Here is a 42,112-nt window from a genome sequence, read left to right as displayed (position 1 = left end):
AGTTGATTGGTCCCGATTGTGCGCGAGACCGGAGTCAGCTCCATGTCCGGCGGTATCTGTGGAATGAAGTATTTGGAATAAAACTCGCGCAGTGCTGGTTTCCCTACTCCCCCAATCATTACCGGAATGCCGTTAACGTAAGCATCCTCAACCATCGTGGCGAGAGCATCTTCAGTGTTGTGAGCGTCAAACTCGTGCCGCAGATGCTCATCCCAAAGTTCTTGCAAAGACTCCTGGGCTGGTGTCAAATTGGTAGTTGCTTGTAAAGAAGCTTGTCCGTCTACAGTTTGCTCTTTGACCATGATTAAATACTCCTGGTTCTATCTATCTAAAGTGTCTTGAGTTCCAATGCTTGACTGCTTTCAGATTCTTAAAATGATTTGTCAGATTTTTGTGATGTTAGTGAACTTGTTTCAATGGACGTATAAGCATTCAGCGCCTGTTTCACGAATCAGTTTGGCAGTTTTTTCACCTTCTGCATCGCGTCTGCCTGAGAATACTACCTTTGATCCAGCAGCACCAAATGCGATAACTTCTCTGCGAGACGCTACGCGAACGTTAAGCTTTCCTTCTCTACGAGAGGCTGCGCCCTAAGCGTAGCTATGCCGCAGGCTTTACGGAACGCTACGCGTAGCTTGCTTCCCCGTAGGGGTACGCTAACGCGGTTACACGACCAATTCCTGAAGTTCCGCCAGTGACTAACGCCACTTTATCTTGCAGTATCATTCTGTTTCTCCTGTTTCAATTTCGTCAGTTTGTATCGGGTAAGTTTGTCTCAGCAACTCAGTGACTTCTTGCGCGATCGCAATCAGGGCATGATTAACTGAGGAGTCGCGAAGAGAACCAGTCTGAGGTGTACCTTCATGCCCAGAATTATTCTTGCCTTGTACTAGTGAATGCGTCATAGAACTATCCTCAATGAAATACCGATTTGTAATTCACTAAATCAATACGCAGGAATTCAGTTGTTGGCATGGTTCAAAAAGCGGCAAATTTGTTCAGTGAAACAGGCAAAATCTAGCCATCAAAATTAGATGGCTTACAGCACTTACAGGCAAGTCAGATATGAATTGAGAGCAAAGATCGGGGAACTTAATAACTTGCAGCAATCATGGCAGCCATCAACTCCGTCGTGTTCCAGCGCTCGGTGTACCGAATTCCATTGATAAACAGGGCTGGGGTAGTCGTCACTCCACTCTGTATTCCGCCTTCGATATCTTCATTGATGCGATCGACATACACTTGTTTAGACAACTCTTTGAGAAATTGAGGAATGTCAAGCCCTAAATCATTGGCGTACTCGACAAGATAACCGTTCTCCAACCTTTGTTGATGGTCAAATAAAGTATCGCTCATTAACCAAAACTTTCCTTGGGCTTCGGCTGCTTGGGCTGCTTGGGCTGCCCGTTGTGCCTGGGGATGAATCTGGATCTGTGGAAAATGGCGGAAGATAAAACATAAATAATCCTCTCCAAAAGAAACCGTAAGCTCTTGCCGAATGATTTTAATCAGCTTGTAAACGGCTGCACTTCTGGGACATTGATAATCCCCATACATCACTAATACCACGGCGGCACTTAGCACACCTTGACTGTGATCTTGGATTGAAGCTGGCACAACTAAAGAACTGGAACTATGGTCGTCGATCATCTTTCTACATCTGTATCAAGCATGGAACCTTGCGATTCACTTGCTCAATCCACATGAATTCAATATAAGCAATTGGGTTTTAGTTGTCGTCTACAGTGAGTTAACATTTTTAGGCTGTAATTTGATGGAGCAGCCGCTCCTTCTTAAGATAGAAGGTAGGCTCTAACTCAAGTTAGACTCAAAACTTAATTGCACGGTCAATCCTATCTGTCTGACGTGATCAAGAACTGTTGCCTACATCATCTGACGGATCGGTCGAACAATCACTTCGTTGACATCGACATCATCCGGCTGAGACACGGCATACAGAACAGCGCTGGCAATCGTATCCGGGTTGAGTGCGTCTTTGCGAAGTTCTTTCAAGAAGCCTTTTGTTGGCTCGTCTGTGATATCAGAGCCGAGTTCGGTCTCAACCACGCCGGGAGAGATGGCGGTGACGCGAATCGTTTTTGACTCTTGCCGCAGTCCCTCAGAGATTGCCCAAACTGCATACTTGGTCGCGCAATAAACAGCAGCAGTGGGCACTACCACATGAGCACCAATAGATGCCGTATTGATGATCTGTCCGCCACCTTGCGCTTCCATGATCGGCAAAGCTGCTGCAATGCCATTCAACACGCCCTGGATATTCACGTTAATCATGTTGTCCCATTCCTCGACCTTCAAGGCGTTCATCGGCGATAAGGGCATCACGCCTGCATTGTTGAAGATGACATCGACGCGATCGAACTTGTCTTTCGCAAACCCAATGAACGCTTTCACATCTTCTCGATCGGTGACATCTACGGCTTTGAATTCTGCTGTACCACCTGAGGTGTGGATCTCCTCAACAATTTTTTCGAGCTTTTCGGTGCGCCGTGCGCCCAAAAGCACCTTTGCACCGTTTCGAGCGAGTAACTTAGCTGTGGCTTCGCCAATCCCGCTACTGGCTCCAGTGATCGCAATGACTTTGTTCTCAATGTTTAACATCGTTGTTTTCCTTTCTGTTCGAGTTGAGTGCTGTGAACTAAATATTGATTTCCATTTCCTGGGTCATGAAGGTGAAACCCTTGTCCACAATTCTGTAAACTTGCTCATGTCTAGGAAGGCGATCGCTTCGATTACTTGGTCGTCTTTCATGCGGAAATACCACGTGTAGGTGTTCCGATACGCTCTGCCGTCTCTGGCGGTCGCCTCCCCGTCCCACAGCACGATCACCATATCGCCATCCGCCCAGATGCCGCGCACAGTCGGGACGATTGGAGTTGATAATCGGGCACTGGTCGGGCTAACGACTTGATCGAGTAATGCTTGTCGGCTGCGATATGTGCCCGCAGTTGCACCCGTCCCAGTAATTGTCCAGGTTACATCCGGGGCAAGCAGATCAAATGCACTGCCAGTTCCGTTGCGCCATTGGTCGAAAGACTGCTGGACAGTTGCTTTGTTGCGTTGCTCGATCATCTGAGTTGCTTGTGCATCTGCTGGATTAGACGGAGTTGCTTGGGACAAGTCTGCGATCGCTGAAGGCTGAACCAGGAAGGACTGTTGATTCAATACTGTCGGGTAATCACTTGACCCAAACGCAGTCACATTCGATTGAATCTCTGCCTTCGCGCGAGCTTGCATCATCACCGGAATAGCCAACAGCCCAATCAGTCCTGCTCCCGTGAAAATTTGACTTAAATAACGCACTATTTCAATCTCCTCAAGCTAATTTTTACTTGGATTTGCTTCCAGTCAATCTATCAACAGCAGCTTCTATTGCAGTTTGTCCGGTGCGCGTTTCTATCTCTGGGCTACTTTCAAAGACGATATGACCAGAGTTGAAACCGCGCATCATCTCGCTGTAGCTGTTGACGGCTTCAGGTGAAAAGCCAAAGCTGGAAATCGTTGCTTGCCAGTCGCTTTCGGGAACAGCAATTGCCTGTACATTACGGTTAAGCACAGCGGCAAAAGCAGCAGCGACATCGTTTGGTGAGTAGTCGATCGGACCATGCAGTTCGATGATGCGCTGACCTTTCCAGTCTTCAATCATGGCTTCAGCCGCAGTGCGCCCGATGTCTTCGGTCGAAACCATAGGCAGCCGACGATCGAGTGGAGCAAAAAAACTGGGCAGTACCCCTTGTTCGGCAGCGATCGCGGCGGCACTCCCCCAATTCTCCATAAACGATGCCGCTCGCAGAACTGTGACGGGAACTGCCAAGTTGCCCAACATGCGCTCTAAAATATGGGTCGTCAAAATGTTGCCCGTACCGGAAGCGTGCTGTGAACCAACCGAAGACAGTAACACGACCTTCCGTGCATCAGCGTTTGTAAGGGCTTCAACATAACACTCGCCGATCTGTTCTGCCAGCGCAAACATATCGCTGACGTTGTAAGCAGGTGGGTTCATCACATAGACGGCATCCGCTTCACGCATCGCGGCGGTCATCGCTTCGACATCAGTGACTTCGGCAATCGCTACGTCTGCACCTTTCTCTCGCCATGTACTGGCAGCTTTATCAGAGCGCAAGACAACGCGCACTGGAAAATTTCTCTCAAGCAAAGCGTTAGCCACTGCTGAACCTGTCTGTCCCGTCGCTCCAAAAACTACATACATAAGGTTCTCCTGCTCATTAATCATTCCGGTCACTCAGGCGATTTTTGCCTTCTTGCATCATTGCCTGATCCTCATCTTGTCTATTCGTCTAAGTTCAGCATAGGTTGGAAAAGCTGTTCTTGAAATGCCCAAACCTATCCGATGATTGCCTAATTCTCCAGAGCGATCGTTTGCAGAGATTCTATAATGTCAACTGTAAGGTATTGAGTTAGTCGAGTCTCTGCTATGACAGTCGCAATCTCTCGCCCTGACATAATTGCGGATCACCGCCAAGAAATCGCCACACGGATCGTGCGGCATACCAAATCCAGCGGCAACATTATCCAACCCACGGCGATCGAGCAATTAGACTTTGCGCGCTCAGATACAGTATCTACCGCACCTCATAGCGTGTATGAACCCATCCTGGCGATCGTCGTTCAAGGTCAGAAAAAAGCATTTCTGGGTGAGGAGACATATCAGTATGGTGCAATGCAGTATCTCGTCGTTTCCGTTGATTTACCGCTGAGTGGCTTTGTGACTGAGGCGACACCTGACAAGCCGTATTTAGGGCTGAAGCTGAACTTAGACTTGATGCAATTGTGTGAGATGGTTGCCCAAATGGGTTCCAGTTCGGCAAAGCCAGAAAACTCTATTCGAGGTATAGCGGTTAGCAACGTCGATCCAGCGTTGATGGAGTGTGCCCTTCGCCTCGTCAAGCTCTTAGACACTCCGCAACACATCTCCATGCTGGCACCGTTAATGATTCGTGAACTCTATTACCATCTGCTGTTGGGTGAACAAGGGGAAGCCGTGCGTCAAATTGCCACATCCGGCAGTAATATGCAGCGAATTGCTTTAGCGATTCAACAAATCAAATCTGATTTTACCAAGCCGATGCGGATCGAGGATTTAGCGAGTCAGATCGGGATGTCTACTTCGTCGTTCCATCAGCATTTCAAGCAAGTCACTTCGATGAGTCCGCTTCAGTATCAGAAGCAGTTAAGACTATTAGAAGCGCGTCGTCTGATGTTAGCTGAGGATTTCGATGCGACCTCTACTGCCTACCAGGTGGGATATGAAAGTCCCTCACAGTTCAGTCGGGAATATTCGCGCTTGTTCGGTGCGCCGCCCATTCGAGACATTGAACGGTTACGGACAGCTTGAGCGAAGACTGCTAGTTATCCATTGACTACAGCAAACCCTATAAACTGACAATGCCGCGTTTAACGGCAACAATTACAGCTTGGGTGCGATCGCTTACATCCAACTTATTCAAAATCCGATTGACATGGGATTTAACAGTGCCTTCACCGATACTCAAAGCCGCCGCAATCTCGGCATTACTCATTCCCTGCGCCAGTGAGCGGAGTACTGCTAGTTCTCTTTCACTCAGTTCTGGATTGCTGAGGCGCTGTACCAACTTTGCTCCCACATCGGGCGGAATATACTTCTGGCCCCGATGAACGGTACGAATCGCATTAAGAAGCTCGTCCGGTTCAGTTTCTTTCAACAGGTATCCTTTTGCGCCTGCCTGCAATCCCCGATAAATATCTTCGTCACTATCATACGTGGTCAGTACAATAATCCGAGCAGATTTAGCAGTAGCACAAATTGCACCAATGGCGGCAACTCCTTCCACTTCAGGCATTCGCAGATCCATTAGCGTTACATCTGGTTGGTGTTCCCGAAAGGCGGCGATCGCTTGTTCCCCATTTTCGGCTTGTGCAATCACCTGCATCTCTGGGTCACGGTTAATAATCGTGGCTAATCCTTGCCGAAAAATGGCGTGATCGTCCGCAATTAGAACCCGAATGGTCGTAGCTTGGCTCATTGTAATGCTCACTCAAGGGTTGACGGTGACAATAATTTCTGTTCCTTGTCCAGGTTGACTCCTAATCGTGAGTTGTGCGCCGATGCGCTCTGCCCGTTCGCTCATGCCGAGTAAGCCAAAACCCTCAGAGGCTGAAATACTTCCAACTCCAAAGCCCTGTCCATTGTCTCTCACGCGCAAGCAAAACTGGTCGCGATCGTAGACTAGCTCCACTCGAATTTCGTCGGCATTGGCGTATCTAATCGCATTAGTTAAGGCTTCCTGCCCAATCCGCAGTAGGTTATTCTCGACTTCAGTGGGTAGAGAATACACTGCACCCTCAATCTCATAATATAAGGTGGTGTCAGTTGCAGCAGCCCTGATTTGAGCGACGAGACGATGGAGAGCGCTCTGTAAACTGCCCTCCTCCAAAAGCTGAGGACGGAGCGCAATTACCGATCGCCGTGCTTCAGTCAGTCCAGTTCGTGCCAATTCTTTGATCAGATCCAGGTGTGCCTGAGCTGCTTCTACATCATCCGTTAGCACCTGTTTTGCAGCACCGACCTGAGCCAGAATCCCTGTAAACGCCTGAGCGAGTGTATCGTGAATTTCGCGTGCCATACGGTTACGTTCTTCTAAAATTGAGGCTTCTTCTGCTTGCTTCTGCGCCGTAATATCTCGCACCAGCCAAATCACCTGATCGTGGCTGATTGGGGCAATGCGAGCCGAAAACCACATTTCTCGTCCATTTAGAAACGCACCATACTCGACTGTGAGGATTTGTTGGGTTCTCAGTACCTGCTGAATATAACCTAGAAACTCATCAGCTTCTTCCCTTCCGAGTTGATGCATAGTTTTACCAATCATCTCCTCAAAGGGTTGCCATAGCAGATTTCGTTCCAGTACCATTATTTCAAGGAATCGCCCTTCAGCAGAGAATACAAATAATGGATCGGGAATGGCTGAAAAGAGCGCCCGCAGTTCTGCTTCAGAGGCTTGCAATGCTGCTTCTGCTTGCTTGCAATCGTTGATATCCGTAACAACTCCCAACGCTCGGATGGGTTCACCGGATTCATTCCAGGTAACAATTTTGCCGACAGAACGAATCCATTTCCACTGACCATCCTGGGTACGAAGGCGATACTCTACTTGAAAGTTGGGGATTTCTCCAGTAATACAAGCACGGTAGGTTGCGACAACTGATTCTCTGTCATCAGGATGCAAACGAGCAATCCATTCAGGAATGGTTTCGTGGAATGTTGCTGGATCGTAGCCCAGCATTAAAGCGTATTCCGGGTTAACAATTCTTTCTTCAGTCTTTAAATCGAAATCGTAGAGTCCTTGATTTGAAGCGGTTAATGCTAAGCGTAGTCGTTCTTCACTCGTTTGTAGAGCGGCTTCTGTTTGTTTGAGATCGCTAATATCCGCAATCACCCCTTCAATGTAGTCATCGTCTGCATTTAGATAAGCAGAGAAAAGTCCCCAAAACACTGTCCCATCTCGTTTTCGCCCCTGTGCTTCATAGCTTCGCACTTCCCCATCCCGCTTCAGCACCTCAAGGAATTTTTGGCGATCGCTGGGATTTACATAGTAGTCTGTGGCGTGTTCAAACCCAATCATCTCCTCTGATGAATCAAAGCCAAGCAGATTGGCATAGCGTTGATTGGCATCGAGAAGTAATCCATCCGAGAGGCGGGTGCGGAAGATGCCAACCTGTGAGTTTTCAAAAATATTGCGGAACTTAGCTTCGCTGCGTTGTAATGCCTCTTCTGCTTGTCTGCGCTGGGTGGTGTCATTGCCCACCGATAAGATTTCAACGACCTCTCCCTGTTCATTGAAGATGACTTGATTCGACCAGGCAATCCAAACCCGTCTACCATCTCGACAAAGGTTTTCATTCTCGGTTTGCAAGTAAGCTTGAGGCAAGGAAGCTTCAAGATTGTGAAACAGATTGTGAACAAACTGCTTGAGATCGCGTCCAGATGTTTCGGTTTCTGGAACGATTGTTTCCAGTAGGGTACGCCCTAGAATCTGATCTTCCTCATAGCCAAAAAAGCTCAGTCCATAGTCATTCATGTATCGAATTCGTCCTTGCCTATCCGTGCGAAGGATGATTGAATTTGCAGTTTGAATCAGGTTACGGTAATTGGCCTCACTTTGTCGTAACGCAGCAGTTCGTTCTGCGACCTGTTGCTCTAAAGTGCAGTTGTAGTCGGCTAGGAGTTTCTCGGCTTGTTTGCGCTCTGTAATATCTTGAAAGGTAGCGATCGCATAAGTGATATTGCCCTGTCGATCGAAAACTGGTGTTCCCCGTGCCTCAATTAGAATTGAGACACGATCTCGACGAATTTCTATATCTTCAGTCCTAATGCGTTCGCCCCTTAATGCCCGCACAATAGGCAAGCTCTCCGCTGGATAAATTTGATCCGTTCCCGCTACATAAAGCTGATAAGCCTCTGATATCTGCTCCGGTGCGATGGAAGTATCAGTTTCTTTGCCCGTGAGTTGATTGCCGCATTGGTTGGTATAGTAAGGGCAACCCGTCGCATCCACGATCGCAATTCCCACCGGAATCGCTTCAAGGAATTGGGCGATCTTGCTTTCCTTAGCCTGTAGTTCTGAGTAAAGGTTGGCATTTTCGATGGCGATCGCTGCTTGAGTCGATAATAGCTGCAAGACCTGCGATCGCTCTGGTGTAAATACTCCAGCTGCTAACCGATTTTCTAAATATAATACACCGACCAGCTTGGCTTGATTCAGCAGCGGCAAACAGAAAATAGATTGAGGCTGGTTCTGTTGAATGTATGGCTCATTAATAAAAGCATCTTCACGAGTCGCATCATTTAAGGTGACAGGCTTCAGAGTCCGAATCACATATTGAATGATTGATTCTGGCAATTGATCGGCAATTGGAATAGACTGTAACACCTGAGTCGCACAAGCATTCTCATCGGCATTGAGTTCACAAGCCGCTTCAATCGACCATTCTCCTGAGTTTTCTAAAATCAGATATCCGGTTTGTGCGCCAGCATTCTCAATCAAAGTTTGCATCAGCGATCGCAGCAATTGCTTCAGTTCAATTTCACGAGAAATCGCCTGTGAAGCTTTCATCACTGCTGCTAAATCGAAAGCGGTATGGAAGGGATTAGTGATAGTTTCAGTAGTAATAGGAACTGATGCGGAAGCAGCTCTAGACGACTGAGAAAAGAACTGTGGATAGCGAGTTTCTAAGTCTTTAACTTTAGCAGTTGCGCCCCAGCGATCGTAGCAATAGTGCGCCTCTTTCATATAAGTTTGAGCAATTTTTTCTCGGCCTCGTGCCAGATAATGTTTAGCCGCTAATTCATAAGCTAATGCTTCTTCCTGGATAAACTCATGCTCAGTAGCACCTGCGATCGCCCGTTCATAAAACTCCTCAGCCTCAAGAAATTGCCCTAAGACTCGCGCTTTCTCTGCCTCGACTAGATAAAATTTATGTAGATAATTCATTGGGGCGTGTTCTGCCCATTTCTGCATCTTTTCTTGGTTGGTGTTAACACAGTTTAGCCAAGCTACTTTTTGGGAGTTTGAAGCATCGAGCAATAGGCTCAAAAGCGCCAGCGAATGATAGAAACAGAATACAGGTAAAACCTTTATTGCCGTCGCTTCTTCAAAATGTCGCCTTGCCAAAATAGCAGTCTGTCCAGCTTGATGGTGTTCTCCAAATAGATAACACAACATGACTTTGTGCAAATAGAGTATTTGGATTGCAGTTCCATCTTTAATTGCAATAGCGTGTGATAACGCCTCCTCTTCATTACACAGCCGACCAACTAAGCGACTGGGATTAAGAGACCTATCTAACAAATTAAGAATGGTCTGCCACACCATTGCAATCCAAGTTGAGGGGCTTTCCCGCCTGATTCGATCAACCGCTTTGCTGTAGGTTGCCATTTTCTGTTCCAGTTGGGTGAGTTCCTCACCGACGAAAAACGAGTTGTAGCACACGTCATATGCAGCATAACCAGCGGTTTCAAAGTCTCCGGTTTCCACTCCTTCCTGATAAGCCTCAACCAGCAGTGGTATCGTCTCCTTAAGATGTACTTTCCATTGCATAACGTGATCACTAAATAACTGTAATGCTTTAGCCTTGCCTTTTCTGGTCTTCAATCGTTCTGCCAAGCTAAGAGCCAATTGACCAAATTTATAGCCGAGTTCAATGTCTTGAACAACTCCACATAGAAAAAATCCGTAGGCAGCATAATACAGTGGTGACCAGATAGCATTACCGTAGTTGATTGATAAATTGACCGTTTTACAAGTAATCAGTATCATCAGTGCTGGTGATACTATGAATGCAGCAGCCCCTATATTCGCTAGGATTGACATTGCTGCTAGCGGTTCTGGTGCAGTCATCTCTGGTAAATTAATCAAGTCTTCAATTTCTCGTTGGGCGAGTAGTGCCGCCGTTGACTCCAATCTGCCTCGAACATCTAACTCACTTGGATTTTCTGGTAAAATCACTCCCAGGAGCTTCAACACTTCCAAGCCAATTTTGAGTGCTTCTTTCAGGTTGCCCTGTGACAAATATCCTTGAATTCTGCTATCGTAAGCCTGCACTTTGTCAACCACTGTTTTGGCACGAGCGAGTACTACTTCTACCAACTGTTCCATCTCATCAAAGCAACCATGAAGATATGCTGCTTCTGCTGCTTGGGAGTACAGCGCTAAGGTGAGGTCATACTCACTGAGCCAACTCTCCCAATTGAGGAGTTTAAGCCCTGTAGTGAAATACTTAAAAGCTGCTTCATAAGCCGTTGCTGCCTTTGCTTTCTGACCTGCCATTAAATTCAATCTGGCAATTTCAGTTCGTTCTGATCGAGCAGTGACTAGCTCAAGTCCTTGATTGAGATGATCGATGATTTCAAACAACCTATCGGATCGTTGCTCTGGTGAAGTTTTCTCGAGCAATTTGCGACCAATTTGGAGATGAACAACCTGTTTGTGCGATTCATCAATCAAAACATAAGCCGCTTGCTGAACGCGATCGTGCGAAAACTTATACTCTTGAACTAACAAACCTTCGTCCAATTCAGATAGAGGTTGAATTAATCCCGCTTGTATTGCTTCTAATAAATCCTGGAAAATTGCTTTCGGTAATTTTTCGCAAACGATCGCCAATGTTTCTAAATCAAACTCAGACCCAACACAAGCAGCGATGGAGAGAACTTGCTGTGTTGCTTCCGGCAATTTCTGCAACTGACGCAGCAGCAACTCCACCACATTAGCAGTGATATCTTGAGCTTCAATCTCAGCTAGGTTCCACTGCCAACTCAACTGTTGGGCATCAAAGGTCAACAGGTTTTCGCTATGCAGCAGCTTCAAAAATTCACCAACAAAGAAAGGGTTGCCCTCGGTTTTACGCAACACGACTTGGGCTAAGGAACGAACGGGAACGGTATCAGGATTGCGATGTAATGTCTCAGCTATCAGTTGACTCAACGGTTCCAGCGTTAAGGGGGTCAGGATGATTTCCTGAAGTACTGCTCCCTGGTTTCGCAAGCTCTCCAGCATCAAAATTAATGAATGCGTTGGAGACACTTCATGATCTCGATAGGCTCCGATCAAAAACAGAGATTGAGTTTGCTCGTCAAGCAATATGAGTTCAATTAACTTCAACGTCGCGGAATCGACCCACTGTAGATCGTCTAAAAAGATGACCAGGGGATGCTCTTTTGCACAAAACACCCGCACAAACCTTTGAAAAGTTAAATTGAAGCGATTCTGTGCCTCAGTTGCTCCAACTTCTGGTACGGGTAACTGCTTGCCAATAATGAACTCAACTTCGGGAATGACATCTATGATAATTTGCCCATTGCTTCCTAAAGCTGAGAGCAGGCGCTCTTGCCACTGTTGCACTTGCTCATCCGGTTCCCCCAGAAGTTGCTGCACCAACTTTTGCAGGGCATCCACAATAGCGCTGTAGGGAATATTGCGCCTGAATTGGTCAAATTTACCAGATATGAAATAGCCGTGCTTTGCTGTGATGGGTTTATAGAGTTCTTGCACCAATGCTGTTTTGCCAACGCCAGCGTAACCAGCAACGAGCATGAGTTCGACATTGAATTGAGCATTTTCTATGCCTGACTCTAGTTGACAAATTTCGCCAAACGTCTCTTTTCTAGCCACTCTGTCAAACGCCGCCAATAATGCTTTAGTCTGGGCTTCTCGTCCATACAGTTTCTGAGGAATGCAAAACTGTTCTGAAACATCTTGTCGTCCCAACGACATGGCGTTGATCTGACCCATTTCTGCCAGTTGCCCGGCGCAGCGTTCTAGATCCGCTTTGATGCCCCAGGCACTTTGATAGCGATCCTCCGCATTTTTCGCCATCAACTTCAAAATTATGCCTGAAATGGGTTTGGGAATCGTGGCGTTCAATTCATGCACAGGAATCGGCGGTTTGGCAATATGGCAATGAACTAGCTCCAGGATGTCTTGAGTGGGGAACGGTAGCTGTCCAGTTAACAGTTCGTAGAAGGTTACGCCCAGCGAGTAGAAATCGGTGCGATAGTCGATCATCCGGTTCATCCGCCCGGTTTGCTCTGGCGACAGATAGGCAAGCGTGCCTTCTAACACATGGGGACTTTTGAACGTCGGATTGGTGCGGTTAAATTGGGTCGCAACCCCAAAATCAATAATTTTGACAACGCCAGTATCAGGATTGAGGACGATGTTTCCAGGGTTAATATCTTTATGAATGATATTGGCTGCATGGATTCTGCCAAGAATGTCGCTCAGGGCGATCGCAATACCAAGAAAAGTGGATAAAGGCATCGGGCAGAAAATATCTGGACGCTTTTGCATCCATTTTTCTAGGGACTCTCCCCCAAAATCTTCTAAGAGAATCACCAGAGTGCGTTGATAGTCCTGCTGGCTGTATGCCTTGATAACTCCTTCCAGATTCAGGGAGCGAATAATTTTATATTCCTGTCTGTAGCGGGTTAGTTCTTGGGGAGAGGGATAATCAAGCTTTAGCATTTTTACGACGATCTCTACTCCATCCTCTCTAATGCCCCGGTACACTAGAGAATTGGAACTTTCGTATATTTTGTTTTGGATAGCAATACCAGGCAGAGTGATCATAGAGCAACTCTTGAAAGGATAATCTGGTACACCTCAAACTATACAGCAATCCAGCTATCACATTTTTCATCTTCTGAAATTTTATCAAGATAGGGAAGAAGGGGGGAATTAAACAATTTATCAAGGGTAACAATACCTTCGCCAATTTAAGAGGGTGAGTTGATGTACAAACTCCCATTTCTCCGAAGCTGGGCAAAAACAATCAGTCCTAAAAATTCCTTCCAGGTTTATCGCAAGGCTTTTTTAATTTTTGTAGACTCTTCTTTTGGCAAAAGTATTGTATAAATAAGTATTTTTTCATAAATATAAATTTGTCTTTATTAACCAACAGCAGAATATTAATTATTGCTTTCCACTCAACCGGCCTGTTTGATAAAAATCAAGCAGGTTAGGGAAAGCTTTTTCTAGCAACCAGTTCCGCCCAATTTCTGATTCGGGAATATTTGAAGCAGCCATGTAATAACCACTTCTGTAAGCAGCTACACCTAAACAAGCTTGTAGGCTGGATATAGCCCGTGAAGAAACTGGAATAGCCATCAAATCTTGTATATGACTGGGATGATAATTTTGTCCTACCAGTAAAAAATGAACTAAAGTATGAACCAACCGGGATAAAACAACTGTTCGGTCTTGCCAACGTTCTAAACGGGTCTTCATACGGAAGTAATCAGGTAAATCAGCTGCTAGAGATTCATCAAGGAACAAATCGCTTTGGCTTTCGATAAAATTAGAATCCAGACCTATAAATTGTTTGAGAAAAACAAGCGTTTTGCCCCAACGTTCGTGTTCCTTAGTTTCAGGAGAGAACGCACCTTCTGAATAATGTGAACCATACTTTTCTTGAAGCTGTACAACCGCCTCTTGGTTAATATCACCTTGCCAGTCAGATTCAACAAAAAACTCTTTTAAAATATCTTGCAAGTAGATGGATGAAAACTCACAAATATCTGGTGCTTCATCATCAAAATCGTCTTCATAAGTATCAATAAGGAATTTCTCTAATTTGATTTCTAGCTCTTGCTTTCTATTAACTGGCAGTAATGATTTAGCGTCTTCTAATGATAAAGGAAAATCTAAATAAGGATGACCTTTGGCTAAGTAAGAATCACTCAAATCTGCCAAACTTTCAAGCGTAATAGTCCGGGCAAAATACTCATCTTGTGGGTGTACACATATCCCGTCTAATTCCTTATCCACCAACATCATAGTAATTGCCAGTAGAGCAAACCATGAAGCATCGTGCAAACAAGTCGGTAAATCAGCAATTAAATCTACTAACTTCAGTTCTAGAATTTCTCCCCAAACGCCTATCCTAGCGGTATTAGAAACATCACAAAAATGCTCGACCTCTTCTCCAACAGATGTCTCTCCTAACCACGTAAGATTTTCTACTTGCAAAGGTGAGGAGTAGTCAGGTGTTAGCCGATTTTGGCTGTCCTCATCGAACTGTATCCACATCAAAGCCAAGAGTATCAGCTTACAAATACTTACTCGCTTCACGAGAAGATATTCAAGCATAAGTCATTACTTATAATTTTTAGATACATACCACGACATTGGCGATCCCACCATAGCACAGGATTATTAGCCGTTCCTTAGTAAAAACCGCAATGGTATGAGAAACAGGGATAAAAAATAACTCACAAGTATGAATCAAAAAGTGTGCTTTAAATAAAACAATTCGTCAAAATGATAAATCCTAAAAGAACTAATGCTGACGCAGCAATAAGAGAAATATATCAATTCTCGCGTTATGAACTATATCAACAAAGTCATGCTAGTTGGCAGATGTGGACAAGAACCCGATCTAAAATTTTTCGAGTCGGGCGCAGTTAAGGCTTCAATCTCTATTGCAGTAAGACCACCCTACAGAAGTGAACAAGCTCTTTGGTTTGATTTAGTCGCTTGGGGAAATCAAGCAGAAGTGATTGGAAATTACGTTCGTAAAGGAACTCAAATTGCAATTACTGGTGAGTTTGGATTTGATCGTTGGGCTGATAAAAATTCTGGCACTATGCGGCAAAAACCTGTAATCACAATCAACACCATCGAATTATTAGGTTCACCCCGTAAGGAAGAATCTACATCTACTTCTGTACCGAACGAAACACAGGCTGTAGCTAACGCAAATTTCTAGAAAATTACAAATCGCCTATGCAGTATAAATCATAGGCGATTAACCATCTAATCAATCTAATCAATCTACAAACCAAACTACCATGATTCATAATACTGCAACTATTAATCTTAAATCAGTGAACACAACCCACGACAAAGAAGGTTCCTTGATTGCTTTTGGGATTGCTGAATTCTACTACCGTTCCAAGGAAGGAGTCGTTACTGACGAGATACCATTCCGTTCCAAAGGCGCACCTGCTGTCGTCATCAACGGACAAGGGGAAGGCGTACATGGTACAGCAGAAGGATATCTTGATTTAGTGGTAGATAACAGGGGTGAATACAAAGAAAAGATTGCCACATTCGTAATTAGAAACTTTATCTCAGCACAACCGATTAACGAACTTACCCAAGTTAGCAAAAACTCTCACTCGCCTGAAACTCCCGATTTTGCCAAGGAACTACTAGAAGATAACATTACTTCGACAAATGAAGACCTAGACGAAGAACCCCCATTTTAGAACCAACTAACTGAATAATGCTAGTCCAGGCAGGTTTACTGGTTTGAACTAGCGTTATTTTTTTTCAAAAATCCAAAATAAAAATCCACTGTTTGGTAGAATCGCTGACATGGGTTCACAAAATCGCTTCATTAATATATGTCATCAACCAAAATAATTGCCACTTTCAATCAGTCAGGTGGTGCAGCTAAAACGACTATTACACACAATCTTGGATACCACCTTGCTAAAAAACACCGGGTACTGCTTGTGGATATGGACCCACAAGCATCACTAACAGCTTTTATGGGATTAGGGGAAGTCAAGCTGCAAACTGAACAAACCATCTATGGTGCGATCGCTGAAGAAACTCCCCTGTATATATGGGAAAAACCTATTCACGGGATGCACATTGTACCAACAAATATCCAATTGGCAGGTACGGAGCAAAAAATTTTTCATGACTTGACCATCGACAACCGCCAACGGCTCAAGTTTGTGCTATCAAATGTACTTGACCAGTATGATTATATTTTGATTGATTGCCCGCCTTCTCTAGGAATCCTAAGCATTATGAGCTTAGTCGCTGCTTCACACGTTATTATTCCTGTTGAAACGCAATATAAGTGCTATCTTGGCACCAACCAACTGCTAGAAACAATTGCCCGGCTCAAAAAAGGAGGACACCAAAAATTACAAATTGCCTGTATAATTCCAACCAAATACGATAATCGTAATCTTCAAGACACAGGAATACTGGAAGAAATTAAACAACAGGTTGAAGGACGGATACACGTTACTGCCCCCATTCCTAAATCAACAGCTTTTCCTGACGCAACCCAAGCACATCTACCACTTGCACTCCACAAGAAAAACCACCCCGCAGTTAGCATACTCGAAGAAATTACAAAATATATTACTCAACTGTCAGTAACTCAGGGACAAAGCCACTGAGCTTGTAAAAGAAATCAAGCAAGCTGTACTGACCAGTCTAAGTCTTAACTGACTACGTTTTTTGAGTCACGATACCAGAGAATGCGAAGCTAGTTTTCTGCTCTATCATTTGCAATTAAACAGTTTTAAAGTCACTGAAACAGTGTTGCAAATCTAAAAAGCTCTTAAAACATTGACGAAGCTAACATTACCCGAAAGGAGGGACTAATGTCCAAAGTATTTGTTTTAGATACCGAAAAAAGACCCTTAGACCCAATTCATCCAGCGCAAGCTAGACAGTTATTAGGAAACAAAAAAGCAGCAGTATTTCGGCGTTTTCCTTTCACAATTATTCTGAAAGAATCTAGAGCAGATGCATCTGTATCTGACTTGAGAATTAAGCTAGACCCTGGAGCTAAAATAACGGGAATAGCATTAGTCAATGATTCCACAGGTGAAGTAGTTTTTGCTGCTGATTTAAAGCATAGAGGCTTCGCTATCAGAGATGCTTTGATTTCCAGAAGGCAACTAAGACGTAGTAGGAGGAATCGCAAAACACGATACAGAAAACCCAGATTTCTCAACAGAATTAGACCAGAAGGATGGTTAGCTCCTAGCCTTATGAGTCGGGTTCACAATGTTGAAACATGGGTAAACAGATTACGCAAATTCGCACCAATCACAGCGATTAGTACCGAATTAGTCAAGTTTGATATGCAATTAATGCGTAATCCTAAAATCGAAGGTAAGGAATATCAACAAGGTACGTTAGCTGGATATGAAACCAGAGAATTTCTTCTAGAAAAATGGAACAGACAATGCGCCTATTGTGGTATCAAAGATATACCTTTACAGATTGAACACATTCACCCACGCTCAAAGGGAGGTTCTAATTCAATCACTAACCTTACTTTGAGTTGCGAAAAATGTAACGTCAAAAAAGGAACTAAAGATATTAAAGACTTTCTCAAAAAAGATCCTACTAGATTACAGAAAATTTTGGTACAAGCCAAGAAACCATTAGCTGATGCAGCAGCAGTCAATGCCACTAGATACAAACTTCTAGAGGTTTTAAAATCAACTGACTTACCCGTTGAGTGTGGTTCTGGTGGATTAACGAAGTTCAATAGAACTAATCAACAATTACAAAAAACTCATTGGTTAGACGCTGCTTGTGTTGGTCAATCAACTCCAATATTAATTATCAAAGGTATCAAACCGTTGTTAATTACCGCTAATGGACACGGAACAAGGCAGATGTGTAGAACTGACAAATTTGGATTTCCTAATAGATATGTTCCCAAACTGAAATTTATCAAAGGTTTTCAGACAGGTGATATTGTTAAAGCTGTTGTCACCAATGGAAAAAAAATTGGTGAATATATTGGACGTGTAGCTGTACGTTCTACAGGTAGCTTTAATATCTCTGCTCAGAGAGGATTGATTCAAGGAATAAACTATAAGTTCTGTAAATCAATTCACAAAAAAGATGGTTACAGTTATTCAAGTTAAAAAGACCTCAGCGAATAAATTCGCTCCTGTCGCTTCCCTCTCAGGGCTAAAGCCTCTGAGTTTCCCGCTTACCGAGGATTTTGTATGAGCCAAAAACGCGAACTAGAAAAACTTACTGGACTGGATAATTTATTTGGAGATGAAGAAGAACAATCTTTATCTGATTCCACTTTACCTTTATCTCAAATCATCCTTCCGCCGAGTCAGCCTCGTCGCTATTTTGACCCTGTAAAACTCAAATCGCTCGCTGACAGCATTAAGGAAGTAGGATTACTAGAACCCATTGTTGTTAGAAAGATTCAGGAAGATAAGTATGAGTTGATCGCTGGTGAACGCCGTCTCAAAGCTTGTGAAATTGCAGGACTTGAGGAAATCCTTGTAGTCATTATTGAATGCGACGAAAAAAAAGCTCGTAAACTCCGCTTAGTTGAAAACCTCCAAAGGGAAGACCTCAATGCTTATGAAGAAACTATCGGAATTCTCGAATTACTAGCCGAAGAACTCGATATTGACCAAGAGACAGTAGTCAAACTGCTCTACGACATGAATAACGAAAGCAAAGGTAATTCTAACCATAACGTTATGGTTAGTGATGAAGGACGAATCATACAAGATGTATTCTTGAGGTTAGGAAAAATTACTTGGCAGTCGTTTGTAGCTAATCGTCTTCCTTTACTCAAACTCCATTTAGATATCCAAACTACATTGCAGAAAGGCGAAATTGAATACACAAAAGCTAAGGAAATCAACCGGATAAAAAATGATGATGAAAGACAGAAAGTTTTAAATAAAGCGATCGCAGAAGGTTTATCACTATCTGAAATTAGGATTCTAGTAGGAAATATTCTTCAGCAACAGTCAGAAAGTAAGCCATCATCTCATAACCAAGAGCAAAAAGAAAAAGTTGACAAAATATACAAAGCACTTAGAAAAAGTAAAATTTGGAATGATGAGAAAAAGCTAAAAAAAATTAATAAGCTTTTTACTCAAATTGAAGCACTTCTAGAAGAAGAAAACAAAGATGATCCTTCTTTACAGCAAGGTAGTCTAGTCTCGGACAACTCTCTGTAAAAGGTACTGGATGGCTAGAAGTCAACTCATAGATTAAGTCATCATTACAGAGTATATTAACTGAGGATTTCTACATAGCCATCCGTTCCATTAACCCGAATTCTCTGTCCGTCATCGATCAGTTTGGTAGCATTATCCACTCCCACAACTGCACTTATGCCATATTCACGTGCGATAACTGCTCCATGCGTCATCAGTCCACCAACTTCGGTGACCAAGCCTTTGATAGAGACAAACAATGGTGTCCAGCTAGGATCAGTAAAAGAGGTAACTAATATATCTCCATCTTTTAGATCAGCATCTTCCATGTTTAAGATAACACGCGCTCGTCCCTCTATAACTCCGGAGGAAACAGGTAGACCTACAATAGCTTCGGCTGGAAGATGTTCCCGTTTGTACCGACCTGCAATGATTTCACCGTCAGACGTGATCACACGTGGTGGAGTTAGTTTTTCATAGTGTTTATACTCGTCTTTTCGTTTGCTGATAATCTGGTAATCAAGTTTATTTGTGCATACGACTTCGCGAAGTTCTTTAAAAGTGAGATAGTATATATCTTCTTTTTCACGAATAACGCCCGCTTGTACAAGTTGTTCGGCTTCTTGGAGTAAAGCTTTCTTATAAACGAAGTAGCGATTAACTATGGCGTATTTGGGATATTCACGATAACCGATGAAATTCCGGATCAGGCCGATCATTCGTTTTGTCTGTTCGGTCTTTTGTTCACCATCCGGTAATTGCTGCAATCGCTCTAATAACTCTTGTTCTTTTTTCAAAGCCTCCTGTCGCCCTTGCTCAAATTTGCGATCGCCAGCACCAGGCTCAAAGTTTTTGATATTACTGAGAATTATGGGGACAAGTGTAGTTGGTTTTTCACTCCAACGAGTTTTAGTAATATCGATTTCTCCGGCACATCGCATTCCGTATTTGTTGAGATAAGCATAGATAGCGTCTTGGGTTTCTTTTCCTCCATCAAACTTAACCAATTCATCCAGAAAGTTGTCATCTTTTACCTGTTGTAAATAATCAATTACTTCAGGATAAGGACGAATCACATCTGCGACATCCAATAGTTCCAGACCCATTTCGGAAGTAATATTGTTGGGTACAGATTGAGAAAGCGTGTCCGCTGCGTTTTTTTCGCCTAACCACTTGTTCATTTTTTCATTGAGCCACGATGAAGCATTCATAGCAGTCATAATCACGCCAAAACTTTGTGGATCGGATAAACTCTTCTTTAATTTCTGGATATCTTCTTGAATAAAATCGAATAAATCCGCTCCTGATTTCGTCTGGATGTTCTGTTTTAACTCGTCTATCGATGTTTGACTACGCCCAATCAAATCAGAAACGATCGCCGGATCGTATTCTGTCAGCGTTTGAAAATCCAAAGACGATGCACCCTTATTGCTGTTACCGTAACTTTGTTCTTGCTTGTCATCTGGTAACAATTTTATGAAATCTCCCCGATCTAGTATGGTCATAAGTGCGTCCCTTATAAGCGGATCGGATTTTCCCAAAACATCTACCAGAATTGTTCTTCTCACAGGTGAAGCTAAATCATGGGTGATATCAACAAACAACCTTCCACCAGCTTTATACATGGGTCGAGCAGCTGTTAACTGGAATAAAGACAATCCCAATGGTTTCATTGGATCAGTCATCATTTGTTGATGACCGACAGATACATAGACGTGATTTTGGCGATCGCTTGCTTCAGGAATGGGATATAAAGTAGTGATGGGGCGGCTCTGGACAATATGAAATGTGTCATCAACCAAACACCATTCGATGTCCTGGGGGCAGCCGAAATGTTCTTCAATCTTCCTACCGATGCGCTCAAGCTGTACAATCTGCTCGTCTGTCAGCGCTTGCGTATTCTGCCGTTCAGGCTCAATCTCCTGTTCTTTCGTACCGCCATCTTTTAAGGCGTAAATAGCCAGTTTCTTGGTGGATATCTTCTTATCTATAACCTTGCCGTTACGCACTTTATAAATATCAGCATTCACCAGACCTCTGACCAAGGCTTCACCAAGTCCGAAGCTGGCATCAATGGATAACACCTTCCGATTAGAAGTGACGGGATCGGCAGTAAACAAAATTCCTGCCACCTGTGGAAAGACCATCTTCTGGATAACTACAGACAGGTGGACTTTACGGTGGTCGAAGCCGTTTTGAAGGCGGTAAATTACTGCTCTCTCTGTAAATAGCGATGCCCAGCACTTGCTGATATGTTTTAGGATTGCTTCCTTCCCGATAATGTTTAAATACGTATCCTGCTGGCCTGCAAAAGAGGCTGTTGGTAAATCCTCAGCAGTTGCGCTGGATCTTACTGCATAGGCATTTTTTTCTCCAAGCCTAGAGAGAAGGCGGGCGATCTCTTCATTAATGTCTTGAGGGATGGTTATCCCTTCGATGAAAGAGCGAATCTCACCGCTAAGTTCGCCGATTTTATGCCGATCTTCCACCTTGAGAAGCGATAACTGGTCGAGTAATTCGTTAATCGAAGACGTTTCCCCAATGATTCTTTTAAAAGCTTCAGTAGAAATACAAAAGCCATCTGGTACGAGTATTCCTTCAATCTTGGTAAGTTCCCCCAGGTTCAAGCCTTTACCACCAACGACCTTGAGTTTTGTTTTGTCAATATCTTGAAAACAAAGGACAAATGAACTCATCAGTTTTCCTCCTTTGGCAATTGATACTACGGTTGCAATCAGCCGCGGCAAACAGCCTTTGCATTACAATCAGGAGCTTCAAAAGTCCGCTACATTGCAATTGTTAGGCGGCTCCACTCACACCGCCTTTGTGTACTTCATAGCGCAACTCAGCCATGCCAGCACCCATCTGATGAACAGACACTAGGCGCAGAACTGGGCTTAGTACTCTGCGAGGGAATAGCGGCTTACCCTTGCCGAGGGTGGCCGAGCCAACCTGGACGATCAGCTCATCCAGTAAACCAGCATCGTAGAACTGACCAGCCAAATCTCCGCCTCCAACTATCCAGATGTTTTTGGTGCCGGCAGCAGCTCGCATTTCAGTATGGGGGTGGTGTACATCTCCATTGACGAATCGGATGTTCGCACCTTCGATTATTGTCAGCTTGCGACTAGAGAATATCCAGGCTGGCTGAGTGTATGGCCACGCAAAGCCAGTCTCAGTGGCAACCTTTTGGGCGTTGCGTATCATCCACTCGTAAGTTGCCGATCCCATTGCCAACGCACCCACATCTGAAATGAACTCTGGATAGCTAGAGTCATTCAGGTCACCAAGCCCAAACAGCCAATCTAGTGAGTCATTCTCAGTTGCAATGAAGCCATCAAGACTTGTCGCTGTAAAGTACTGAGTTTTCATTTTTGTATGCAACTCCTAAATATGACTTCAAGCACCTAACGATGTCCATCACCCGCCCCAGATCGCCTTTGTATCATAACCAATCGACTCTCGGCATCGGTGTGCATGGGCGTTGTTATGCGGCGTTCACGTTGGCGTAGCCTCTCGTAGAGAAGTGTGCCGTACCCCTGCGGGGAAGCAAGCTACGCGGAGCGTCTCCGACAGGAGAAGGTATCGCTCACTAGCTGCTACAGCGATAGTGACACAACCAGAGCTATCTGAAAATTTTTGAAAACAGGATAGTAGCCGAGGCCATTGTTATTTTTTACACGGACTTACGTCCAAATAAAGAAGAGAAAGCACTATAGCTAACGCTCAAATCCTTAAAAAGTAACTCTCACATAGGAGATAAAAATTATGGCTACTAAAACCAAAAAAGTTAGTTTAATTGATGATAACGCAATGGGTATTTACAAAATTGCGTCCTACAACGAGCGTAAGTTTAAAGCAGTCTACTACGGGCTACAAGAAACCTGGGGTAAAACTATTCAAGCGCAGTCACAGACTAACTGGAATAAAACACAATGGGATACTTTTAAAGCCAGATTTATTGCTACATTCGGCTCAGTTGACAACCCCAAATACAGTGTACAACAAATGGTTGACTATTCCATTAAGCACTTCAACAAAGGCTTAGAAGAACTACTCGAAGTCAACAAACGTACTTGGCTACAACGCGAACGTTTATTAGCAAAATAATCACAAATCATCTGATTTTATAGAAAATCTCGCTCATACAGAGTGGGATTTATTTTTTTGACTAATGCTGACGCAGCTAAAAGCGAAACACTCATCAAAGAAAAAACTATGGCTGCTAATAAATCTACTAAAGCTCAAGCTGCTACAGTCGATGATTCAACAATGGAGCAATTCAAGATTGAATCATTCGACGTGCGTAAATACAACACAATTTTCTATTCAATTCGTGACCTTTACGGACGCGAATCACAACGGCAACTGGGGTCTGACAATTTCGATTGGAAAGCTTTTAAGCTTCAGTTTGAAATCTGTTTTGGTCGTCCTGAAGATTGTCGTTACACCACAGAACAATTATTGAATTTCGCCAAATACAAATTCAACATGAGTTTGGAAGACTTGTTAGCTTATAACCGTAAATCATGGGAACTCCGCAAAAGACGAGAACAACAATATGCAGACATGGAGCAAATTAACTCTGTAATTCAACACATTCCAGAAATTACCAATTCTTATATTGATTGCTACCAAATGCTAGAGCAACAGCCATACTAAAATCTCAAAGAATCAGTTAGAAAGTACTGTTTTATGCAGCACTTCATTCTAGCTGATTCTTTTTTTACTACATTGATTTTTGTCTGAACCTATCAAACATTCTCGTTTACAGCAATAAAGGTACTAGGCCGCTCACAAGGTGTAAAGTTATACCTACGTTTGACTTCTGCACCTGCATTATTTGTATTACCTTCAACAGATTTAGTTAGCAGTACAACCTCAGAGCGTATATAACCAGTTAACTTATCAAACTGAATAATCATATGCTGGTGGAAAGCCCAAACATCCGCGATCCGATTGCCCATACCAGAAGATATTTCATCAGGTATAAAAATATTAGCGTGCCAGGATACTTTAATCCCCTCTTTCTGGAAGTAAGCATCTATTTCAGGACGAATGTAATCCGCAGTTCCTCCGCAAAATACTAGTTCTTCAATATCCTCATCCATCTTTGAGCGCAACCACCTGGCGATCGCACGCCAATATTCGTCTCTAGCAAGTAATAAAGCTTTGGACATCGACTCTCCATCAAGTTGAATCTCATCACCTTTGCGCTTGCGTGAGAGTTTTTGCATCACCTGGGGGTCACAACTGGCTCCAGCTTCTATCAGTACCTCAATAATATTGGAATTATCAGGGCTCAGTCCCGATGTTTTGGAAATCAAATTATTTACTAACCAAGACATACCAAAATTGCTGGTTATTCCTGCGCCAATCGAACCACTCCGAAAGGTGAAAATACTCGCGTTGCGATAACCAAGCATTACGTACATCGAAACAGGTACACGATCGCCAAGCGTTCGCCTACGGTGGAAAAATATTCCACTACCTTCAGAAGCTGCATCATAACGAAGCATTTTCACCCGCATCTTACCTGCTGGTGTATCAAACCCCCGAAACGTATCCTTCAACCGAATTTGTAACTGTTCCTTGTCTTGCACTTCACCCGGCGGCAGCAGGACACTCAAGTAAGCTGCAACATCATTACCCAGGTTCAACTTCTCCTTAGCCAGCCAAAATGCTCCGCAAATTTTGGGAACTGCTAGTTCGTACTTTAGCTCCCTCAGTTGCGATATACCCCCAAACCGACGACGAGCAAGTTCTCCCAAGGCGTAATACTCATCACCAATTCCTACCCAAGCACGAGATTCAGGACTACCTTCTTGTTGGACGCTTTCAACTGAGGCTTTAGCAACATCCGCTATTTCTGAGTCTAAAAGTAAAACAACAGGCTTTCCTTCTGGATACTCCTGAACGATAGCCTTGGTTTTACTCGCACCCATATCAATCGTAATTACTATCTTTTTTAAATCTGATTTCTCCTTAGTTTTGGGCATATATAAAGGTTTCAATTCATCTCTGCTATTGCTTACAATTTAACCTTTATAAGTATTAACTCGGTATGGAAAAAGGCTTACTTTACAGCAGTATTACCCTGTCTTAGAAAAAATTTTACAATTATCATCCATTTTTTTTTGCAGCGCAGACGATGACCTCACCACCTTGATACCCAAATCTATAGGGTGGACAATCTACAAATGAGATCGCTGGATACAGTTTCCTTACTCTAAACGAAATCCCGGATCAACTTCTATCTCTGCTTTAGCAATCACATCATCTTCATCATCATTGAAGAAATCATCATCCAAATCTTCCTCTTGAAAAGACTGTTCCTCCACAACAAGCGGCACCTCTGATGAAACAGAAACATCATCGGTCGAAACTACGCCCGTAAAAAAACTCGCACTCTTCTCTGCTTGAGCCTGAATATCAGTTGCAGCTATCAGAGAAAAAACTCCACTACCATGAGGTTGTGTGGTAGTTGCAGCAGAAGTGGGAAGTCCACTACCATAAGGCTGCACTAGCACTACTTGGGCAAGTCCCTCCATCCCGAAAGCCCGTTTCATCTTAATTATTTGTACTTCCAACTGCGCGATCGCATCTAATACGCACGAAGATAATTTTTCACCCCTTACACCCTCTGAGTAGAGCATATAGGGGAGATAGAGGGGAATTATCGCCTCCATTATCATATCCCCCCCTCCCTTTTCACTGTCCTTCAGGTATTGCAACAATCTCGCTTCACTAGAACCTTTCTTTCTTGCCACTGACAATTCTACATAATCTGATTGCACCTTCCTTGGCATAATTCCCCCCTCCGAGTTAGTTACAACAATCAACAGTAATAAAACAATCTCAACTTTTAACCTAATTAATTCAAATTACAATTAGCCAATTTTATACTACATAATGTAGTAATTAGTAATATTAAAACCACTTATTTGATAGGCTTAATCAACATTTCCAGTAATGTAAAAGTGACTAAAATTACTATATCTGTACGCCCCAAGCTACTTCCTCAGTACTCTCCCGCAACTTGCCGAGTACTCACTGACTAAGTGGTAAAAAATCTCTATTTATTAGTTAAATTATTGATTTAGTATACTTTTTCCATTTAAATTAGACCTACATAAGACACACGCACTTCCCTAGTACTCACCGCTTACTCTCTGCTTACTTTTCCCGTACTCACTGCACGCTCTACTACATCCTACCCTCGCACTTGGTGCAATCATGATAGTAAACAAGGTATGGCAAATGGGCCTATTTCAACCTAGATTTATTATCAATAATTACAATTAATTGATAATAAGTTCTATACAACTCATATTTTTATATGCTACAAAAATACAAAATTGTAGTACAAACCTAATCTAATTAATATACGCTCAATTTTAAACAAATCATTTTCAGTTGATTTTATACATTAAATTAAGTTTATATACTTAGGTAAAATTTCACGATCGCACACTTGATTATTGACTGATAATCTTTTTTATAACTACAATGGCACGATTACTGCACGGCTCTCAGCATTCTACAATAAATAAAATATGTATTATTTTTAACAAAAAACACAATATTCTCCTTCTCTAGTTAAGGACAGGAAATAAAGACTAGATTTTATAATGAAGCAAGTATTTTTACATAGATAATAATCTGCGATCGCATAGTTCGACCCTAACAGCATAATGCTTGTAAAAGCGATTTCACAGCAGTTGCAGTACTATTACGAGAGCCATATAGCCGCAATGTCAGTTATACCAAGGATAACGGCTATATTATCCGCAATGGTAGTGTGCGTGAGAAAAGTGGAACTTTTGGTTGTCCAACAAGTTCCCTGGCACAGTACAGAAAAGCGTGATACTTCCCCCAGTCCAATGATTAAACAAGGTATGGTAAATAGGCCTGCTAAACGAACCAAATTAGTTAAGGTATACGTCTTTGAGGAAGAAAAAAACGCCATTGAGGAGAAAGCCACCGCCACAGGACAAACGGCATCTGAGTATCTACGTTCATGTGGGTTAAGACGAGTGCTAGCAGCAAAACCACCCGCAGATGTAATAACCATCCGTGCTACGGCAGGAACCCTCAAAAGCGAACTGATGATGTTATCTCACCTTGCCAAGGAAACAAACAACCAACAAATTATTAACCAAGTCGAAATTGCGATCGCACTCGTAGATAAAACCATTGCTGCTGCATTTAATATAGAGCTCGCAGGCTCTAAACAAGACGCTGGGAATCCTGTACACAACCAAGAAGTTGAAAAATAAGCTTGTTGAGAACTTATACTAATCAATATCGAAGTATTCAAATTTGAATACTTCGATATAAATGCCGATATATATAGAAAGTAGAAAAATTTAGAAGCGATAAATCTCTATTTTGTTTATTGATATTAGTTGAGATTAGGTAATCATTAAACTTTGTTCAAATCTTTACAGTCAAGTTCTTTGCATTTCTAAGTAGAATTGCTAGGTTGAAAAAACGTTCTTAGCTACTAAACCCTAAACTCAACTTGATTCCCGTCATCTACAAAAAACCCAATTTTCTCGACACGCTCAAGTATGTCTTGGGGAAAGATGATGCTGCGATTGTCAATACTAATATGATGGGAACAAAGCCAGATGAATTTAACCAGCAGTTTCTCACCATCAAGTACACCAACAAAGCAGTTAAACGGCAGTGCGCTCACCTCATCATCTCAATCGCACACCGCCCCAACTACCACGAGCATTTATCGGACAGTCAGTACAGTTATGTAACACGAGAATATCTCAAAGATATGGGATACTTGCCCAAGGAAGAATCATCTGTAGCAGCTACCAGTCAGTTTGTTGCAGTACGCCACCACGATCGCAACCACGAACACCTGCATATAATCGCTTCCCGGATTCGGTTAGATGGTAGTTTAGTTAATGATTCCTATGATTATTTCAGATCCCAAGTCTCTACTAGACGCATCGCGGCGGAACTAGGATTGGAAGTAACACCGACAACAAATGAAGCCGTCGCCTCTAGGTTAGAGCAAGAGTACGGAATAATTACACTCATCAGTCCCAACCGATCAAAAAGTATTAGAGCAGTCAACAGTAAGCACAAAACCCCAACAAGTAAGGAAATTATTCGCCAAGCAATAGGAGAAGCCATTAAGGATAGTCCCACCGTCTCTACGTTCATTGAACGCCTGGAGGAAAACAACATTGGAGTATTGCCTAAGATGCAGGGGGAAGAACTACTAGGCTTTACCTACATTCATAATGATGTCAAAATTGCAGGTTATCAAGTATACAAACCTTATAGCTGGAACAAACTGCGGTCTGAATATGGAATCACGTACGACCCAGATAAAGATATAGAAGTAATTCAAAAAGCTAAAGCCAGAGCAATTAACCGCATCAATACTAATAGCACAAGTAACAAAGAGTCCTTTTATACCGATAAAGCTACTAACAGCAGTACAAGTGATAGCAATGGCGATACCGATAGTAACTCCAAAAAACCTATTAGTACATACATACTAAACAGTGATTATCTAGATGAGATTTCGATAATACAACCCAAATCAGAAGATAACCCCACTTCGGAAGCAAATAACACTAAGAAAAAAGTTCAGCCGCATCCCCAAAAACAGTGCCCACAACAGGATATTTCAGAAGAAAACGGTCTCACTGCTAAACAATTCCTGGAAGAGCAATCTTCCCCTACTCCCCCTTCTCTTACCCTTCTGCCTTCTACTCTCAAACATTTGCCTTCTATAATCACTGACTATATGCTTGTTACCAATAACTCCCGTATCAAAGGACGGGAATTGAGTGCCAGCTTAGATAGCAATACTCTGAGTGTTTACCGTCATGGGGATAATACCCCTATGATGCAAACCTGCTACAGTCAGGGAAACTGGTACGAAGAGATACCAACTCGATTAACAAGAAACGAAATTGAGCAGATTGAAAGTCTGTGTTTTTTTACCCAACAAGCATTAATCAATCAACAGCGATCGCAAAGAGGTATTGAGCAGTAGAAAATCTGCTGGTAGAGAGAATTTAATCTACAGTGCCTCTATTACTATAAATAAATACACAATTGAAGTATTCAAAACAGCATCTTGTACCCACAGAACAGTGAGATTTGAATAATAAGATTTTCCCAAAGACGCTCAGCAATTTGAGCAAATCGACCAGGCAATTGGTAATCTTTCAACTGCCTGGAATAGCCTTAAATCTAATGAGGTGCCAGAAGCCGTTTTACTTTTTCTAAGAGACGCTGCAACTCATGGGGCAACAATCGATCGGCTAACTCCTGAGGTCAAGGATTGGCTAAATAATCGAGGGATTGCCCGATTCTTCTATGTCCGGTTATCAGACTAAAGCAAAATAGTGACATCAACCTGTAACCTTACATCAACGCTTGCTAAACAAAGATCTCTTAAAAAGAAATTCTGAACTTACTTGCCCCAGGTTAATGCTAACCAAAGGTCATCTATTGAATTGATATTGAAACGTGGTTTTAGCTTGAGCGTAAATTTGTTGGGTGATTTGGGGAGAGTGATGTTTGTCGGTGCAGTTAAAGTTTCTTTAGCGGTTGTGCCATCTGGTTTATGAGTTGTGACCTCTACCTCAAAGCTACTGGGGGATTGAGGGATCGCGCCTGTAGCGCCTTGGGTATAGAAACCGATCGTTTTGATAGAGTCTAATCTGCCTTTGCTCCAGTAGGGAAAGTGTTCTGCGCGGATGTCAAGGGCAACTTCCGCCTCAGTGATTGCCCCTGCAATTTTTATGCCTTTAAACTTCGCCCACTCGGTTGGAAATTCGTGCTTGAGTGAGAATAGACGCACTGAGCCTGTCGCCTGAGCCGCTTCAATTCGATTTTTGAGGTTTGCAAGTGCGCCCTTTTGTCCATTTTTCAACAAGTCTCCTCCCTCGCGGGCGGTATAGCGCAAATGCAGAATCACATCAGAGATTGTGTTGTAGTCAAACTGAAGTGGATCATTGTTGCCCGGATTGGCAGGCAGTTGTAATTGCCATTCACTAATCACGCCTGACCCCTCAAAGGGCAGGTAGCGTTCGTCTCGCAGGTTTGTTTCAAACAATCCGCTATCGTTTTGTCCGGTGCTGGTGACGATCGATTGCAAACTACCAAAATAATCGCTGAATCGAGAATCTTCCGCATCAACGCGGGCATATTCATCGCCGATTAATGCACTCTTACGAATGCTGCTCTTTGTTAATGTCAGGGTGCAGTTGACGCTGGTATAAGGTCCGGTTACACAGGGAATGGTAATTGCCGCATTTTTGATGCGCCGAAAGTAGTGACCTGGGCAATCCATGTCGAATAGTTCTTCAGGCAGTGTTACTGTGCAGCGTCCAGTTGCCCGAAGTTTGAGCAGTTCTAGAGGGTTGATTTGCAGCAGACTCACATGTTTGGTTAGTTCATACTCACGCTGATTCAGGTCGTGGTATGCCATTTCCATGCGCTTGATATCCAGGTAAAGCTTTTCACCTGCCAACAAACCTTCCTTGCCAGACAGATAACCCACTTGCAGATAGCTTAAAGATGGGTTGCCCAATTCGTGTTGTAGAGCGCGTTCAGCTTTTTTAGCCACATCAAAGGCAAATTGGAAGCACTGGCTATAGAGACCTTTGACTTCTCGTTTGATCCAGGTGTAGAAAGCCTGAGTACTGACTTTTTTATGTTTTTGATTGCCAATCTGTGTTTCTTCACCATTGAGAAACTGTTCAATTTCCTGAGCGTTTTTGATTTGCCGTTGGTGATTTTTCCATTCTCGCTCGGCGATCGCTTCTCGAATTTGAGCTGCACGGAGCTGTTTCAAGGTTTGAGTGATTTCTCCAGCGATCATATTGCTCTGGAATGCCCATTCCTGTTCACGACGAGAGTAGGAACCGACTTTCGAAGTTTTCCCAGCTTCGTAGGTTAGTTTGTCAGCCTCAGTCTTATGAAAACTGGAAACAAATGACATGATGGTTGAGAGCTTGCCTCCACCGATTGCTCCAATGGATGAACCTGCACCAAACGGTTGAATATTAAAAGTAAAGTCAGGAATTATTGCTAAAGCTCCACCAACTTTATCGATAGTCGCAGCTGTATCGTGCTGTTCACGGGACGCTTTTAGCTTAGACATCTCCTCCACTTCTTGAACATTCAGCTTTTTCCCTCCGCCTTCACCGCTAAGATCTGGAGCAATACTCACATCGATTGGACGTAAATCAACGGATGGTTCTTCCTGCTGAAACTGCATCCTCTCCAGATTAGTTTTGTCTAAACCATCTAATTGGGGGATTTGAATTTCACTCTCTTGCTTACCTAACAATCGTTCGTAGTAGATGTAGCGCTGAGCCGCATTTGCCAAGGATTTCTCTAACCCTTCACGGGTTTTGATCGCTTCCTGCCACTGAGCGTATTTCACGGTTTCTGCCAGTCCTAACATCAGTTGGTCGTGTTTGGCGCGGAGCATGGCGATCGCTTCGTTGTCTTCTTTCTCCATAGCGGATAGCAAGTTGTTTCCCAGTGATTTCACTTCCTGACAAATTTCTGAGGCTTTTTGAATCAGCACCTGGAAACGAACCAGTGGGAGGGGTTGATTGATACCACTGATCACGGCACCGACATCTAACCCCGCAGCGGCGGCTCTTGCCAGAAGGGCTGGATCGATCGGCGGTTCAAACAGGGGCAGTTGCCGGAAGATGCCCTGAATGTTGAGGCTATTGCGAATTTTGAATAGGCGATCGGTAACTGTATCCCAATAGCTGAGCAACTTATCATTGCGGGGAATGCCAAAATAGAGCGCGTTGCCAAGGCTCTTGAGGGTGACAGTTTGATCTAAATTTGCGGCTTCTATAGGATGGGGAGTCAGATCAAACGGGATATCGGTTTCGACTTCGCGCAGGACATTACCCAATGCATCCAGGTCTTTGCGGAGATTGTCATAAGTTTGGGGACGCACCGATCCCTTCTTCGGAACTGCCTGGGGGCGAGGACCTAAAATATTGGCTGCCAGCACATAAAACATCGTGGCTTCATTAATGCTTTCACCCGTATCCTGGCGGAAAAGGCTATCACCCCAATCGATCAAGTTATCGAGGTATGCCATGACGGTCTTGAACATATAAGCAGACTGGCGATAGCGGGCAACCACATGAGGACGAAACGGAGCATCTTTCAGGGCATTGATGCTGTTGACAGTATCCTTCTGAAGTTTGACATCGGCACCGCTAGAAAGATTCACCAGAATATCTTCAATCAATTTCACATCGGTATACTGGAAAGGTTTAACTTTCCAGAAGCGTTCGGGTGTGGGACCATCGCTGTCGTCTGTGGGATCAAAGATGTAATGGAACCAGCGTTGAGCTTCTTCAAAGCGCTGGTTCTTGCTGAGGTGAATCGCGATCGTAATCGGCACATGGTAAAACAGTTCCCAGTTGTAAACGGCATAGGCTCCACTGGATCTGAAATCCAGATCTTTGACCGGATGGGGTTGTGTGACCAGATCTGAGGGATTGTAACGAGTCGCAGAAAAAATTTCGGCATAGAGTTTTGGAATTGGTTTACCGCGTAAAGCCTCGTTAGGATAATTCGATGGGAAGACCTTCAATGAGCCGTCAGCGTTTTGTAGATACTCGGTATCAGTTGCTTGCAATCCCGAAATAGATTTGGCAATCAACCGCTGTACCAGTTCTGCGGTGTAGGGATGGAAGTGGGGATAAAACTGGTAGCTGAGCTTGCGTTCTTGAATGGTAGTGTGTTTGCGTTGCACTTCTGTTGTCCAACCGCGATCGCCCCTATATCCCAAGTAAGGTCGAACTTTAGCGTCGTAGTAACCGTGAAATTGACTTAAGTCTCTAGTTTTCATGTTGGCAATCTCCTTGTTTAGCGGCGCATCAAGCGATCGCTCATGTTTGCATTAAAATTGGCGCTCAGGTTGGCACTAATGTTGGCACTAATGTTGTCCAGCATGGCTGAATTCAACCCATTGCTGTCGATCACATTGAGCGAAAGATTGGAATTCATTAAGGCAAGTTCGCCTGTATCACCTGCTCGAACATTAGCGTTAGCACCGTTTCTCCCTTGGGAAATTGCTCCATTCATGCCGCTTATATTGCCGATCGCAGGCAGGGTTGCAGGATTCACTCCGCCTTGCTGTCCGATGAAGGTTCCGCCGACTTGAAGCATCGTGCTAGGATTGACCACCCAATCTCGACCGGGGTTGATCGGGAACTTCGCAATCGGATCAATGGGGTTGGGAATCGGAATTGGTTTATAAGGAACCACCGGTATCACAGGAATCTGCTGCCACCAATCGTCATCATATTTTGGCACTGGTTTTGGTTTGGTCACGACCCATTCCTCCCAGCGATCGATGGTTGTTTCAGTTAAAGTCGGCTCAACAAAAAAGGTATGCTGGCTGTCCTGATAGAAGAAGGGACTAACAAGTCCGCTCACTTCGGTCGTCGGTAACTGCCTTGGGTTACTGGGCAGCAGGAGTGAAAAAGCACTGCCTTGCTGCAAAATCGGTTTAGTTGTGCTGGTGGGTGTTGGTTGTCCACCGTTGACGGTTTCAATGCGTTCTACAAAGCTAACTTGTAATGCATTGTTTCCTCTTAGCTGAGTAGCCTGCAAACCACTCCATGAGTAGGGAACATCAAAATAATCTGTCCAATCTGTGACTTCCGGCGTACCGTTTTTGCTCACGACGCGGAAAGCACCAGCAAATAAGAAGAAGCGAAGCAGATTGATTCTGACCCCTCGTTCTTCACCCTCTTCGTCGTAATCTTTGGTGACATGGATAAATACTTGTTCTTTATCGAAAGAGCTATCGACTGTAGCACGAACTGGATTACCGAAACCACCTGATTCGCGGGTTGTCCATTTTCCCTGGAAGAATTCACTCCAGTTCAATTGAATCTTGATTTCTCTCTGGGTTGTCTGATTGGCAGTCGAAATCAGTTCGTTAAATTTGAAGTCGGTCAAGTTCCGATCCCCACCACTGCCTGCACCGCTCGAATCGGAGGTTGCACCCTCTAAAAATGTCACCCAGAACAGGTGCAGGCGATCGCGCCAAACTACAGCAGCAATATGATCACCTTCGATCTGGGCTGTGACGGGTTCCCAAGGCGTCCACATCTGATGAGCATAGCGACGGTAGAAATATTTGTGGGGAATACTGTAGGTGCGCCCAATTACGTGCAGGGTATTGGATGCGGGATCGAGGGGTTTCTCCTCAACGTACATCGTCATAATTTCCAGTCGAGCCAGTTCCTCCAGTTTTTTCAAGTAGTTGAAGAAGGCATCTTCTGCCAGATCGTTGGAAATGTCGCTTTGCAGAAGAGCGCTTTCCAGTTCCTGGAATAAATTGGTTTTGTCATCGCGGAATTCTGGCTCTAACCAGTTTTCGGGATAGAGGAAGATCTTGCGATTGGCTTCCCAAACACGATACCGTTTCATCCACTGCCAGTGTTTAGAGTTGATGGCAGTGGGCTGCACTTGCGGTTCCAAATTTAGTAAACACCGTTGGATAAAGAGTTGTACTGAAGAGATCGCCAAACGAATCCGTGATGTTTGCACAACGGGTTCCATGCCTGGATCAATTAAGAAATACTCAAACAGTTGCTCTAGGCGATCGAACCCTTTGCGCGGTAGGATATATGCTACTAATGTATCTCGCTGGCGCTGACGGAGTTTATCGAAAATGGGTTTAGCGATCTGCTGCCAGGTTTCGGGTTCATACTTGCCGTTGATGGTATTTCTCAAGTCACGGGCGATCGCAAATCGTTCATCATTCGTCTTAGTTGAACTGACGATTTCTGTCCAACGCACCAGGGCTGCAATAGAAACCCCAAACTTTTCAACCACTTGCAGCATCTCCCACAACCGTTCAATGCCTTGCGCTTGAGCAAAATCAGCCGCAGTGACTCGCCGTTCCTCGCCTGCCAGAGTCGCTTCAGCCGTAAATCCTAAATGCTGAGCAACGGCTTGAACGATCAACTTATCCCGTCTTGTCATGGCGGAAATGCGTTCGTACAAGCTATTGAGATGCTTATCTTTTGTATCATCTTCACTCAACGAAGCAGGATAGGTTCGACGAGCATTCTCAAAAAGGCTAATCATATCATCCGTGTCACCTGCCAAATCGCGCTTTAGCTGGGTGTAGTCTGCCAGATGCAGAACTTGCTGGAATAGGGCAGCAGCGATCGCAGGTGAACTATCCGCCGAACGAGTTGGCAGTAGGCTGAGATTGAGATTGCCAAAGTCAGTTGCGTGGGTGAGCAGGTAACGAACTTCCCGCTCATTCAGCGCAAAGCCTTGAATCAGTTGGAGCGTTTTGGTTAAGAGGGTATGGACACGATGAACGCGATCGACGGCTGCTTGGGGATAACAAATGAGTTGACTTAGGTTGTCTTTCGGCAAAGTTTCGCCCTGAATCAACAACGTGGCATTACCATCACCTAGATTTCGCAGATTTAGAGTGAATTGATAGGGCACACCGGGTTTGAGTTCAGTGAATTGGCTGATTTCAGCACTGTCGGTCGAAGCTTTGCCCCGTAGCAGCGGATCAGGTAAGTGAGTAAACTGCAACTCCGCTTCAGCATTCTGCTTATCCAAAACAACAAAGAAACGGTAGGCTCCAGCAGTGGGAACCTCAAAGTAGCCTTCTAACCGCGCACTGTTGCTACCTGTTGGTCTGTCCGTGGTGTCCGCCATAGAAATGCGTTGAGTTGTAGGCGTACCTGTGCCATCAGCGGATGGGAAAAACAATGCACTAATACCCTGCTGATGGGTTGTAGCAAACGCCTCCAGCAGATGTTGACCCGTTGCGGTGGGATCAGTCAACAGGGCAGTGTTCGTCAGCAGAGCTTCCAGAAGGGCAGAATCAGCGCTCAGGTCTGTGGCAAGGGTCTGCACGATCAACTGACGGATCAGCCTACTTTGCAAGAATGGGAAAAATGCTTGCACAAGCTTATCCCGCTTTTCGCGCGCTTTGATCAGCTTGTCTGCATCTGGCAGTGTTTCTGAAATTGAGGTAAACAGAAGATCAAAGTCGCTGGAACCTTTCAGGAAACTAGCAAGATACTTGTCGAAAAATGTTTTGGCTTGTATTTGAACATGGTTCAGTAAAGTTGCCAGTAAGGGGGATGGATTTGCTGTTGTGAGCTGTGTTTTCTTTGTCTCCAGCAACACGCCCCGAAAGGTCAGCCGTTGCTCTTGACGAACCTCGTTGTAGACTAGGCGAATGGCAGGATCGGAAATCGAGTTCGGATCGAGCTGGTTCGCAGGCAAAATATTTTTCTGCGTTGCTTCATACTCAATTGCTCCGGTCCACATTCCCAAAAAGGTTTCGACTACATCTGTTGGCAATACCAAAGCCAGCTTTTGCCGCAAGACCTCATCCGTAAGGCTGGCAGCATCAGCAGGAATCGCATGTTCAGCCTGAATACGGAGGATTTCAGTGGCCAGAGTTTTGACCAACCCCAACACTGCATTCAAATTAGCTCGATATTTGCCCACCGGATCAAACCGATGGCGCAGCAGATAATCCAGGTCTTCAATTTTGAAGCCGCTTTGCTTCACCTTATCTGCAATTTCGAGGTATTTCAGGGTTTGGGTGAAAGGGTAATCGTCATCAAGAATGGTCAAGCCCTCGGCTTTGAGAGGTTTAAAGGGATCGAGTCCCGATAACTCTTTGAGGGTAATCAGGTCGTGAACGTTCAACTTCAGAGCCTTTGCCAAAAGTCTGTAGCGGTAAAGCAGTGAAACATTTGGTAGAGAAAGCGATGCAGTTGCTTGATCTTGTCCAACAGCAGCTAGAATCTGCCCTATCTCCTCAGCCGTGAGATTTGATGCGCCTTGTAGGGCTGTCAGGTGATCCTTAATTAGAACACTGGTGTTAGAAAGGTAGCTACCAAGCGGATGATCAAAAACCGGATCATTTTTGAGAATGCTGGGTTTCAAGAAAAGCTGAACGTAGAGCGGATTGTTTCCTGTGGTTGATAGGTTTGACCATAGGGTTAGCCATTTGAGTCGAGTCTCTTTGCCCAGAGGAACGCGATCGCTGATCTCTTTTAGATGCGCCAGATAAACCAATGCCGTTTTGAATGCAGGTCCAATGTTTGTGCTGGTTAATGGCTGCATCGTTTGCGGGACAAATACTTGCAGGGCGCGATCGGTTTCAGCGATCGTCCAACCCAATTTTCGCCAGAGCCGCACAAACAAATTAAGTTTCAGGAATACCAAGCCATCGGCTGGTGTGCCATCTGCATAGCGGAGCGTTGTTAAATCAAAATTACATCCCGCATTAGGGTCTGCCAGCAGCAGAATTTGATTGAACTCTCCATCATTCCAGGCAGTATCCAGCCAGGTTTCGGCATTAAAGCCAGGGAATTTAGCAGTCAGCGTATCGAGGTGCGCCTTAAAAGCCACTTGCTCGTCTGGGGTAAAGGCTGGGTAGCCCGCCTGTCCTTTGTAGCGGAAGACATCATCCACATCCACACCGAGTTTACGGAGGACTACCAGTTTCTCCAGTTGTGGATTCACAAATCCTGTTCGCACCAGTTCAACCAATTCTTTGTAACTCAACCCTAACCGCCGGGACAGTGCTTTGGCAGAATTCAGGTCGATTCGTTGACCATTCTCGTCTTGAGCGACGGTAATGGCTTCAGCCTGGATGGTGTAGCCATATAACTCGTACCACTTCATTGGGTCAAAGCTGGTAAAAATGCTGTATTCAGAGGGTGAGATGCCCAAAGACTCTGCCCAAATCGTGCTGCGGTAATAGGGTTTGGAACTGGTTGCAGGCGGGAAGAGTTCATCGGTGGGATGCAACACGTCCAGGACGAGGGAAAGGGGTGTTTCAAAGTGGTCAAAAAATCGACGGACGGTTTCCAGCCACAGGTCGAAGGGTAGGGTAAGGGGATATTTCGCGTCCCGAAGTCTGGTGTATGCTGCTGCCAGAATGTTTTGCGGTTCAGCCAGCAGTTCAGGCGTGGTGGCAGAGCCTGTGTCATGTCCGCTATTTGCCGTCAGTTGATCGTTGGCAACGTAATACTCCAGAATTTCGTTGACGATATCAATGTAGGGCAATGCGGTCTGCGTATTCTCGCAAGTTAGCGGTAAGTTTGGCAAATCAGGACGGCGCTCAATCAAAACTTCGTAAGGCGTTTTTTCGGTTTTGGGATCAGGCTGTCCGGGATGCTTTTCGCGCCATTTATTCAGAAAATTGGTTTGTGCTGTGGGATTCTTAAAAGGATAGGCGGCGGTGCCATGCTTTGCTTTCCAATCCGTGAGGAAGTTTTGCCAGACCAGAGTTTTGGGGTCGATAAACTGGAGCAAATCGACAAAGTAAGCCGCCGGACTGAGCACCGATAGACAGTGTTCGCATTCGCAAAAATCCAGTGAACCGAACAGCGTTTCCATTGTAGGGTAATACTTAATTAACTCCTCTTTAGCGGCTTTGCGAACCTTAGCAGGAGGTGAGGTGACATGCGTCGCAGGAGAGCTATCCAGTTGCTTGGCAGCAGTAAAGAAATTGAAGGTGACAGCGCTGACCTGCTCAGCCTTGCGATAAACCAATCGGGCTTCGTCCAGGGAAGGGAAGAATTTGCCGAAGCGCTCGATAAATGTATCGTATGGAAACGCCACCACATCCTGAGCCGAGGTAAACCCTTGAGTCATCAAGACTTTAAGCGATTCATCGGTTGGGGTGATTTGGTATTGGCGTTGCAGTTGCTTGATACTCTCTGTCGTGCTGCTCACTTGTTCTGGGGCAATTCCATTTAAGACAGCCTGATTTTGCTTGATGAATGCGGCGATTGGCGTGCGTCCTAGCTCAAATCCCAATGGCTCGGCATTTTGCAGAAATGTGCGAACCGGCGCTTTGAGTTGATTATGTTGCGTGCCTAGCTGTAATTCATCTTTTTCAATCATGCGGCTGACGACTTGCGTCGGGTAGGTCAAACGCACTTTACGAGCCAGATCAGCAGCGTAGGCATCGAGGCGATCGCCAATTTTCTCACCCGCATAAATCGGAGGAATTAGAGTTTGCAGTGTTTGCTCGTTGTTGCCCGCCAGAGTGGTGAGGCGAGTTTTCCAGGCATCGGCTTGATACAGGTCTTTGTCTGCCAGTTGAGCCAAATGATCAGGGGATTGGAGTTCCTGTTGCAGTACTTCTGTCAGGTTGGCGTTGTTGAGAGTCAGGTAGGCCAGTTTGCCTTGCAGTTGCAGGCTAGCAACTTTTTTGGGGGCGATGCCATTTTCTTCTGCTTTTTGCCAAAGTTCAGCGCCTTGATGAGCAAAGTAAAGGTCTTCAAAGATCGTTTTCTCGTTATCAGCCAAGCCAGATTGGTTGAGAAACGCCCCCATATTAGAGACGGCTCCGGGTGCAATGGCGGCACGACGACTTTGACGGGCAAAGCTGTCAGCGGCGGCTTTTGCCCCTGCGACCTGCTGGTCGGTGAGACTGACAACGCCAGATTCTCGCGCTTTAGCGATGGCCTGTTCGATGACTGACCCACTCACCTGCGCCAGTTGGTCTTTATCGGTAGGCAAGCCAACTCGGAATAGGGCATAGAGCGCATCCTGGGGAATGCCTGTTTCAGCACTGAGTTTGACCGCCGTGGATGCCAGAGCAATCAGGCGAGCATCCCAGCCGGTTGCCTGATGCAGCAGGGTAAAATCCTGACGCTCGTTGTCTTCCTGGGCGTTTCCCAATTGCTGTAGGTTATCCAACTGTTGGCTGAGATCGCGAGTCAGACGCTGAAATTCTGCCGCTAAGGGCTGCACAGCGGTAGGCGCGACCAGATTCAAAACCTCGTTTTTGCTAGCGTTGCGTTTGGTCTCAGACAAAGAGACTTCTTTACCCTGAGCATCAATCGCCCGAACTTCCAGATTGACCGCTTTACCATTCACCGGGTATGCCAATGCATAGATTCCTTGTGAATCAGTTTTGACTTCCCTCAGCAGTTCTTCTTTGCCGCCAAAGCCGCGATTATAGAGCTTCAGCGTCACCCCATCTGCGGGTAAGCCATGCTCGAACAGAATCCGCCCTTCCACTCGATGAGTGGGTACATCGAGGGCAGCGATTGCCCTTTCTAAAGCAACTTTTGAAGCATCATCAAACATGCCCGTGCGCTCAAGCTTGTAATTCGCTTGCAGTTGCAGCAACGCATCGCGGGTTCCAACTCCAAAGACTTGCTCGCTGAGTTCATTCTCAGGAATCGTCAGTTTGATTTTGGTGAGACCGGCTTGTAGCTCTTTTACCTCAGAGCCACGATCGTTAAGGGTGAGAAATTTGATAGCACCGCGATCGTCGCCTAAGTTCCCTAGCTTGGCATCAATACTGTTTAATTTACCGGTGTGATCACCTAACTTAGAGTCAATGCTGCCCAGTTGGATAGTTTGATCACCAAGTTTAGAATTGATACTCCCGAGTTGGCTGTTTTGATTGCTAAGATTACCTTCAATTTTGCCAAGTTGACCGCTATGTTGAGCCAGTTGATTGTCAATGCTGCCTAATCTTTCAGTGCCACCAATGATCACGTCCAGCTTTTTATTAATTTCTGGCAGCACTTCGTCAGCAACATTAGAAAATGCACCGAGTTCCCTCAATATTTTGTTGAATGCTTCTGCTGTAGCTTGGTCAACACCTTCTATTTGAGGTTGTACTCCTGTCCGTTCCCAAAAGCGTTTGAGTAACTGATAGGTAGCGTTATCTGAAAAGAATTGCCGTTGTTGCTCTTCAAGCAAAACCGTCTCTAGTTTTTGTTGCTCTTGTAGCTCGAGTTGGAACCACCCGCGACGTAACAAAAACAATAAGCCGTTTTGTAGATTAACAACTTCAGAACCTTTATCGCCAATTTGGAGGGGGAAGGTGATGGGGGGCATGAGATAAGCTCCTTGGAGGAAGACTTGAGTTAATTTGAAGATGAGATTTTAGTAACTTGCTGTCTGATTTGTTTCAAAAGCAGATTGTGATCGCACTTGGACAACGTTCAGTCTGTCTCTGGATATTCAGATCATTCGGTGATGGATTTATCATGCGATCGCCTTCACACCTCTAATCTGCGATCGCTCGTGGTGCCTCTGTAATTAACAAACTTTTGCTCACCCAGAATCACACGGGCAATCATCTCTCGACTGTGGACTTTATCCAATGCGGATGAGACAATATTGAGCCAGTTGGTTTCGCGATCGCAATTAGTACAGCGTTTACTGTCTCCACTCACCCACAAGGGTGCGCCAATAGTTTTGAGTGGCATACCCAGGAGCTCTTCAACTTTGCGGACATCCTCATCGGGGGTTAGCCACTGATATGCACCGGGTAAGGAAGCGGGAGAATCGTACACCTGGCGAAACACTTCATCGCTGACGGAATGAGTGTGTTTCAATTCAACTTCAATGGTGATTTCAGTGTCTGGAGTTGCGTGATTCCACAGTATAGAGTTTTCAGTGCTGGTGAGGAGTCTGCCTTGTCGAAAAACTTTGAAGAATAGATCGGGATGGCGATCGCCAAAACATTCCTGATAGTGAGTTTGACTGAACTCTATTTGAAAATGTACTTCAGCGTCGGTCGTTGTACTACCCACTAGATCGTTGAAGATGAGATCTTTGTCCCATGCTTCAATCTGCAAGTTAGCGACTCCCTTCTTGGTACTACGGTCAATGATGCGTCCATTAATTTGAAATGTTTGTGGTGTCATGAGAAGACTCCAGAAATGTATTTGGTTAGGAGTTACGCATTGACAAAAAATTTCATTCATGTGTACTAAGCAACACAAGTATGGGTAAGATTTTCTACAATGTAATCACGCAAAACTAAAGTGAATAAGTTCCTTTGCA

General features: G+C 44.5%; 26 protein-coding genes and 1 pseudogene. 11 read left to right on the top strand and 16 right to left on the bottom strand.

All coding sequences use genetic code 11. The features are described 5' to 3' along the window. The 6 genes and pseudogenes from H6G14_RS24650 to H6G14_RS24625 all read right to left on the bottom strand — a co-directional run. Positions 1-302: pseudogene (locus H6G14_RS24650) on the bottom strand (hypothetical protein); the annotation flags it as partial. Between the two features lie 420 nt (positions 303-722). Continuing rightward, positions 723-905: a hypothetical protein gene (locus tag H6G14_RS24645; protein WP_041457393.1), complete on the bottom strand. Its 183-nt coding sequence runs from the start codon at positions 903-905 to the stop codon at positions 723-725. Positions 906-1,092: 187 nt separating this feature from the next. Beyond that, the gene (locus tag H6G14_RS24640) at positions 1,093-1,650 is read right to left on the bottom strand and encodes a DsbA family protein (protein ID WP_190570485.1); all 558 of its coding nucleotides are present in this window, start codon (positions 1,648-1,650) and stop codon (positions 1,093-1,095) included. Between the two features lie 234 nt (positions 1,651-1,884). Continuing rightward, on the bottom strand, positions 1,885-2,619 hold the full coding sequence (locus tag H6G14_RS24635; protein WP_190570483.1) for an SDR family oxidoreductase: 735 nt from the start codon (positions 2,617-2,619) through the stop codon (positions 1,885-1,887). Between the two features lie 63 nt (positions 2,620-2,682). Beyond that, a complete protein-coding gene (locus H6G14_RS24630) occupies positions 2,683-3,321 on the bottom strand; it encodes a nuclear transport factor 2 family protein (RefSeq protein ID WP_190570481.1) in 639 nt (212 codons plus the stop codon). Positions 3,322-3,346: 25 nt separating this feature from the next. Further along, a complete protein-coding gene (locus tag H6G14_RS24625) occupies positions 3,347-4,252 on the bottom strand; it encodes an NmrA family NAD(P)-binding protein (protein WP_224311648.1) in 906 nt (301 codons plus the stop codon). Positions 4,253-4,453: 201 nt separating this feature from the next. Here H6G14_RS24625 and H6G14_RS24620 point away from each other — a divergent pair, with 201 nt between their 5' ends. Beyond that, positions 4,454-5,374 (top strand): AraC family transcriptional regulator, encoded by a 921-nt coding sequence (locus tag H6G14_RS24620; RefSeq protein WP_190570479.1) that lies wholly within the window; start codon positions 4,454-4,456, stop codon positions 5,372-5,374. A gap of 37 nt (positions 5,375-5,411) precedes the next feature. On the opposite strand, the gene H6G14_RS24615 is transcribed toward H6G14_RS24620, so the two are convergent. From H6G14_RS24615 to H6G14_RS24605, 3 genes are all read right to left on the bottom strand, one after another. Next, positions 5,412-6,041 (bottom strand): response regulator, encoded by a 630-nt coding sequence (locus H6G14_RS24615; protein ID WP_011316786.1) that lies wholly within the window; start codon positions 6,039-6,041, stop codon positions 5,412-5,414. 12 nt (positions 6,042-6,053) lie between these two features. Further along, positions 6,054-13,145 carry a PAS domain S-box protein gene (locus H6G14_RS24610; RefSeq protein WP_190570477.1) on the bottom strand — a complete coding sequence of 2,364 codons (7,092 nt, stop codon included), beginning with the start codon at positions 13,143-13,145 and terminating at the stop codon, positions 6,054-6,056. Positions 13,146-13,487: 342 nt separating this feature from the next. Continuing rightward, positions 13,488-14,663, bottom strand: coding sequence for a hypothetical protein (locus tag H6G14_RS24605; protein WP_190570475.1), 1,176 nt, complete (start codon positions 14,661-14,663; stop codon positions 13,488-13,490). 235 nt (positions 14,664-14,898) lie between these two features. On the opposite strand from H6G14_RS24605, the gene ssb reads away from it, so the two are divergent. The 5 genes from ssb (at position 14,899) to H6G14_RS24580 (ending at position 19,279) form a co-directional block, all read left to right on the top strand. Then, a complete protein-coding gene (gene ssb / locus H6G14_RS24600; protein ID WP_096553012.1) occupies positions 14,899-15,282 on the top strand; it encodes a single-stranded DNA-binding protein in 384 nt (127 codons plus the stop codon). An 82-nt stretch (positions 15,283-15,364) separates the two neighbouring features. Then, entirely contained in the window at positions 15,365-15,784 is a 420-nt protein-coding gene (locus H6G14_RS24595) for a hypothetical protein (protein WP_185564188.1), read from the top strand. 138 nt (positions 15,785-15,922) lie between these two features. Next, the gene (locus H6G14_RS24590; protein ID WP_190570473.1) at positions 15,923-16,717 is read left to right on the top strand and encodes a ParA family protein; all 795 of its coding nucleotides are present in this window, start codon (positions 15,923-15,925) and stop codon (positions 16,715-16,717) included. A 207-nt stretch (positions 16,718-16,924) separates the two neighbouring features. Then, positions 16,925-18,208: an RNA-guided endonuclease IscB gene (iscB, locus tag H6G14_RS24585; RefSeq protein WP_190570471.1), complete on the top strand. Its 1,284-nt coding sequence runs from the start codon at positions 16,925-16,927 to the stop codon at positions 18,206-18,208. A gap of 84 nt (positions 18,209-18,292) precedes the next feature. Further along, positions 18,293-19,279 carry a ParB/RepB/Spo0J family partition protein gene (locus tag H6G14_RS24580; protein WP_190570469.1) on the top strand — a complete coding sequence of 329 codons (987 nt, stop codon included), beginning with the start codon at positions 18,293-18,295 and terminating at the stop codon, positions 19,277-19,279. A gap of 56 nt (positions 19,280-19,335) precedes the next feature. On the opposite strand, the gene ppsA is transcribed toward H6G14_RS24580, so the two are convergent. After that, positions 19,336-21,954, bottom strand: coding sequence for a phosphoenolpyruvate synthase (gene ppsA, locus H6G14_RS24575; protein ID WP_190570467.1), 2,619 nt, complete (start codon positions 21,952-21,954; stop codon positions 19,336-19,338). A gap of 103 nt (positions 21,955-22,057) precedes the next feature. Further along, positions 22,058-22,630: a dihydrofolate reductase family protein gene (locus H6G14_RS24570; protein WP_190570465.1), complete on the bottom strand. Its 573-nt coding sequence runs from the start codon at positions 22,628-22,630 to the stop codon at positions 22,058-22,060. A 396-nt stretch (positions 22,631-23,026) separates the two neighbouring features. On the opposite strand from H6G14_RS24570, the gene H6G14_RS24565 reads away from it, so the two are divergent. Together H6G14_RS24565 and H6G14_RS24560 are read left to right on the top strand one after the other, a co-directional pair. Further along, positions 23,027-23,368, top strand: a complete 342-nt coding sequence (locus H6G14_RS24565) for a hypothetical protein (protein ID WP_190570463.1) — start codon at positions 23,027-23,029, stop codon at positions 23,366-23,368. A 57-nt stretch (positions 23,369-23,425) separates the two neighbouring features. Further along, positions 23,426-23,920, top strand: a complete 495-nt coding sequence (locus H6G14_RS24560) for a hypothetical protein (protein WP_242053530.1) — start codon at positions 23,426-23,428, stop codon at positions 23,918-23,920. A 92-nt stretch (positions 23,921-24,012) separates the two neighbouring features. On the opposite strand, the gene H6G14_RS24555 is transcribed toward H6G14_RS24560, so the two are convergent. Together H6G14_RS24555 and H6G14_RS24550 are read right to left on the bottom strand one after the other, a co-directional pair. Beyond that, entirely contained in the window at positions 24,013-25,257 is a 1,245-nt protein-coding gene (locus H6G14_RS24555) for a ParM/StbA family protein (RefSeq protein WP_190570461.1), read from the bottom strand. Between the two features lie 225 nt (positions 25,258-25,482). Continuing rightward, positions 25,483-26,067 carry a hypothetical protein gene (locus tag H6G14_RS24550; protein WP_011316726.1) on the bottom strand — a complete coding sequence of 195 codons (585 nt, stop codon included), beginning with the start codon at positions 26,065-26,067 and terminating at the stop codon, positions 25,483-25,485. A 945-nt stretch (positions 26,068-27,012) separates the two neighbouring features. On the opposite strand from H6G14_RS24550, the gene H6G14_RS24545 reads away from it, so the two are divergent. From H6G14_RS24545 to H6G14_RS24535, 3 genes are all read left to right on the top strand, one after another. Further along, positions 27,013-27,537 (top strand): plasmid mobilization protein, encoded by a 525-nt coding sequence (locus H6G14_RS24545; RefSeq protein WP_242053529.1) that lies wholly within the window; start codon positions 27,013-27,015, stop codon positions 27,535-27,537. A gap of 245 nt (positions 27,538-27,782) precedes the next feature. Continuing rightward, complete coding sequence (locus tag H6G14_RS24540) at positions 27,783-29,288, top strand: relaxase/mobilization nuclease domain-containing protein (protein ID WP_242053528.1); 1,506 nt, start codon at positions 27,783-27,785, stop codon at positions 29,286-29,288. Between the two features lie 208 nt (positions 29,289-29,496). After that, a complete protein-coding gene (locus H6G14_RS24535) occupies positions 29,497-29,634 on the top strand; it encodes a hypothetical protein (RefSeq protein ID WP_190570459.1) in 138 nt (45 codons plus the stop codon). A gap of 77 nt (positions 29,635-29,711) precedes the next feature. Here the strand turns inward: H6G14_RS24535 and H6G14_RS24530 are convergent, their stop codons facing one another. The 3 genes from H6G14_RS24530 to H6G14_RS24520 form a co-directional block, all read right to left on the bottom strand. Beyond that, a complete protein-coding gene (locus H6G14_RS24530; RefSeq protein ID WP_190570457.1) occupies positions 29,712-33,134 on the bottom strand; it encodes a Tc toxin subunit A-related protein in 3,423 nt (1,140 codons plus the stop codon). A gap of 17 nt (positions 33,135-33,151) precedes the next feature. Beyond that, positions 33,152-41,158: a neuraminidase-like domain-containing protein gene (locus H6G14_RS24525; RefSeq protein ID WP_190570455.1), complete on the bottom strand. Its 8,007-nt coding sequence runs from the start codon at positions 41,156-41,158 to the stop codon at positions 33,152-33,154. Positions 41,159-41,322: 164 nt separating this feature from the next. Beyond that, entirely contained in the window at positions 41,323-41,973 is a 651-nt protein-coding gene (locus H6G14_RS24520; protein WP_190570453.1) for a transthyretin-like family protein, read from the bottom strand. Positions 41,974-42,112 lie beyond the last annotated feature (139 nt).

Origin of the sequence: Nostoc parmelioides FACHB-3921 (genome assembly GCF_014696625.1) — a bacterium.
Classification (GTDB): Bacteria; Cyanobacteriota; Cyanobacteriia; order Cyanobacteriales; family Nostocaceae; genus Trichormus; species Trichormus parmelioides.
The sequence above is the reverse complement of the archived record's forward strand: the minus strand, read 5'-3'. Positions and strand labels throughout refer to the sequence as shown.

Excerpts from the sequence above, each read along its gene's own strand:
- H6G14_RS24645 (WP_041457393.1), bottom strand. The coding sequence starts at position 905 with ATGACGCATTCACTAGTACAAGGCAAGAATAATTCTGGGCATGAAGGT.
- H6G14_RS24640 (WP_190570485.1), bottom strand. The coding sequence starts at position 1,650 with ATGATCGACGACCATAGTTCCAGTTCTTTAGTTGTGCCAGCTTCAATC.
- H6G14_RS24635 (WP_190570483.1), bottom strand. The coding sequence starts at position 2,619 with ATGTTAAACATTGAGAACAAAGTCATTGCGATCACTGGAGCCAGTAGC.
- H6G14_RS24625 (WP_224311648.1), bottom strand. The coding sequence starts at position 4,252 with ATGATTAATGAGCAGGAGAACCTTATGTATGTAGTTTTTGGAGCGACG.
- H6G14_RS24620 (WP_190570479.1), top strand. The coding sequence starts at position 4,454 with ATGACAGTCGCAATCTCTCGCCCTGACATAATTGCGGATCACCGCCAA.
- H6G14_RS24615 (WP_011316786.1), bottom strand. The coding sequence starts at position 6,041 with ATGAGCCAAGCTACGACCATTCGGGTTCTAATTGCGGACGATCACGCC.
- H6G14_RS24610 (WP_190570477.1), bottom strand. The coding sequence starts at position 13,145 with ATGATCACTCTGCCTGGTATTGCTATCCAAAACAAAATATACGAAAGT.
- H6G14_RS24605 (WP_190570475.1), bottom strand. The coding sequence starts at position 14,663 with ATGCTTGAATATCTTCTCGTGAAGCGAGTAAGTATTTGTAAGCTGATA.
- ssb (WP_096553012.1), top strand. The coding sequence starts at position 14,899 with ATGAACTATATCAACAAAGTCATGCTAGTTGGCAGATGTGGACAAGAA.
- H6G14_RS24595 (WP_185564188.1), top strand. The coding sequence starts at position 15,365 with ATGATTCATAATACTGCAACTATTAATCTTAAATCAGTGAACACAACC.
- H6G14_RS24590 (WP_190570473.1), top strand. The coding sequence starts at position 15,923 with ATGTCATCAACCAAAATAATTGCCACTTTCAATCAGTCAGGTGGTGCA.
- iscB (WP_190570471.1), top strand. The coding sequence starts at position 16,925 with ATGTCCAAAGTATTTGTTTTAGATACCGAAAAAAGACCCTTAGACCCA.
- H6G14_RS24580 (WP_190570469.1), top strand. The coding sequence starts at position 18,293 with ATGAGCCAAAAACGCGAACTAGAAAAACTTACTGGACTGGATAATTTA.
- ppsA (WP_190570467.1), bottom strand. The coding sequence starts at position 21,954 with ATGAGTTCATTTGTCCTTTGTTTTCAAGATATTGACAAAACAAAACTC.
- H6G14_RS24570 (WP_190570465.1), bottom strand. The coding sequence starts at position 22,630 with ATGAAAACTCAGTACTTTACAGCGACAAGTCTTGATGGCTTCATTGCA.
- H6G14_RS24565 (WP_190570463.1), top strand. The coding sequence starts at position 23,027 with ATGGCTACTAAAACCAAAAAAGTTAGTTTAATTGATGATAACGCAATG.
- H6G14_RS24555 (WP_190570461.1), bottom strand. The coding sequence starts at position 25,257 with ATGCCCAAAACTAAGGAGAAATCAGATTTAAAAAAGATAGTAATTACG.
- H6G14_RS24550 (WP_011316726.1), bottom strand. The coding sequence starts at position 26,067 with ATGCCAAGGAAGGTGCAATCAGATTATGTAGAATTGTCAGTGGCAAGA.
- H6G14_RS24545 (WP_242053529.1), top strand. The coding sequence starts at position 27,013 with ATGTCAGTTATACCAAGGATAACGGCTATATTATCCGCAATGGTAGTG.
- H6G14_RS24530 (WP_190570457.1), bottom strand. The coding sequence starts at position 33,134 with ATGAAAACTAGAGACTTAAGTCAATTTCACGGTTACTACGACGCTAAA.
- H6G14_RS24525 (WP_190570455.1), bottom strand. The coding sequence starts at position 41,158 with ATGCCCCCCATCACCTTCCCCCTCCAAATTGGCGATAAAGGTTCTGAA.
- H6G14_RS24520 (WP_190570453.1), bottom strand. The coding sequence starts at position 41,973 with ATGACACCACAAACATTTCAAATTAATGGACGCATCATTGACCGTAGT.